Source organism: Bacteroides coprosuis (genome assembly GCF_020741705.1).
Lineage (GTDB): Bacteria > Bacteroidota > Bacteroidia > Bacteroidales > Bacteroidaceae > Bacteroides_E > Bacteroides_E coprosuis.
The window spans coordinates 1-42,630 of sequence record NZ_DYYK01000097.1 but is presented as its reverse complement, the minus strand read 5'-3'; the positions used below and the strand labels follow the sequence as shown (position 1 = coordinate 42,630).

The following is a 42,630-nucleotide window of genomic DNA, read 5'->3' as shown; positions in this document are numbered from 1 at the left end:
TAAAGCAGCCTATGCTGTGGTTTCTGTGGTGGATGAATTAGGTTGTCCTTACTCAATTCCCATATCTCCTGTTCGGATAGGGGATGTAATCTACTTTCATTCGGCTCAGGGAGGAAGAAATGTGGAACTTTTCACTGAGGGTAAACCGATGTGTATGGTGTTTGTAGGAGAAGTACAAGTTCCCGAACTTTATTCTGAGGAAGAACTTAAAGTGATGGAACAAGATGAATCAAGAGCTACCGAACTTACTCGCCGTGTCTTTACAACAGAATATGAGTCTGCTATTGTAAAGGGAAAGATTCTTCAAGTACAAGATGAAGACGAAAGGGCTAAGGCATTCAGAGCCATCTGTATGAAGTATTGTCCTTCCAAAGAGCGATTGATAGAATCGGCTATACGAGCAGGAGGAGGGAGAGCCTTTATTTATTCTGTAGGGATAGATGAACTCACAGCTAAACGGAAAAAATATGACGCATCGGGTGAAGAGATGAAATCAAAATCAAAATAAAATGAGAGAGGTTTGAAATGCTGTATATTCCAAACCTCTCTTCTTACACTACGAGAATACTAATACACTAATGATTATGGAGCGCTCTCCACTCGTTAGTTTCTTAAATTTCTTAGGATTAATCCTCTTCATTAAATTTTTCATTCCAAGATTCGAATTTTGCATCTTTTAGATGGTTAACCCAAATTTGACGAAGAGCAGCATGATCACCTAAACCAAGAACGCTGAATTTTTCAGGATCGGTAGTTGAACCTTCTGGATTAATTGTAAAGCCTAGTTTTTCAAGCTTCAATATCCAAGTAAACTCTGCACATGGTTCTCCTTTTCTTTCGTCGAAGTCAGCTTCAAATGGATCTACATCTGACTCCTTTTGTCCTTGTTCTAATCCACCCAACATATCGTTTTGAGCGTGGTCTCCAGCGATTGACATCAATGGAGCAAGAGTAACCACTTGTTTTTTGTATTCAGTTTCTGCTAATCCTTTTTCTTTTGCATAAGCGATGATACCATCACGTACATGACCAAACATCATCTCTTTCCAATCTACAGTACCAATGAAAATATTCTTTTTACCAGAAAGTTTTTGAAGTCTAGCTTCTAGTTGTTTGTAACGACCATTTGCATGGCTATATTCTTCTTCAGGGTTACCGTGTCCCATAAATGCTACCACTTCGCCGTTATCTAAATTCTTTTTGTAATAGTTGTAAAGAACCTTTGCTACTTCATCTAAATCCTCTTCACTCTTTAAAAGACAAGCTCCTCTAGCAACTTTAATATCAGGATATTTACTCATAAAGTTTTTATATACTTCAGTATCCATTAAGCTTACGTATTCACTACCAGGGATAATGTGAAGGGATTGTACCATCACCTCTTTATATCCTGCCTTTTGTATCTCTTTCAACCAAACATCAGGTTGTGCATACGCTTTGTTTATTTGAGCATATACTCTAGAGATGATAGTACGAGAGGTAAAAGACATATAAATATCAGTACCAGGGAATGCTTTTTCAAAGTCTGCAATAATAGCATCGTAAGTTTTTTGAGGTTGCTCATAAGTACTACCAAAAGAACATAGAAGTAGAGCTTTGTCGTTTTTCTTTTCTACATACACAGCTTGTCTGTCGTCTTGGTTGTCGTCGTCAGAAGAACATGAGGCAAAAATACCAGCCGTAAGGGCGAATACACCCACAAATAGGGCTTTAAATAAATGTTTCATAATACTTTGTAATTTGTTTTATTTTTAGAAGTTTTTAATCTGAAATTTAGCGGCAAGTGACACATAGAAGTTCCTACCCGGTGATGTAGTAGCTCGATTAAGTCCAAAAGGAGTACGATCTACGTAATTGAAGATATTATCAATACCTGCATTTACATCGAGTTTGAATTTCTTGTTATTAATAAATCCGTGATAGGAATTCAGTCTCCACAGTTGATGGCCTTTTGCATTTCCATGTGAAGTATAATAACGGGTAGATTGATAGCGTCCGTTAAGAGTAAGACCTAGTTTATACCCATCCCATTTTTTATCCCATTGTACTTTGAGATTTGCATTGTTTTTGGATGTTGCATCCATGTGTACATATTGCATATAGTCATCTGCCGACTCATCATCTGTTCGTTGAGCTTTAGCATCGAGGTAACTGTATCCACCTCCAATACGGAAGTTGTAGGGTAGGGTGATATCAAAAGTGAAATCCATACCATAAGTCCTTGCTTTTGCTAGGTTTACATAATGCATAGTTTCTTCTACCAATAGCATTCTGTCTTCATAAGAAGTAGTTGTGGATTGTAAAGAAATCATATCCTTTATGCGGTTGTGATATGCTGTAACACTCGCTGTAAACTTAGGTTTGTGATATTCCACATTTACCGAATAATAATTGGAGCGCTGAGGTTTTAAGTTGGAATCCCCATAATAAGCCTTAAACTTACTCATGATTGTAGCATAATAATGGTAGTAAAACTCTTTCATAGTAGGGGCTTTGAATCCATGAGAATAAGTAGCTCTGAAGTTGAAATCTCCTAGCTTGTACATCGTTGATATCTTAGGAGAAAAAGTATGTTCAAAGTCTTTATGATGTCCATATCTCATGCCTGCCGTAAGGTTTAAACGATCAGTGATATTCCATTCATCTTGAATGTAATAGTCGATAGAATAAGCAATAGCTTGGTTACCTTCCAATCGTAAAGGAGCTACCAACTTATCCCAAATGTGTTCAATACCTGTTTGTAGCGTATTCTTTTCTCCTAAATAGAAAACAGCTTTTAGATTGTTAATCCATCTGCGCTGAGAAGATTGTAATACTCTGTCGCCTTTGTAGTGGGTAATTCTATTTCCTTCATAATCGTGATAATCGGTATATTCACGAGTATGATAATCGTAGAAATAATCATTTCTATTGAATGAAGAATCAAAAGAGATCCAATGTCCTTGAGGTAATTTGTATTTACCTCCTAGGCTGTAATCTTGATTGCGATAGTAGAGGTCACTATACCTCCAATTTGGAATGCCCATAGGTCGATCTGTCCACTTTTCATAGAAGCTAATATCTCCCATAAGCTCAAGATGTTTTGTAGGGTTAAATAATAGACTTTCTCCGATGGTGTAGTTGGTAGAACGGTTTACCGTTTTGGTTACACTATTGTGAATTAGCCTATTTCTGTGCCATTCATCAGTGGTATTTTGCCAGCCGTGAGTGTGCTTGAGATTGAATGAAGAGGTAGATTTGATATATTTATTGCCGAGTACAAAGTTGTTACTTTGGCGAATATCCTCGTGTTCCCCCATACGGGTACTGTTGGAGATACTCAATTCTTCCTTGTTTCGTTTGGTAATAAAATTGATTACCCCACCGATAGCATCTGAACCATAGAGAGAAGAAGCTGCTCCTTTCACAATTTCAATACGCTGAATATTCTCCATATTGATGCGACTTAAATCATTTTGACCACCTACGCTAGTGTTCATACGTTTACCGTCGATCAGTACTAAGACATAATCATTCTTGAGCCCATTAATATGAATACCACTTCCCATCTCACTCGGTGTAAAAGCTAGAGAAGAGGATAATCCACTTAATACATCCTCAATATCTCTACCTGAAAACTCTTTGAGGGCTTTTCCCGATATCACTTCCGTTTGTACGGGGGCATCTTTGAGGTAATGCTCTGTGCCAGTACCCGTAACAACGATTTCGTTGAGGGCATAAGACTCCGTAGTAAGCTCAAAGTTGAGCTTAACGGGAGCATTATTTATTACAAATTCTTTTTCTTGAGGTTTATAGCCTATAAATGAGGCTACTATAGTATATGTGTTTGGCGGCAATTTGCTAATGGTAAAGTTGCCATTGGCATCAACAAGGGCTCCCTTGCCAGTTTGAGGAATATAAACCTTTGCTCCAGCAATAGGTTCCCCTGTTGATTGGTCACTAACCTTGCCTGCGACATTAAAACTCTGCGCTAAAATGGTTTGGACACAAAATATCATGCTCACAAATGTGAGTATTCGTGTATATAACATCTCTGTTTTATATTAGTTATTCGTAATATAAAAACATCGAGTTTCCCTTATGGACGATAAAAATATGAATACATTTATGTAATGTACATCAACTTCAGTTCCTGGAAGCTTGGTGTTTTATTTGTTTTGTTGTACTTGGCAGGTCTTCTGGCTTACCTCTGGTTAAATAAACTTCCCATGCTTTTACACACAGTGTTTCTTAGATGATTTAACCCACGTAATTGAGGTATTACAGCTGCAGGAACAGCTCCAGATTTTCACTGGATTCCCTTGCACCGAGACATTGAAAGTATCTCGATTACCAAATCATCACAAAGATAAATATTAATCTTTATTTACAAATAGAAATAGATTTTATTTTTAGAATAAGATTAAGAATGTAGGTGTTATGGAATAAATAGGCGGGTTGGTATAATTACACAGCTTATTTCAATAATAAAATGAAGTCCTTTTACTGAGGAAATAATGTTTTGATACTTTAATTTAGAAAAAATAGAGTTGGCTGGGGTGAAAAAGAAAAAGTCCACCTCCCCTGAAAAGTAAGAAGGAAGTGGACTCATGTGTTACTTGCACTCATTGATTAGTAACATCTTAGACTTTGTAAACTCATCGCATCATCAGGTCGATAGGTCACATTGATTATAATTGATTTCATAACTGGGTCTATGTAGCCTGTTTCAAGATCTCTCTTCATAAGAAACACAATAAAATAAATGGGGATATAAAAAGTAAGCTAGATGCTTTTATTAGGAATTTTGTTTTTGGAATAGATACCACGACTTCTCAAAGAAGCTGGGGTGCTTTGGGATGTAGTATTAAATCTACTATATCTAGTTATTCTTTTCATAGTATGCGTTTATGTGTCTTTTGGTCTTGTAAAGGACGTCTAAAATATGTAATATATTCAGAATTAACAAGAGATTTCTTTAAAATATTTTCGTGGATCATCTGTACTACAAATACTTAAGTGGTAGTGAGATTTGTAAACGTAGTTTTAGGTTGCATTTGAAGAATAAATGGGTATTATTTCATTAAATAGCTCTATAAAATAAGGCGACTGACTCTTTTGGGGCTAAATTTTGTTTCATTTGCTTGACCTGATAATGTTTAAATAGCTTTATCTTTGTAGCATAGTAAATGAAAGACATTCAAACGGAACAATGACGACAAGCTCACTATGAAGAAAATTACGTTTATAATTAATCCCATATCGGGAACTGGAAAGAAAGACCAGATCCCTAAATTGATAGATCAAATACTAGATCCTCAAAAAGCAAAATACGAAATCATCTATACAGAATATGCCGGTCATGCCAAAGAAATTTCAGCAAAAAAGGCCTCTGAAGGGGTTGATGTGGTAGTAGCTGTGGGAGGAGATGGCACAGTGAATGAAGTGGCTAGCTCACTAGTACACACCCATACGGCTTTGGGTATTTTGCCCTGTGGCTCTGGCAATGGTCTGGCTAGGCATCTGGGTGTTCCTTTAAGACAAGCAGAAGCTATAGCACTCTTGCAAAACGGAGATGAACATATCATTGATTACGGAAAAATAAATAAAGAGAGATTGTTTTTCTGTTCGTGTGGGGTAGGTTTTGATGCCTTAGTCAGTTGGAAGTTTGCTCAGGCCTCTACGAGAGGGCTACTTACTTATTGCCAGATAGCTATCAAAGAGAATTTTTCTTACAAAGCAGAGACGTATAAACTGACTGCCGATACGGGAGAAAGGCTGGAAGATAAAGCTTTCGTTATTGCTTTTGGTAATGCAGCTCAGTATGGCAATGATGCATTCATTGCTCCACATGCTTCTATACAAGATGGTGTTTTAGATGTTACCTTAATTAAGCCGATTAGCTTGTATGATACACCTATTCTTTCTTATCAACTTTTTGCAGGAACAATAGATAAGAATAAAAAGACAAGAACATTAAAATGCCGTGAAGTTACGCTTGAAAGAGAAAAAGAAGGTCCGATGCATTATGATGGCGAACCCTTTATGGCTCCTAAAGATTTAACGATTGAAATCATTAAAGGAGGATTAAAAGTAATTACTCATCCTAAAAAGAAAATCTAACTCTTTTGTGGTGTAAAATCAACAACAAAATTATGAAATCCATTGTCGTACCGATAGTGGATTTCCCATTTATGAAACTTACATATTAAATCTACTATCGCTAGTCCTAGTCCAGAGCCCGTATTGTCCACACTCTTCCTTACGAAGCGTCTGAAAATAATATTTTCATCTAGTTCTTCTGTCTTGCTGGTATTTGCTACTTGTAGAGTGTTGCCTTGAAGTACAATCTTAAGTTCGCCACCTTTATAGTTATAATGAATACCATTGGATATTAGGTTGGTTATTAACACTTGTACTAATGAGGAATTAGCTTGAATACTATTATCTCCTTTAATATCTAGAGATAAAGAGACTTGCTCTGCATTGGCTATTTCATTAAAAAGCTCTGTCATATTCTCCATTAAAAGAGCTAAATCGACCTCTTCTAATTCTGAATACTGACAATTTTCAATTTTTGCTAATAAAAGTAGGTTTTTGTTCAGTCTTCTGGTTTGTGCAGATACTGTATATAAGGATTGAATGATTTCATTTTGTGCAGGAGTCAAATCTGGATCTTGCACAAGTAAATCTAGTTGAGATTGAATGATAGCTAGTGGCGTTTGTAACTCATGAGAAGCATTCTCTATAAACTGCTTCTGCTGGTCATAGCTTTTTAGAGTCTTTACCATCAATTCCTGAAGGTTATCATTTAGCCATTTAAACTCTCTCGTAGTAGTAGCTTTAAATTTAGGAATATTGTCGCTAAGCAAACTAAATTTGTTCATCGCTCTAAGGGTATCATAAAAAGGTCTCCATAACCTTTTCATAACAAAGCGGTGTGCCAAGGTTTGTGCAATAATTAAAAAGATAAAGACAAGAGAAATCTGATAAGCGATTGTTCTCCCTAAATCTGCTTTATCTATCATCGGTGTGCGCGACATCAATAAATGTGGAACCCCTTCTATATCCACAGGAGTGTATAAAACACGATATTCTAGAATGTGTCCAGAAGCCTCGCTGTAGTAACTCTTCTGAATAGGTTTACCTATAACTGTAGATTCTATAAATGGAAGAACTTGTAAGTCCGGGTTGAGTTTATTCCATGCAGAAAGTTGGTTATGAGGAATAATAGGTAGTTGCTGGGTAATAAACTGCCTTGAGCGATATTCTATAACCTCATCTAAATCTCCCCTATAAAATACCACCATGATATAATAGAATAGGGGGCTGCCTAGTAAAAGTACGAGTGCAGTAGATATAAGAAACTGGAAGAAACTCTTTAACCGTAGGCTACGCATAAGTTATTCTCTTTAAATAGTTATTCTGCCCATTGATATCCTGTACCATAGACAGTGCGAATAGAAGAATCTACATTGTGTTGGGCTAATTTTGCTTTTAAATTTTTGATATGGGTATATATAAAGTTATGACTATTAAACATATCTGCCATATCTCCCGAGAGATGTTCGGCTATAGCATTCTTTGAAATAACTCTGTTTTTATTAGCGATAAGGAAGAGAAGTAAATTGTACTCTGTTTTAGTGAGGTTAAGTGATTCACCATTTACTTTGGCTGTTTTTCCCAATAAGTCTATCACTATACCATTAGATTCCAAAGTATTGGTAGAAGTAGTACCTAGTCTTCGTCTTAAAAGGGCATAGATACGTACACTAAGTTCTGGTAAAGAGAAAGGTTTTGCCAAATAATCATCTGCCCCTGTCATAAGTCCTCTTATTTTATCATCCAAGGCTCCTCTAGCTGATATGATAATGACTCCACTGTCAATCTTGTTATTTCTAATTTCTTCGAGCAGGTGCATACCATCACCATCGGGTAAGTTTAAATCCAACAAAATACAACTATAAGAGTAAAGGCTTATCTTTTCTAAGCCTTCCTCATAAGTGAAAGCCTGCTCACACCGATAGTTGTTTGCAGTAAGATAACGCATCATGTTATCTGAAAGTGTCTTTTCATCTTCAATAATCAATATTTTCATACTAGTAGAATGTTGTTTTTTCTTAAATGTGGAATGTATAAACACAAAGTTACAAACGATTTAACCTAAATCACACTTTATGGTGTAAATTTAACAAAAACGTCATAGGTTCATCTAAATTTCCACAGAATTGCTAACTATGTTTGTGACATAGAAATGCAATACTATTGACGAAACTATGACAATACTTGAAAACGTACTCCTCTGGGAGAGAGATCTTTTCTTAAAACTAAACGGAAGTTCTTCCTCTTTGCTAGACGCTATGATGTGGCTTTTTTCAGGCTCCATTATGTGGATACCCATTGCTGTGTTTTTTATTTTTACTATTGCTTACAAAAAGAAATGGACGGAGTGGTTACCTATACTTTTAGCTATAAGTTTGGTGGTGTTATTCTGTGATACATTCTCTTCAGGTATTTGTAAACCATTTTTTATGCGTTTACGTCCTACGCATCATCCTTTATTTATGGATGAAGTGCAAACCTTATTTGGTTACCGAGGAGCAAAATACGGATTTATATCAGGTCATGCAACCAATTTCTTTGGTTTTGCCATGTTGACGGCTCATATCTTTAAAAATAGAATTTACACGATCATTATTTTTATTTGGGCGTTTTTTGTAGCCTATTCAAGAGTATATTTAGGTGTACATTTTATTTCAGATGTACTAGCTGGTGCTCTGGCTGGTATGGCAATCGGATATGCTACATATAGATTGTATAAGACATTTTTGGTGCATTGCCCTCGTCAATTGGCTCAGCCCGTATCCGATTCACGATTAGCAGGAAGAAATATAGCTTTTGTACTTCTGCTCAATACGCTCCTATTTTCTATTTTTAGTCAAGACATTGTAGGAGCTCTAGAACACAACTAAAATTTTTGATTAGATAAATTGTTTTGAAAAGTACCCATTGATCATTTGTATCGTGTGGTACTTTTTTTATATCCTCCTCTGTAAGTATCTTTGTAAACTTAATGTAGTTCTTTTTGAGTATAGTTCTATTATTTTTGTATTTTTGCTATCAATTAAAATATCAAATGGCTAAATACTAAATAAAGATGTTTAGAACACATACCTGCGGAGAGTTGAGAATCTCCGATATAGAAAAAGTGGTTACTTTATCTGGCTGGGTGCAACGCAGTCGTAAAATGGGAGGGATGACTTTCATTGACGTGCGCGACCGTTACGGAATTACTCAGCTTGTCTTCAATGAAGCTAGTGACAAAGAGCTTTGTGATCGTGCCAATAAACTAGGACGTGAATTTGTTATTCAAGTTGTAGGAAAAGTAAGCGAACGCTCCAGCAAAAACGATAAAATAGCTACTGGTGAAATAGAAATATTAGTAGAAAAACTAGATGTACTAAACACTTCTGCTACTCCTCCTTTTACTATTGAAGAAAAGACAGACGGTGGCGACGATTTACGTATGAAGTACCGTTATCTAGACTTACGTCGTCCAAACGTGCGTAAGAACCTAGAATTACGTCATAAAATGACAATGGAAGTTCGCCGTTATTTAGATAACCAAGGTTTCTTAGAAGTAGAAACTCCTGTGCTTATCGGTTCTACTCCCGAAGGTGCTCGTGACTTTGTAGTTCCTTCTCGTATGAATCCAGGCGAGTTTTATGCCCTTCCACAATCTCCTCAAATCTTTAAGCAATTATTAATGGTGTCGGGCTTCGATCGCTACTTCCAAATTGTGAAGTGTTTCAGAGACGAAGATTTACGTGCCGATCGTCAACCCGAGTTTACTCAGATTGACTGTGAAATGAGCTTTGTAGAACAAGAAGATGTGATTTCCAATTTTGAAGGAATGGCAAAACATCTATTCAAAACTATTCGTGGTATTGAATTGACAGAAACATTCCCTCGTATTACATGGCACGATGCAATGAAATACTACGGAAGCGATAAGCCTGACTTGCGTTTTGATATGCAGTTTGTAGAACTGATGGACGTTCTTAAAGGACATGGCTTCGGTGTGTTTGATAGTGCTGAATATATAGGTGGTATCTGTGTGAAAGGTGCTGCGTCTTATACTCGTAAACAGTTAGACCAACTTACTGATTATGTAAAACGTCCTCAGATTGGGGCTAAGGGTATGGTTTACGCTCGTGTTAATGCAGATGGAAGTGTAAAATCTAGTGTAGATAAGTTCTATACTCAAGAAGTGCTTCAAGAAATGAAAGCTGCATTTAATGCAGAACCAGAAGACTTGATCTTGATCCTTTCTGGCGATAATTGCATGAAGACTCGTAAGCAACTATGCGAACTACGTTTGAAAGTAGCTGATGAATTAGGTCTTCGTGATAAAAATAAATTTGCTTGTCTTTGGGTTATTGATTTCCCTCTATTTGAATGGGACGAAGAAGACGAAAGATTTGTAGCTGTTCACCATCCATTTACTTCTCCTAAAGAAGAAGACATTCAATACATTGACTCTGATCCTGGTCGTGTACGTGCCAATGCATACGATATGGTGATTAATGGTGTTGAAGTTGGTGGTGGTTCTATTCGTATTCACGATAGCGAACTACAAAACAAAATGTTTGAAGTATTAGGCTTCACTCCAGAAAAGGCAAAAGAACAATTTGGTTTCTTAATGAATGCTTTCCAATATGGTGCACCTCCTCATGGTGGTATCGCTTATGGTCTTGATCGTTGGGTATCTCTATTTGCAGGATTAGATTCTATCCGTGACTGTATCGCATTCCCTAAGAATAATTCAGGTCGTGATGTTATGATTGATGCTCCAGCACAATTAGATCCTTCTCAGCTAGATGAATTACACCTTATTGTAGACGTTAAAGAAGAAGAGAACTAAAGGGTAGGGATGAAAGAATCTACTCGTGTCCTTCGATTTGCTATTATCGGAACACTAAATGCAGTGATAACCGCTGTTGTGATTTGGGTGATGATGGATTTGTTTCATCAAGAGTACAAAATATCCAATCTGACGGGTTACTTTATTGCTCAAGTAAATAACTTTATATGGGGCAAGTACTGGATTTATATATCCGAGGAGAATAAAGGAAAGAGTCTTTGGGCTCAGATTTTTAAGTTTACGATCTCATGTGTAGTATCTTATATTGCACAGTTCTTATTTATTTATGTCTTAATAGATATACTAGATATGAATGCTTATTTAGCTCAATTCTTTGGACTCTTTGTATATGGGGCAGTAAATTTCTTATTCAATAGATTTATAACCTTTAGATAAGGTTTCTAGATAATAAATAAAAAAGGTTCAAGTTGGCTTGGACCTTTTTTGTGCATAATCAGAAAAGTGGGTAGCTCCAATAGTGGCTGTATCTATTCTCTAAATGATCAAAACATAGAAATATATCTAGGATTAAATAAAAACTCCTTACTCGCCTCTTGTCGAGAGAATGGGGTAGGTTTTATTACAATTACATCCTCAGCTGTCTAAGAGCTAATGGAGCAAGGAAGGAAGATTTAATATGAGTAATCTTATTTATAAAGCCACCATACCTTATCAAGAGTTGAAATAAATAAAGATTGATGCCTAAATAGGTTGCTCCCACGAATAAGGAGTTCTTTTATAAATTCCCCTCCGCTTCAGCTTTTATACACTAAAACAGGAGAGGAACTTTAGTAAGTAGTATTGAGTTAGTATAGACAGACTCAATCGTCAATGCCTATACATTCGCATCTGGTACAATGTTATTTAGTTGCTTTAATGCATGCTTCCAACTATTCATTAAGTTTGAGTTGGCAGCCTGCGAAATTATCATCTAAGTAACGTTGCACTTGGTGCACATACTTAATTCTCTGTTGCTCAATTAACTGAAGCAACTTATCCCATCCCAACGATTTAATTTTATCAAGATAATATCCACGATCTGCATCTTCCATTGGTAAGCTCATACCATCCAATACACATGGAGAATAAGGCTCTACTTGCAGATGAATACTTCGATCGTCAACACCATTAATCGGGATAGGTTTCAATTCATTCACATCATAGATGTGTCTTTGCCAGCTTAATCTTACCTCATTGGCCCAGATTTTAGCAATTTGAAATAGATTGTTTTCTCTGGACCCGAAAGGATTGGGAATGTTTGATTCCGCTTTTTTTAGCTGGACTAAATCTCCGATTTTAAAATCAGGTGAGTTTAGCATAATAACACTCGCTTTCTTTTTAAAAGGTCCGACAATATAATAATAGCACGTACATAGAGTACATACTATAATTACAACAACCCTCACCATAAATAGTTTAGCTATAAACCCGTTAAAAGTGTTAAAATGTTGACAGGTTATAAGAATAGCATTAATAATGAATTAATATTATACTTGTTTCTGAAAAAGGTTTCTGTAGCAATGATTTTATGAGGCTTATATGAAAATGTTTCTTCACCTTTGTAGTGTTGTTAACAGCAAACAAAGAGACAAAATTATTAACTTAAACTTTTATTATTATGTCAATTATTTATCGTGTAATTTCATTAAAATCAAACCCTATTGAAAAGGATTCTCCTATTAAGTATTACCCTAGAGTTATGACTCTAAGACAATCGGCAAACATTAAGTTTATTACTGAGAAGATTAAGGAAATGTCTTCACTATCTAGGGGTGATATCCGTTCTGTTCTTATGAATTTCATCGAAAAGCTGAAAGAGCAATTGCTCGAGGGTAAAGCAGTTAATATTGAAGGACTGGGAGTGTTTAACCTATCCCTAAGATCACAAGGAGAAGTAGAAGAGAAAGATGTAAATGTGAATAGCATTAAAGGAATGAGAATCTGTTTCCAGGCATCTAAAGATCTTCGCGTGTCAAAAACATCTACCCGTGCCGGAGAAAAAGTTCAATTTATTCGCCTGGAAGAGTATCTTAAAAAATTGGGTTTAAAATCAGAAGACCTTGATCCAAGCCCTTCTGAGGCTGGAGAGGATACGCCCAAAACAGGAGATAAAGATGAAAATATAATTTAACCTTAACAGCAGTAAGTATGTCAAAATTAACAAAAGAGAAATGGAGCTTGATCTATAAAGTGATTCTAGCCATTTTAACAGGCATAGGTGGAACTATCGGATTGCAAGCAATGGTTGTGTAAACAACTCTATTAATTTAGGAGAGAAAGAGAACATTTGTAGATAAAAATACATTTGTTCTCTTTTTTCATTGCTCTTCAAGATTTTGAAGCGCACTTTTGTAGTAACTTTCTTCCTTACAACCGAAAAAAACTATTAACTTTGCAGGTCGTAGGAAAAAACATAAAAACTTTAAAATATGAATGTCTCTTATAATTGGCTAAAAGAGTATGTCGATTTCGACTTATCTCCAGAAGAATTAGCTGCTGCCTTAACTTCAACAGGTCTTGAAATTGGTGAAGTAGAAGAGGTAGAAAGCATCAAAGGAGGATTAGAAGGTCTTGTAGTGGGTAAAGTCTTAACTTGTGTAGAACATCCCGACTCAGACCATTTACATATTACCACTGTTGACCTTGGTAAAGGTGAGCCCGTACAAATAGTATGTGGAGCTCCTAACGTTGCTGCAGGACAAAAAGTAGTAGTTGCTACTCTAGGTACTGTGCTTTATGATGGAGACAACAGTTTTAAAATTAAAAAGACTAAAATGCGTGGTGTAGAATCACTAGGCATGATTTGTTCAGAAGTAGAAATTGGTGTAGGCTCTGATAGCGATGGCATTACTGTATTACCAGAAAGTGTTCCTGCAGGTACTCCAGCCAAAGAATATTATAATGTGAAGAGTGATTATGTACTTGAGGTAGATATTACTCCTAACCGTGCAGATGGCTGTTCTCATTATGGCGTAGCTCGTGATATTTATGCTTACTTAAAGCAAAATGGTATTGTGGCTACATTGCACAAACATGATGTAAAAAACTTTGAGGTTGATAATCATAATCTAGATATCAATGTTAAGGTTGAAAATACCAAAGCTTGTATCCGTTATGCTGGCTTGAGCATGACAGGTGTAACCGTAAAAGAAAGTCCAGAGTGGCTCAAAGAGAGATTAAACTCAATTGGTGTACGTCCTATCAACAATGTAGTCGATGTTACTAATTATATCTTATTTGCTTACGGACAACCTTTACACTGTTTTGATGCGGATATGATCACTACAAAAACAGTAGAGGTTAAGACATTGCCAGAGGGAACTCCTTTTGTTACTCTTGACGAACAAGAACGTAAATTATCCGATAAAGATCTTATGATATGCAATGGTAATGAACCAATGTGTATTGCAGGTGTGTTTGGTGGCTTGAAATCGGGAGCAACAGAAAAGACTACTAATATCTTTATTGAAAGTGCTTATTTCCACCCAACTTGGGTACGTAAGACTGCTCGTCGTTTTGGCTTAAATACAGATGCTTCATTCCGTTTTGAACGTGGAGTAGATCCAAATGCTGTAATTTACTGCCTTCAATTAGCTGCTATCTTGATTAAGGATTTAGCTGGTGGTCAAGTTTCTTCTGAAATTAAAGATTTTTATCCAACTCCAATTGAAGATTTTAGAGTGAAGTTAAACTTCGACAAGATGAATCGTTTGGTTGGTAAAGAAATTCCTACAGACACAGTACTACGTATTGTCACTAGCCTTGAAATGAAGGTACTTGAACAATCAGCAGAAGGATTAACACTTGCTGTTCCTCCTTATCGTGCAGATGTTCATCGTGATGTTGACGTAATTGAAGATATTATGCGTATCTATGGATACAACAATATAGAAATTAGCACAAGCTTAAAACTATCATTAAGTCAGAAGGGTGAAGAAGATCGTTCAAACAAACTTCAAAATCTGATTTCAGAGCAGCTAGTAGGTTGTGGTTTCAATGAAATCATGAACAACTCCCTAACTCGTTCAGCACTGTATGAAGACTTTAAGAGATTTCCCGCAGAAAACTTGGTAATGATGCTAAATCCATTAAGTTCAGACTTGAACTCAATGCGTCAGACTTTATTGTTTGGCGGATTAAGTAGTATCTCAAGAAATGCCAATCGTCGTAATGCAGACCTTAAATTCTTTGAATTTGGTAACTGTTATTTCTTTGATGAAAGTAAAAAAAGCGAAGGAAAAGGTTTAGCTCCATATTCAGAAGGTTATCGCTTGGGTATGTGGGTTACTGGCAAGCGTGTAGCAAACTCTTGGGCGCATCCAGATGAAGATAGTTCAGTGTATGAGTTAAAAGCGTATGTAGATAATGTTTTTGCTCGTCTTGGCTTAGCTAAAGCTGCTATGGTGGAAGAAGTATTCAATGATGAACTGATGGCTTCAGGTTTAGCTTACAGTACTCATGGCGGTAAATTACTTGCTGTATTTGGAGTTATTACTAAGAAAGTAACCAAAGGATTTGATATTGATAACGAAGTATATTATGCAGAGTTTAACTGGGACGAATTGATGAAGGCTACTCGTAAAAACGAAATTAACTTCAAAGAACTTCCTAAATATCCTGCTGTACGTCGTGACTTAGCTCTTTTACTTGATAAATCTGTGTTATTTTCAGATATTGAAAAAGTGGCATTCAAATCAGAACGTAAACTATTAAAATCAGTATCTCTTTTTGATGTTTACGAAGGGAATAAACTTGAAGCAGGTAAAAAGTCATATGCTGTATGCTTCATGTTGCAAGATGAAAGCAAAACATTAAACGATAAATCAATCGATAAAGTAATGACGAAGTTGATTAAAAACCTAGAAAAAGAACTAGGCGCTCAACTCCGATAATTTAAGTATTAAATAATTTTATACATCCTATGGGAAGAGCATTTGAATATAGAAAAGCGCGAAAGCTTAAAAGATGGGGCAATATGGCCCGTGTTTTCACACGTGTTGGGAAAGAAATATCTATAGCAGTAAAGGAAGGTGGCCCTGACCCGGAAAACAACCCTCGTCTAAGAGCAATTATCCAGACTGCAAAGCGCGAAAACATGCCGAAGGAAAACGTCGAACGTGCTATTAAGAATGCTATGGGTAAGGATCAGAAAGACTACAAGATGATGAACTATGAAGGATATGCTCCTCATGGAATTGCCGTATTTGTAGAAACTGCAACTGATAATACAACCCGTACTGTAGCGAATGTACGTGCTGTCTTTAATAAATTTGGTGGTAGCCTTGGTGTTAGTGGTAGCGTAGACTTTATGTTTAAGCATAATTCCGTATTTACTATTGCTAAGAAAGATGATATGTCTATCGAAGATCTTATCCTAGAACTAATTGATTTAGGCGTGGAAGAAGAGTACGAAGAAGATGAAGAAGAAGTTACTATCTATGCTGAATTCCAATCCTTCAATGCTATTCAAACTTATTTAGAAGAAAATGGCTTCGAAATCAAGAGTTCGGAATTTACACGTATCCCTATGGATGAAAAAGATTTAGAAGGTGATGATCGTGCAGAAGTAGAAAAGATGATTGAACGCTTAGAAGAAGATGAAGATGTTCAAGCTGTATATTCTACATTAAAACCATCTGATGAGGATGGGGACGAAGAATAACTTTAGATTTTAAGAATATATTAAAGAGGACTTTTTTAAAAAAGTCCTCTTTTTTTTTTGGTACGTTCGACATGAACATTGTCTAGTGGGTGCAAGTCCCTAGTGAGCCCTAATAGCGGTAATCACATAGTGAAGGGCAAGGGTTCCATCGCGAGATAGAATCTGAAGGAAGCCGATGGCAAATATCTGGGCCAGCGAACAGAAACTTCATACAAGGCATTTGACTACAGATTAGGTTGCCAAACAAACTAAATAGTTATTCGGAGTGGTTGGTGTAAATGAAGTGGGCATAAGATAGCAAGATAATGTTCTTATCCGAGAATGTTCTTACCCGAGGATGTCTCACGGACGTGGAATGTGTAGATGAATCATACGAAGTAGTAGGAAAACTACTTCGTTTTTCTCCTATTCTATTGTTTCTGCCTCCTCATATCACATCCATGAAATATTTTATAAGGAAGAATTTTTATGCTATTACCTATAATATAAAGCAGTTGTTAAGTTCTTTCCCAAATAGAAGTTATCTTTGTGGTGATATAATATTAAATCAACATGAACATGAGAAAACATTTCACTTTTTTATCTAACTTTTTTGCAGCAACTTTATTTTTAGCTGCCTTTACAGCTTGTACCTCTGACAATGAACCTTGTGATGAGGGTTGTGGAGAAAAAGTAATATTCACTGAAACATTTGATGGGGCTGAAGCTATATTATCAGGACCTACTGCTGCTGGTGAAAACTTAAATGAAGACTTTACTGACAAAGAGGGCTTTGTCCGTTTTAAAGAGAATAAAAACCATAAAGATATATGGTATGGGATTAATGCTGATGCAGAAGGATTAGTCAATGCATGGAATGGTGGTGTTTGGTTGTCCAATTATCACACTTTTGATGTGGAAGGAAATACCGATTGGTATTCATTTACAAATCAAAGTAGTGTTTACAATGCAAAAGCTGCTAGCGGTAAAAACTTTGCTGTAATCTATGGAATGAAGAATAAGTTTGGTGGAGATTATGCTAAAATATATATGAAAGAAGGCCTCGGCTATCACTTTTTATCTATGAAGGTATGTAACTCTGCATATACTGCAGGAGTGGCACTTTATGGCAATGAGTACTCTAATGGTAGTATGAAGGAAAAAGGGGGTTATCTTTATTTGCTTGTAAAAGGATATAAAGATGGAAAGGTTCTTACTGATACAAATGGCAAAGAGATAATCGACCGATTTACATTAATGGATTTTAGAAATAAGAAAGAAATATTTGTGAAAGATTGGACGGATTTTTTCTTGACCAATGTTCATAAACACGAAGTAGATTATATTGAATTCTCTATGGAGGGTTCAGATTCTCAAACAACCCTTGGTTTAAATACTCCAGCTTATGCCTGTATTGATGATTTACAGTATGGGTATAAAAAATAAATTGCAAGGCTCTAATTTTGATTAGGGCCTTTTTTTATGCAAAAAAGAAGAGTTTATTTTGGTAGAAGTATTAAACAATGAGCATCTTTGTATAGATCAAATTATAAAAAAATACGATTATGCCTATTGTGAAAAATATCAAAGACAAGAGTTTATTAGGTGGTAAACCTATGTATAGTACAGATTTACTTAAAAAATGGGAGTCAAAGACTGGGGAAAATCCTTCAAATTGTTCTGCTCAAGGGTGTTATGGCAGAGATTTAGTAGGAGTACAGGTTCAAGAGTCCAATAATTTCTTTGACGATTCATATGTTGTTCCTGTGTGTAAATCGTGTGCAGAAAAAGATACGGAATACTATGTATCTTCTGAGCTAGTTAAAACCGAAGAACTTTAAAATGTGTAGAAGTCTATTCCTTGTTAAGTAAAGGAATAGACTTTTTCTATACCCTTAAATGTAGTAATAAAATATTACTCTAATTAATAGCTTTATTCAATATAAAGGATTACTTTTGAAAGTGTTAAGTAACTCTATACAATTCTTGTAGAAAGTGAAAGGGAATGCCGTGAGAATCGGCAGCAATACCCGTTGCTGTAAGTCTTTTACCTCTTTTCGGAGGAACTAAAGTACACTATGCCACTGTTAATAAATAATGGGAAGGCACTTTAGTTGGACAAGCCAGAATACCTGCTTAACACATAACAAAATGTTGTACCACGGGATTATGGTTCAAGTGATTTACATAAAGCTATCTTTTAGCTTTACGACACTTCTCTATTACATTCCTACGGTACATTAAAGGTTGTATTTATAAGTTTTATTAGCAGGGTTTATGTTAATTAAGCCGTTATAGTTTATACTATAACAAATGTTCTTCATCAACTTTTATTTACTGTAACTTGAAAAAGTTACCTCAATGTGTGTGAGAGGTGTTTAGAGTGTTCACTAAACACCTCTTTTACGTTTTATAAGATTATGTAGAAGTGAGGTACGGATCTCACAAATAAAATGTGCTCGTCAAACAAATAAATCATATATTTATTGAATAGACTTCTACCGATTAGCTAGAAGAATGGATTTAAAAACAATAAAGGAGAACGCTTGGCATTCTCCTTATTGTTATCTTATTGATCACTTATCTTTCTGTATTTAAGAGCTCTTCTCACTTCACGATATAGCTTTTCATAAAAGTTCATTTTGGGTCTTTCGTTTTTCCACGGACTAAGATCTACATACTTGAAAAAATCTCTTTGCATGGGGTGGCTACAGCTTTTTAACCATGGTTTTTTGGATCGAGTAAAATGCACAATGTGAGCAGTTGGCAGTATTGAATCGAGTTCTTCCCAAGTTTCTTTCCGTATTTGTCTTTCTTTCCTATAAAAGTTATCTGTCATGTTATAAGTAAATGGTAATAGTACTTTTTCTGCATGTAAAACACCATTTAAAACATCTTGATCATTTTGGAATAACTGGTAGTTATATTCTTCAAGATATTTTATAAACTTATCCTCTGCATTAGTCTTGCGCCAATAATCTAAATTTATAAGTAAAACGCCTGAGTTGAAATAATTGTACTTCCTATCGTATTTTAAGTGCTCACACAGCCCTTTTTGGATAAACTCTGTACTGCTTTCATCTTCAACTGCACCTAAGGCAAGATTAGTTAAATCAGTATTCCATAGGTCTACTAAGCTTCTTCTAACAATTAAATCACAATCTAAATAGATTACTTTATCTATATTTTGGGGGAGAATGCTTGCCGTAAATAATCTTAAAAAAGCAGCTTTGGATATATGTCCGTTTTCCTCTGAAACATCACATCTCTGCATGGCTTTTACATCTGCTGCATTGATAAAACTCAATGCCTGGTGATATTGCTTTTCTACTATTCCTCGTAATACATCTTTAGACTGGTCTGTTAGGTCTTGTGAGACAACAAATATATGTAACTTTTCATCTTTATTGTTTTCACAAAGAGATGTTAGCATGACTCCACAAGGCTTAAGGTATCCATTATCTAAGGTGCAAACTATATTCATTTTATATGTGCTGTTAATTGAAAGAATTCTTTTATACTTGGTTGCAAAGGTCTAAAAAATATGTCAGCTCTAAAACTATTCACGAAAAATAATTTAAAAGGACAATCAAATGCTGTTAGATTTCAAAAAATAGTGTTGATGTCTATTTTTAATCCTAAATAACACAAACAGATTTCTTAAAATGAATATCTTCTCTTAGCTTTGTACACAATTTTATAAAACTATTTTTCAATAAAAATATATGACACTAATCATTTATGCTCATCCTTGGGAGGGTAGCTTTAACCATGCTATTCTTACAGAAGTTATAACAAAGCTAAGTACAGCCGGAAAATCTTATCAAGTAGTTGATTTAAATGGCGAAAACTTTAATCCTGTTCTTACCAAAAATGAATTGGCAATTTATAATCATGGCGAATACTCTGATCCGCTAGTTGGCAAATATCAATCTTTGTTGAAAGAAGCTGATGAGGTTATTTTTATTTTCCCTATTTGGTGGGGTACTATGCCTGCTATCTTACGCGGTTTCTTTGATAAAGTGCTTTTGGTGAATTTCTCACACAATTATCAAAATGGCTGGACTCCCTTATTGGATATTACCAAAACAGTTGTTATTACCACTAGCCAAAGCCCAACAGAGCATTTTAGATCTTCTATTGAGGGTGGATTTATTCATGGCACTTTAGAGGTGGTGGGTTTTAAAAATCCTACTTGGTTAAACTGTGATAATGCAAGTTTGGGTACAGACGAGCATCGTCACCAATTTATTAAAGAAGTGATAAAATCTATTTAATAGAATGTTAAATAGTCTTTTCAAGTTATGAGTATCATAATGCAAGAGAAAGACCTTCAAATGAAAACAAAAAGGCAAATCAGTCTCATACAGAATATTGTGTGAGACTTTTTTTATGCCCATTACAGAGATTTGTCTTAATTATAAGTGTTACTAAAATTTAAAAATAGATAGTAAATAGTCAGAATTGGACGAGTTGTTAAGTTCGTGTTAGTCTGTGAAAAATGCATAAAATCAGTGTTTTATCTTATTTTTACCCAAAATGGTGCTTGTTATTCTATTTGCTTTTTTTAACTTATGCAAAGTTTCTTATAAACACAACAAAAACCTAAGCTATGACATTAAATCAAACTGACTTATACAATTTTGACGAAGTGCTAGCCAATACTCGTATTGATAAATTTGGGAGGTTAAGAGAGTACTATAAGCTACAAGATGGGAAAGTAGTAGATTTTTCTCTTGAATTGTTTTATGAACCACCTACTCAGCCTAATGATTTGAGGATTATCTATTATGAGGATGAATATGGCAATGATAAGTATGAGGTTTATTGCCAAAATACACGAGATGGCTGGCATCCTATTCCAAAAAATCTCAATTCGATATCTGCTGATAAATTAAAAGAGTACAAACGTATTTTTAAAGAAAAATACCATAAGATTCCATCTGATATTTATCACTTTATCAATCTAATGCAAAAGAGTGGGGAAGAGTTTAACTCTTCTAGGCAACTCAATTTCTTTAGTATCAAAGATGTTATTTGTAAGCAGATCAGTAATATAACGATCCGTTGGAGTTTTGAACGATTTCGTCAAAAGATGGGAGAAGAACGGGAGGAGGTTCTGTTGAATGGATTTACATAAATCACCTATTCTCGAGGTGAACTAGTACAAGGAGACATACGAATGTTATGCCTCCTTTTTTATTTTAAAGAATTACTAAATAGGCTTAAATGTTAAATTATTAAAACTATGTGTTGCGGATATGTTTCTTAAATAGGCTTTCTGTGACTAAAAAGTGTATTTCACACATCTTTTCGTTAAATACTTTTTATTTATATAGTAAAAATTAAGATACATTTTGTACCTTATCAGAGTAGTAAAAGCAAAATGCAGCATAAAACATGTTTATTTAATTAATTGTATGTAATTATGAATCTCAAGAAAGTAAACCCCAATGATATCATTCATATCAATCTATCTACTTATCTAGATCAATATGGCATGCTAGTCGAAGCTCATGATACACAGAAAGGTACCATATTGAATTCTAGTTTTGAGATTGTTTATCGTATTCCTTCAAAGACTGCTGAGTTTAGAATGGTGTTTTATGGAAATGAAAAAGGAAAGGATGCCTATAAAATGTATTTTCGCCGACCAAAAATGCCTTGGATATTGATCAGTGGTAACTATCCAATGAGTCAGGCTTCTCGTAATCGAATAGAAGTATATAAGGCTTTATTGCATAAACATTTTTTACTATCAGCATCTAGAAAGTGTAAAGATTATCTTGCTATAGCAAAGAATGGTGAGGTCTATATGGAGGGTGTTGACAACTGTCTTCGTATTTCTAGTATGAATAAAGCTTTAAATCGTAAATGTGTATTAGATGTTTGTAGTGATTATAAGTAACTTACTTGCTTCTTTTAGCGATATTGGTTTATATCAGTAGAACACACTAAATTCTTTTATTCTCATTGATTCAGTAGAAAAGTTAATAGTCTATGACCGTTTTCAATCTCATAAAATTATTGATCACTTCACTCTTTTTGCATTTTGCATAAATGTATGAAAATACAATCCGTGAAAAGTCCATATTATCTCCATGAGGTAAAGAATTCTTTTGACAGGATCAAAATCTCATCATGACACCGACATGATGAGAACATGTCGGTGTCAAAGCTTTTTTTTATCGGTGTTATGCTAGAACCCTGTTTTTTGTTTTGTATAATTGAATAATTATTCAATTCTTAAAGAGAGTAGAGACGGTTTATTTTTCTTCAGTAGAAGGGTTGTTTAGGCTATTTTCTTGGATCAAACTTTGAAGATATTCCGTAAGATTTTCTTCTCTTTCTAAACCTAGTTTTTTTCGTAAGCGATATCTATTTACTTCTACCCCTCGCACAGAAATATTCATGAGTGGAGCTATTTCTTTGGATATAAGATTCATGTATAGATAAGCACAAAGTACTTTATCATTTCTACTTAAAGTAGGGTGTTTTAAGTCGAGTATCCTAAAGAAATCACGATGAACCAAGTCGAAATTCGATTGAAAAGCTTCAAAATTATCATCCCCGCCGAGGTTATGATTAATCATAGCAATCAGCCTCACAATATGTTGTTTTAACGTGTTTGGCTGCGTCTTTTCATCTATTGCTTTTGAGAGTTTTAAAGCTTCATCTCTTACCTTTTCAAGAGTTTCATTCTTACTAATCACATGAAGCATTTGCCCCGATAATTCTTGCGATTGATACTCTAGTTTGTTTTTAAGATTTTCATTTTGAAGTTCGATAATTCTTTGATCTTTCAACTTTGTTATCGCCTGGTGTTTCTTTCTTTGATTGATAAGTTCTAGACGCTTACTAAGTGTTATCCTTTGATAGACTAAATAGAATAGACCTACTAGCAGAATAAAGTACCCAATATATGCCCATATACTACGAAACCACGGAGGAGCAATGGTAAAAGTTACTGAGGCTGTATTACTCAAGTGGTTGCCTTGTTCATCTACTACAGCAACCTCAAAGGTGTAAGTACCCTCTTTCAGGTTGGTGTATTCTTTTTTGGTGATGGATATGGGTTTGCACCACTCTTTATCATCGTTTTCCAATCGAAAGCTATATAAAATATTTCCATAATCTTTGATAGCTAGTGCTCCGTAGTTTACAGCAATAGTATTTTGTTGGTAACTCAGTTGAAGATTATAGGATGTTTCTTTATTTCGATAATAAACTAGTTCATTTTCTTTTTCTACAACAATACTATGTATAAAAGCTTTAATGGGTTGAGCCACCTTATCTAAATGGTCTATCTCGGCTTTAATAAATCCATTTTCCACAGCAATCAAAGCCGATTGTGGATGGATAAGCTCCACATTCTGATATCCATTTATCAATTGGTAAGACATTCCTAAGTTTATAGGTCGTTTGGCATAATGCCCCTCTTTATACTCCAAAAACTTGAGTTCTTTATGCGTAACATACCAGATGTTTTTCAGCGTATCTACATACAGATAGCGATACTCTCTTTTTCCATCAAGTATAGATTCCAATTGCTCGCTAGGGTGAAAAGAGTCTGTAACTCTGCTATACTCCAATATTCCATAGTTAGAACAAGCTATCAATCGGTTATCGATATATTGTAGTGTTTTAAACTTGTCAACGATGGTATCACTCATTTGGTACACTTTTCGATCAATAACCCGTCTAAAATCATCATCGAGAGTTATTCTTTCAATTTGTTTATGTGAGTTGACATACCAAAAAGTTTGTGGATTAATATCTTCAATAAATCCAGCTGTTGAATCCCCACAACCCTCAACAACATGAGAATACACCCATTTGCCATTTACCCTTTTTAAGGCACAGATGCCGCTATAAGTTGCATAGAGTAGGTAGTTAGGGTTTGTACGAATAGCTTTTACCTCCCAAACTCCTCGTTTAGAGATGTGATACGATTCTTTATTTTTAGCATTTAGTATAGTAATGCCATTATCTCCTGCTATAAGTAGCTCTTTACCTATTTCGTTGATTGACCAAATCTGTCCTTCTGCACCATTTACGAGTGTAGGTTTGCCATTATTATAGAGGTATAACCCTTGATTTGTTCCTAAATAGAGATTACCATTATACATCTTGGAGCAATATCCTGTTCCGATAGGTGAGATGGTTGAGAACATCGGCTGAATAGGAGAGTCGAGCTCAATATAACTAATACCTTTATCCATTCCCAACCACAGATTCCCATCTTGATCAAAGAAAGTACTGAGTACCGTGTTGTTATTTAGGCCTGTATACGAATCATAGTTTTTGAATAGCTTAGGGTTCTGCTCATCAAATAGGCAAATTCCACTATTTACTGTACCAACAGCAAGTATGTTCTTGTTTTTTGAAGCGCTAAAGAGTGGATACTTGTTTGCCAAATAGGTATTAATCGTTGCATGAGGTATTAACTTATTATCTTTAAGAGTAAATAAGCCTTTGTATTGTGTTACAACTATTAATCTATCGCCATCGGCAATTAATGCACTTATTTTCTCTTCTCCCAGGCTATTACTGCCAGCCACTAAATGAGCTTTCAAGTCCATTAAATCTACCTGGTATACTCCTCCTATGGTTCCTAAGTAGAGCTTGTTTTGATATACCGTAGAGCAATCTATTTTGAAATCAAACCGACTAGTTTGGACGGTAAGTGAACGGGGATTAAATTTGTGTACATATCCATCGGTTATAAAATAGATGTAACTATCTATACTTACAATATTCCATACTTCTCCCGACCAATCTTTGGTTTGATTTGTCAGGGTATGATAAGTTAATGAGCCTATTTCATTAGGGATAAAAAAGCCAAATTCCGAACTGCCTCCTACATAAATTGTATCTTGTTCTATAAAAAGAGAGCGAACCATGGTATTTGGAATTTCGTGTAAATCCCAAAATACACCATCAAACTCCAAAAGACCTTCATTGTTGGCAAAGTAAATCCAGCCCTGATGATGTTGCTTTATCATCCAGTTTTGGAATCCTGCATTATATTCGTCGTGACGATAATTTATGATTTTATCATTCCAGCTATGTACCTTTAGCGGGATTAGAGTTAGAAGTAAGAGGATGAGATAGTATAATCTATTCATAGAGTGTTAATCATTGATAAAACCAAAGATACTGATATTTGCAGTAAAATGGGTGGAAAGTAAGTCCAATTCTCATTGATGTATTTAAATGGTATTGATAATCAGTTGATTAAACTTTTATGTAGTATTGATGTAGTATCTGTAAAAAGTCATATTTGAGTCTAAGTTGTATGTCTATTTTAGATATTGATAACTTCAAATCTTAATTTTGATAAAGAAAGTTTTTAGTATGTGTAACCTTAATATTTAAAATTATTATGAAAGAAAACAGATCACTGACAAGATTATTTTCTCTATTTCTTGTCATGTTGCTCTCAACGTTTTCTGCATTAGCACAACACTTTACTGTAAGTGGTGTAGTGACTGATGGCAAAACAGGAGAGTCACTCATTGGCGTTTCTATTCTAGAAAAAGGAACTACCAATGGAACAATTACCGATTTAAATGGAGAGTTTACTTTAAAGGTAGCTCCACAATCTAAATTAGTGATAACTTATATAGGGTATAAACCCCAAGAAAAAACCATTACTGAATCCAAACGATTAGATATCAAAATGGTAACAGATGACCTTTCTCTAGATGAAGTTGTGGTTGTAGGTTATGGTATTCAAAAGAAAAGTGTAGTTACTGCTGCTATTAGTAAGGTAACTGGCGACGAACTAAATGTGGCTCGTCCTTCTCGTGTCGAAGATGCACTAAAGGGCAAAGTTTCGGGTGTGCAAATTACTCAAAGTTCGGGTCAACCAGGAGCTGATTCAAAAGTACGTATTCGTGGTATTGGTACGGTAAACAATAGTGATCCTCTTTATATTGTAGATGGTATGCCTGTTGATGGAGGTATCAATTATCTAAACCCTGTAGATATTCAATCTATTGAAATTTTGAAAGATGCTGCTTCAGCTGCAATTTATGGTGCTAGAGCTGCTAATGGTGTGGTTTTAGTAACTACAAAATCGGGTTCAGAGGGCAAAACAAGCATTAACTACGACTTTAGTTATGGCTGGCAAAACCCATGGAAAAAACGTTCTATGCTTAATGCTAAGGAGTATATGATTATCATGAATGAAGCTCAACTTAATGATGGTAACAAGCCTCGTTATACAGCACAAGATATAGCAACGGTAGGCAAAGGGACCGATTGGCAAGAAGAGACATTCAATTTTGATGCTCCCGTTCAGAGCCATCAGTTGAGTATTGCTGGTGGAAGCAAAAAGGGCAACTATTTTTTATCAGCTGGTTATTTCAATCAAGAGGGTATTGTAGGTGGTGATTATGGCAAATCCAATTATGAACGTTTCAGTATTCGTTCCAACTCAACTTACAATATATTTGAGGCAGAAGATAGACAATATCTAAAAAAACTTACTGTAGGAGCCAATATGGGGTATTCAAGAAGTCACACTACTGGTGTTGAAGCCAACTCAGAATATGGTTCTATTTTAGGTAGTGCGTTGGCTTTTAATCCTCTTATTCCTGTATATGCTGATGATGCTACTGCAGAACAAATTCTAAAGGAACATCCAAATGCAGTAAAAGATGCTAATGGTAGGGTGTTTTCTTTGCCTCCTAGTGGATTTCAAGAAATAGCTAACCCTGTAGCTATGCTTAATAGACCCTATAGTGAAAAATGGAATGACGATAAGTTTGTAGCCACTTTTTGGGCAGAATTAGAGTTACTTCCTATGTTGAAGTTTAAAACGAGTTATGGTACAGACCTTGCTTTTTGGGGTATGGATGGTCATCACTTCCCCTATTACCTAGCTTCTCAAAATCAATTTTTAGATGAGAGCTATGTAACTAGTCAAATGCACAGAGGTTTTAAATGGCAGGTTGAAAACGTGCTTACTTATGACCAAACTTTTTTAGATAAGCATCATTTAACCGTAGTACTCGGTCAGTCTGCTCAAAAATATAAATACCGTCACTTGAGTGGAACTGATTATAATTTACTAGAGACAGATCCAGGCAAGGCAAATATAAACTCGGCCATTGCCGATCGCGATAAAGAGCGTGTTGAAGGGGGTACAGGAGGTTATGACTTTACTGCTTTAGCTTCTTATTTTGGTAGAGTAGATTACAACTTTGATGAACGTTATATGATGCAGTTGACGCTTCGTAGAGATGGTTCCTCTAAGTTTGGTCCAAACCATAAGTGGGCTACTTTCCCTGCTGTATCTATGGGTTGGAACGTATTAAATGAACCTTATATCAATCGTCCCGAATGGTTTGATTCTTTCAAAGTACGTTTTAGCTGGGGTAAAAATGGTAATGAGAATATTGGAAACTTCCGTTATGCTTCATTAATGGCTGGTGGTCAGAACTACTATTTCGGTGGGGGTTATGATGTCGCTACTGATAGTAAAGATGGTACTATGATTTATGGTACATCCCCATCTAACATTCCAAATCCAAATATCAAATGGGAAGAGTCTGAGCAAACCGACTTAGGTTTTGATGCTCGTTTCTTGGATGGTGCTTTATCATTGAGTTTCGACTATTTCGTAAAGAAAACAAATGGTATGTTGATGGATCAGCCTATCCCTTCTTATGTAGGTCAGAGTGCTCCTATGGCAAACGTGGGGGATATGAAGAACTCGGGTATTGAGTTTGAAATTGGTTGGAGACACCATATTCAAGATTTTAATTACAACATTACTGCAAATGCTTCTTATCTAAAGAATGAATTAGTAAAACTAGGAAATGCTAGTGGGGAAGCGATTTATGAATCCAATGCTACATCTGGTTTAGGTAGCTTTATTAAAGGTAAGAATGGTGAAGTTTGGCCTTATTTTTATGGCTATAAAACAGCTGGTATTTTTCAAAACTGGGATGAGGTAAACAACTACGTAAATGCGGATGGAAAAATAATGCAACCCAATGCTCAGCCTGGTGATGTGCGTTTCGTTGATCACAATGGTGATGGCGTAATTGATGATAATGATAAAACAAAGATTGGTAAAGGTATGCCCGATTGGACATTCGGTTTAAGTATCGGGGCGGATTGGAGAGGACTAGATTTTAATATGTTCTGGCAAGGTGCTGCGGGTAATGATATCTTCGATTTATCTACTCGTGGTGATATACCAGCTATGAATCGACCAGCAGAAATGATGGATCGTTGGCACGGAGAAGGCACTTCTAATTCTATACCAAGAATGACTACTGCTAATCCAAACTCCAACTGGCGTTCTTCAGATTTGTTTATCAAGAATGGTTCATACATTCGCTTAAAAACAGTTCAATTGGGTTATACACTTCCTAAAGTATGGACAAAGAAAGCATTTATTGAAAAACTAAGAGTATATGTTTCAGCAGAAAACTTGTTGACGATCACAAATCATAAAGGGTTTGATCCAGAAATTGCAACAGGTAGCTATGATCGTATCGGTGTAGATAGAGGTATTTACCCTCAATCTCGTACAGTATCTGTTGGTGCAAACATATCATTCTAATCTTAAAATCTGATCAATATGAAAAAAATAAATATAGGTATCTTATCACTCTTCTTAGTAGGAGGCTTAGTAATGAGTAGCTGTGGAGATAGCTTTCTTACCGCTTCTTCAACAGAACAACAAGAGGCAGGTTCAGCAGCCACTGAAGGTGCAATTTTATCCAACTTGGCATCCACTTATCAAGTTCTATTATTTGATAGTTATGCTAATAATAATTATAACAGTATTCTTTTAATGTCCGATCTTCGTTCGGATGATATCTTCAAAGGTGGTGGAGATGCAGGAGATCAAAACCAGCTGTATAAGTTGTCACAGTTTGCTTCTTCTTCAGCCGAGACTATAGATGGCTTGTGGAGTATTTACTTTACAGGTTTAGCTCGTGCAAATAACGCCATTATCTCTTGCAAAAACGCAGTAGAGGTAGATGATAATAAATTGGTGCAATACAATGCTGAAGCTCATTTTCTTCGTGCATACTATGTACACTTATTATGGAAGTTTTGGGGAAACATTCCTTTCTTTGAAGAACCTTTGGCTACGCCTCCTTATATGACTAAACAACTTGCTGCTAACGAAATCTATGAAAAGATTATGGCAGACTTGGAAGTGGCTTGTGAAGATGGAGCCCTTCCTATGAAAATGACAGGTGATAATCTAGGTAAGGCTTCTAGGGCAGCCGCATTAATGCTAAAAGCTCGTGTAGTACTCTACCAAAAAGATGTAAATAAATATGCTGAAGTAACCAAAGACATGGCTGATATTATTCAAAGTGGAGAATTCAAATTATTCAAAGACTTTGATGCTATGTGGGAAGATGAAAATGAATTCTGCGAAGAATCTGTTTTTGAAAGTAACCAGATGCCCGAAGGTAAAAGTTGGGCAAGTGGATGGAGTGGTTATGGAACAAACTACCCAGCATTCATATCTCCAAATGATTTAAAAGACCCTAAAGGGGTGTTTAAGGGAGGTTGGGGTTTTGCTCCAGTTCGTCCTGCTGCATATGAAATGTACGAAAAAGGAGACTTACGTCGTGAAGGTTCTATCAATGCTTGGGAAGAAGGTTCTTATGTGGGTAGATTCCAAAATACGGGCTACTTTATGCGTAAATATGCTGCTCGTGTAGGTTACAATAAAGCTCCTTATGATGTAGATTTGAATTATAGTAACAATGTTCGCATCTTCCGTTATGCTGAGGTATTACTAAATTATGCTGAACTAGTAAAAATACAAGGACAGGCAGAAGTGGGTGGTGTGTCTGCTCAAAAATGCTTGGACGATGTACGTGAAAGAGCCTTTGGTAAAGCCAATTCTATTCCTGCTACTCCTGAGAATATCAAACTAGAACGTCGTCGTGAATTTTTAGGTGAAGGGATGCGTTTCTGGGACTTAGTCCGTTGGGGAGATGCAGAAACAGTTCTGACAGAAAGCTTGCCAGAGTATAACTCTGAAAGAAAATTTGAAGATTGGATGAAATATATTCCTATTCCTCAAGGTGAAATGGAAAAGACAAAAGGAACTGATTATGAATTGGTTCAAAATGGTCAATGGAAATGATTAAAACGATAATGAATATGAAAAATATAACTACTTATTTATTGGGTGTGCTATTATTTGTATTGGCTGGGTGTTCACCACAGTATAGCAGTAATGCAAGTTTAGGAAAAATAGAGCCCATCACTCCAGAGATTCTTTCATTTGATATGAAAGTTTCTGAAAAGAGTGATAACGTATTAACCTTCGTCAATACTACTGATTTTTCAGCTCCTCACTCTGTCCGTTGGGATTTGGGAAATGGTAGCAGTAGCAATCAAGAAACAGCTACAGCTCAATATCCTCGTGCTGGAGAGTACACTGTAACTTTGTTTATGTATGCAGCCGATGGCTCCGAAGCTAGTTTGAGTAAGGTGATTACGATCAAGGAAGATGATTTCTCTTTAATAGATACTCCTACCTATAATATGCTTACAGGTGGTGCGGACAATACAGCTGGTAAAACCTGGGTATTAGATAAATACAATAACTACGTATCTGAGGTAGCCAAAGAAACAGGTAAAGACATCAAAGGTCATTATGGACTTGGCGAACAAGGTTCATACGGACAAGGATGGTGGGCTGCAGGTCCTGCTGACAAAGAAGGTACTATGATGGAGATTATCTATGATGCGAAGTTTACTTTTATTCAAGAGGGAACACAACTCCTAATTGCTAACAATGGCAAGGGTGGTGGTCGTAAAGCAAGCGCGGCTAGTGTTGGTGGATTTAATGTAACGGCTACTGATGGTGATGATGTATTGTTTGATTTTGCTGGTGGTAAATTTGGTTTCTCTCTTGATGAAACTTTAGAATATCCCAAACTAACTCTTACAGACAATTCTTTCTTAGGCTATTATTGTGGTAGTCAGGAATATGAAATCATCTATCTAACTGATGAGGTAATGGGGTTGAGAGTAAATAATACAGTAGAAAGCCAAGACTGGGTATTTGTTTACTGTTTAGAAGAACTCAATGTTGAAAAACCTAAGGAAGTGAAGGCTATTCCTTTGAAGGATGATTTTGAAGCAGAAGAGACAGCAGTGAATTTTGTAGCTGATCAAATGAGTGATTTGTTCTCTACTTCTTATAGTAATCCTGCACCTATCGGTATCAATAAGTCAAGCAAAGTTTGTGCTTATGATAAAGGGGAAGACTTCTATACCAATCTCTCTTTTACTGCCGACTATAAGTTTGATTTATCAGAAATCAACAAGGTACGTGTCAAAGTATTCATTCCTGAGTACAATGATTATGAAACAGAACATGCAGTGGCAGGAGAGTGGATAACCAACAAAAAACTACTTCCTCAATTGGCTGTAAAACTTCATAATAGTGAAAAGGGTGATGGTGCGTGGGAAACTCAGCACGAGATTGTGAAGGCAAACTTAGAAACGGGTAAGTGGTTATCTCTTGAATTCGATTTTAGTGCGGTTAAAGACCGTTTAGATTTTGATAAGATTGTCATACAGTTTGGTGGTGAAGGACATGCTGCACCTGGTATTTTCTTCTTAGATGACTTTTCATTTGATAAATAATAAATTTTAGAAATTGAGCCCAAGTAATCTTATTTATCTTGGGTTCAATTTTCATTACTAATCATAGAACTTTTTTTTCATGTTAAAGAAATATTGGTATCTGATAGTTCCTAGTGTAATACTTGTAGGATGTTCGGGGTGCTCAGATAGTAAAGAAGAGAATGCACCGAGTAAAGAGGTGGAGTCGGAACTGACTCTTTCTCAATCTTCCTTATCGTTTGATGCGGAAGCGGGCGAGAAAACATTTGTGGTAAAAGCGAATAAGGGCTGGGATGTTTTAAGTTCTGTAGATTGGGTGAATCTATCTCCTTCCAAAGGAGGCAATGGTGAAACATCTGTTAAAGTGACAGTGGATGAGAATGATACGGAACAAGAAAGAGAAACAAACATTCAAGTAAGAGTTCAAGACTTAGTGCGAGATTTAACAATCCGTCAAGACAAAGGTTTTGCTCCCGATTATGTACCCAAAGGGTATCAGCTTGTGTGGAATGACGAGTTTAATGAAACTGCTTTAGCCGATGGCAAACATCCTCTTCCAAATAGCGATTGGTGGTTTGAAACAGGCAATCATGGTTGGGGAAATAATGAACCTCAAAACTATGTAGATAAGGTAGTTGGTAATGATACAGTAGCACAAATTAAAAATGGAAAACTATATATTACTGCTCATAAACTTGAAACCCCTTACGAGGGTTCCGATTATATTTCGGCTCGGATGAATACGAGTCAGTCATGGCTGTATGGCTATTTTGAAATGAAGGCTAAATTGCCTGGAGGAAAAGGAACTTGGGCAGCCTTTTGGATGATGCCTAAGAACTATAAAGAATGGCCACTAGATGGTGAAATTGATATATTGGAATATGTAGGATATCGTCCTGATGTAGTGCAAACGTCTATTCATACCGAAGCTTACAATCATAAAATAAATACTGAGAAAACAGCTACACAAGGCATTCAAGGAGCTGAAACAAGATACCATGTATATGGATTGAAATGGACTGAAGATGAAATTATTGGCTATGTTGATGGTATCGAGTATTTTAGCTTTAAAAACGATAAGAAGAATGATAAGAAAACATGGCCTTTCAATCAGCCTTTTTATATTAAACTAAACTTAGCTATAGGTGGTGATTGGGGTGGACTTCATGGGATAGATAATTCCATATTCCCTGTAGATTACATTATAGATTACGTAAGAGTTTATCAAAAACAACAATAGCATTATGAAGTTAAAAAGATTATTAGGGACTCTTTGTATTGTGGGTATTAGCTCTATTACAATGGGTCAGCAAAAAACAGTAGATCAAAAAGTAAACGACCTACTGAGTCGAATGACTTTGAAGGAGAAAATTGGGCAGATGAATCAGAATAGCTATTTTGGTTTATCGGATGCTGATATTGATAAAATGCCCGATTTAGGTTTGGATGAAAACCTAAGAAACATAAAGGTATCTGAAGCCCAAATCGCTAAAATGTCTCGTAAAGACAAGATTCAATATTTAAAGAAACAAGTGCTGTCTGGGCTAGATCAAAGTATCCTACAACCCATTCGAAAGGGAGAAGTAGGTTCGCTTTTAAATGTGGTTGATCCAGAGATGGTTAATCTGATTCAAAAAACAGCCATTAAAGAAAGTCGCTTAGGCATCCCTTTACTGATAGCTCGTGATGTTATTCACGGTTATAAAACTATCTTTCCTATTCCTCTTGGACAAGCAGCTTCTTTCAATCCAGAGGTAGTAGAAGTAGGGGCTCAAGTTGCTGCTCGTGAAGCACGTTCTGTTGGTATTCACTGGACATTTGCTCCTATGATGGATATCTCTAGAGATGCACGATGGGGAAGAGTAGCCGAATCTTTGGGTGAAGATCCTTACTTAGCAGCTGAACTGGGTTTGGCTATGGTAAAAGGTTTTCAAGATGGAGGTAACTTAAAATCAAACCAATCGGTAGCGGCTTGTGTAAAACACTTTGTGGGTTACGGTGCAGCCGAAGGTGGCAGAGATTATAACAGTACCAATATTCCACCTGCATTAATGAGAAATGTATATTTAGCTCCTTTTGAAAAATCGATTAAAGGGGGTGCAGCCACACTGATGACTTCTTTTAATGACAATGATGGAATTCCTGCATCTGCAAATAAATTTCTTTTAAAAGACGTACTACGGGATGAGTGGGGTTTCAAAGGGGTAGTAGTATCCGACTGGGCTTCTATTGCTGAAATGATTCCTCATGGCTTTGCTAAAGATGGTGAGCAAGCAGCCGAACTCTCTGCTAATGCTTTGCTAGATATTGATATGGTTTCTCATACCTACCACAATCATCTAGAAAAATTAGTCGATGAAGGAAAAGTTTCAATGGAGACTATAGATGCTATGGTGCGCAATATTCTACGATTAAAGTATGATATGGGCTTATTTGATAATCCATATATAGATACCAAGCAAAAAACTCCTTTCTATGCTCCTCAGCATCTTGAAGCAGCTCAAAAAGCAGCAGTAGAGTCGGCTATTTTATTAAAAAATGAGGGCGTATTACCATTGAACATAAATACGAAGATAGCAGTAGTTGGCCCACTTGCAGATGCTCCACATGATCAGATGGGTACATGGGTGTTTGATGGGGAAAAAGAACATACAGTTACACCTTTAAAAGCATTACAAACGACACATAAGAATATCGATTATGTATATGAAGCAGGTTTAAAATACTCTCGTGATACTAATACTTCTCAATTTGATGCAGTGAAACAAGCTGTAGAAAAAGCAGATGTAGCAGTAGTATTTGTAGGAGAAGAAGCTATTCTTTCAGGTGAAGCTCACTCGCTTTCTGATATCAACTTAATTGGAAAGCAATCTGACTTGATTCGTGAGGTGAAGAGTGTAGGAAAACCAGTTGTAGTTGTTATAATGGCGGGTCGTCCTCTAACTATTGAAAGAGATTTGGCATATAGTGATGCTGTACTTTATAATTTTCATCCAGGAACAATGGGAGGACCTGCTATTTTAGATCTTCTATTTGGAAAAGAAAATCCTAGTGGAAAACTGCCTATGACATTTGTGAGAGAAGTAGGGCAAATACCAATGTATTACAACCATAATAATACAGGTCGTCCAGCACCAGAAAAAGTTATGACCCTAGCAGATATTGAATTGGAAGCTGGTCAGACTTCATTGGGGAATACTTCTTTTTACCTAGACTCAGGAAGAGATCCTTTATTTCCTTTTGGATTTGGATTATCTTATAGTACATTTGAGTATTCTAACCTGAATCTTTCTGCCCAAACCTTAACAACAAATGATATACTAAAAGTTACTGTAGATTTAAAAAATACAAGTAACTACGCAGGTACTGAAGTAGCACAACTTTATGTACGTGATTTATTTGGTAGTATTGTTCGTCCTGTTCGTGAGTTGAAAGGTTTTCAACGCGTAACCCTTCAACCTGGAGAAACTAAGTCGGTTGTATTTGAGCTTCCTATAAGTGAACTTGCGTTCTATGGTCAAGATGGAACAAATAAAGTAGAGTCTGGTGAGTTTAAACTGTGGGTAGGAACAAATAGCAATGCTGATTTGGAATCTTCATTCCAAGTAAAATAATATATCCAATTAATATAGTAAACTTAAGTTAGAGATTTAATTATGAGAAAAAAATTACTATCGTTACTTGTTGCTGTCATTGGTATAGGGCAATTTTCTTTATTTGCTCAAACTAATCAGCCCATTTATTTAGATCTATCCAAGCCTATCGAAGAGCGAGTAGAGGATGCTCTTGTGCGTTTGACACTGGAAGAGAAAGTAGCTCTAGTTCATGCTCAGAGTAAATTTAGTTCTCCAGGTGTACCTCGCTTGGGCATTCCAGAAAACTGGATGACAGACGGTCCTCATGGTATTCGTCCTGAGGTGCTTTGGGATGAATGGACACAGGCAGGCTGGACAAACGACTCATGTATAGCATTCCCTGCTTTAACAGGTTTGGCTGCTACATGGAATCCCAAAATGAGTGCTATCTATGGTAAAGCAATAGGTGAAGAAGCTCGTTATAGAAACAAGAATGTGTTATTAGGACCTGGAGTAAATATTTATCGTACTCCACTGAACGGTCGTAACTTTGAATATATGGGAGAAGATCCATACTTAGCTTCTAAGATGGTAGTACCTTATATTCAAGAAGTACAAAAGAATGGTGTAGCTGCTTGTGTGAAGCACTTTGCAGTAAACAACCAAGAAATAGATCGTCATACGGTTAATGTAAATGTAGATGATAGAGCACTTTATGAAATCTATCTTCCTGCATTTAAAGCTGCTGTACAAGAAGGTGGCGCATGGGCTATAATGGGAGCATACAATAGATATAAAGGTCAGTGGGCATGTCAAAACGAATATCTACTTCAAGATATCCTACGTAAGGAATGGGGTTTTGATGGTGTCGTGGTTTCTGATTGGGGTGGTGTTAACGATACCAAGCAAGCAGCTCTTCACGGGCTAGATATGGAATTTGGTTCGTGGACAGATGGTCTTACTATGAATGTGAGCAATGCTTATGACAAATATTATTTAGCAGTACCTTTTCTTGAAATGCTTAAATCAGGCGAAATTAGTGAAGAGGTATTAGATGAAAAAGTTCGTAATATCTTAAAACTAACATTCCGTACTACTATGAATCCAAACCGTCCTTATGGTTCATTTGGAACAAAAGAACACGGTGATGTGGCTCGTCAGATAGCAGAAGAAGGAATCGTTCTTCTAAAGAATGACAAAAATGTTCTCCCTCTTGATTTGAGTAAAACTCGTAAAATTGCTGTTATTGGAGAAAATGCGATTAAGCATATGACTGTAGGTGGTGGTAGTTCTTCCTTGAAAGCTAAATATGAAATATCTCCTCTTGAAGGTATTAAAAATAGAGTAGGAGATGCTGCTGAAGTAGTTTATGCTCGTGGCTATGTGGGTCATGTAAAGGTAGAACAAGATGGTTTGAAGGGTGGTCAAGATCTCACTGACAATCGCTCTGTACAAGAACTGACAGATGAAGCTCTACAAGTAGCACGTGATGCTGATTACGTTATCTTTATTGGTGGTTTAAATAAGAGTGATTATCAAGATAGCGAAGGGCACGATAGAAAAACTTTAGGTTTACCTTATGGTCAAGATGAGCTTATTGAAAAATTAGCTCAAGTAAATCCTAACTTTGTCTATGTAAACATCTCTGGTAATGCAGTAGCTATGCCTTGGGTTAAATCTGTTCCAGCTATTTTACAAGCTTGGTTCTTGGGCTCAGAAGCAGGTAATGCCATTGCTTCTATCCTTGTAGGTGATACAAACCCTTCGGGCAAGTTGCCATTTACTTTCCCTATCAAATTGACAGATATAGGAGCACATGCACTTCCTGATGCTTATCCAGGTGATGGAGAAGTGTATTATAAAGAAGGTTTATTTGTAGGATACCGTTGGTTGGACAGAGAGAAAATCAAACCTCTATTTGGTTTTGGTCATGGTCTAAGCTATACTTCCTTTGAATATGGTAAAGCAACTACAGATAAAAAACAGATGTCAGAATCTGATAAACTAACCATTTCTATTTCTGTTAAAAATACAGGAAACCGTGCAGGTTCAGAAATTGTACAGTTGTATATCAGCGATAAGAAATCATATCTTCCTCGTCCTGTAAAAGAGTTGAAAGACTTTGCTAAAGTTTATCTTGAAGCAGGAGAAGAAAAAACGATTCGCTTTACAATTGATAAAACAGCTCTTAGCTTCTTTGATGACAAGAAGCACGATTGGGTTGCTGAAGCTGGAGACTTTATAGCTCTAGTGGGTAGCTCTTCAACTGATATTAAGAGTCAAGTGAAGTTTACTTTGAAATAAATTTCACTTCCACAAACATCCTAAAATAAAAACAGCCTATCTAGTTCAGTTTAGATAGGCTGTTTTTATTTGTTTTAATCTCAATAAATATTTAGTAAAAAGGACAATAGGTCTTAGTGTTCATGCTCATCGGCATCCGATGCTGCCTTGTCTATATGCACTGTCCCGTGAGGATGCTCTTGTGGAGCATAAATAGAATATAGTTTTAGCGGTTTGTCGCCAGTATTGATTACATTGTGCCATTTGCCAGCAGGTACAAAGATCGCATCATCTTCACTCGCTGTTCTCTTGTAGGTTAGTTCGTCTTCTTTATCTCCCATTAAAACCTCAGCAGAGCCTTCTTCAATTCGTAGAAATTGGTCGATATCATTGTGAAGCTCCAATCCCACTTCGCCGCCCACTGGAATAGCCATCAGTGTAACTTGAAGATATTCTCCAGTCCATAAAGTTGTGCGGAAGTTTTCGTTTGATAAAGTATAATCGTCTATATTCACAACAAGGGGAGCGGCACCATAATCCTTTAAAACCACATCGGTAGAGGTTTTTGAAATTTCGGGAGAAGGTTCAGCTACTTTTTGTTGAGGAGCATTCTGACAGGCACCTATTACTACTGCCAAAAGAACTAACAGGGATAAATCGATTCTTTTCATAATTCAATATTTTAGTTATTTCCTATTTAAGTAATGTTAATATATTAAATAGATTAATCAATATGAAATATATGATCCATTTCCTTTATTAAGGACTTTATAGTGAGGTGGAAAAGTGGATTTTAAGTCTGGTTGAGAGTACTTGCTTGAATTTTTCAACTTGGTGAAGATGTAGAGTGTGGAATAGAGTCCGATTATCGTCTGAGAAGAATCATATAATTCCGCTATCTTCTTAAATATCAACTCTTATTTATGAGTTATGTACCCGTTAAAGATACTTACTCTCAAAAGTAAAATCCTTAAATCAAGCTTTGAAATGCAATTTTAAACTGAGAATAGGAGGTTGTTAAAATAGTAAAATTATATGTCAATATGTTTTCTATCTCAACAGAATGATTTACTTTTGGTAGTAATCTAATACGCCATATACATCTACACATGGAAAACACGCTAGTCTGCACTGACACCGTTTCTTCTTATCGACGTATAATGTATGCTATTAGCTTCACCTATATAAAAGGTGGCTAAAGGAATTGTATCCTTTCTAGCAAATATTCTTATACATAATTCTCTTTTACTATCGGTTTTTGAAAGTTATTACTGATTCATTTTTTGGTACCGAGAATAAAAGGTTCAGAGGCGAGGCAACTTTACTCTGGCTCATACTTGATTCATAAGATGAGAAACGAATAAAGGAATTGTGGAAGATGTGCATAGAGCAAGAATTCTGGGATGTATAGTCGTATTGATTAATGTGTTTTATAGTTGAATAGATCGTAATGAGTGTTTTTACCAAACTTCCGTACACTGTTTGGTAAAACACGACATTGCAACTTCATGACAAGCTAATACGATTACTTCATACAAAAAGAGTAATCACCCTTATTTTTATTCCTGAATCTTTATGATATAGGGTTGCTTCGTTTATATCTTTGCATATAGATGAAGCAACTTTTTTATTTAAAATGATATGCAAAATATAATCCCCTTTAGCAGCCCCGATTTTAGTAATATATGTACCCTATGGGAAAACTCGGTGCTCGCTACACACCACTTTCTGGCACAAGAAGATTTTGATTACTATAAAGAAATGATTCCCGATTATTTCTCCCAAGCTACCTTATATGTGTATCAAGATGGAGATGTGATCAAAGGTTTTCTTGGAGTTAGTGAAGATAATATTGATATGCTTTTTGTTGATCCAGCTTACTTAGGACAAGGAATAGGTAAGGCACTATTACTCTATGCCCTCAATGAGCTAGGAGCGCAGAAAGTAGATGTAAATGAGCAGAATGCCCATGCCTATCAGTTCTATCAACACTTTGGCTTTGTCGTCGTTTGTCGTTCAGAGATTGATGATATGCAGAAGCCATATCCTATTTTACATTTAGAGCTAAAGAATAGGTACGGAGCAATTCAGGGTGCAGCGATAGAAATAAAAAAAGAGGAAAGTATCTAAGATGCTTTCCTCCATTCAATGCAACAAAGTGGCCATTCAAAGTTTAGGTTTATGCGTGGTAAATTATAAATCTTAAATGCACATATAACATTATTTTATGTACGAAAATCAAGAACGTTTCTTGGGTTTTATCTTTTTAAATAAATGTCCCTGTAAAACGTTGTTTCCTTATTATCACAATAAAGAGAGATTATTAAGGTTTAGGTTTATCAAAAACGGAATCACTTTTTATCTAATATGTAGTTAAACATATTTACATATTATTTGGTTCAAGAAATTAAGATTTATCTTTTACTACACTCGTAATTAATCGTGTTTTCTTTGCTTTTATGTAAATACATCCCACTGTAAACGCTACAATAGCTGGAATAACCCAACTCAGTTGGAGAGAATAAAGTGGAAGTTTTTCTATGGCCTTTGTTATTAAGGGTATTTGAATGCCCAATTCACTCAACCCATTTAATATACTTACTATACCAGTGGTGTAAACCGTGATTTTATATACAGCTTGTTCGCCATTGAATAGAGAATCGGCAATGACTAAAAGTATCATTACAATTGCTACGGGGTAGAGTGCTGTTAGTATTGGACCACTATAATTTAAGATAGCATCTAACCCAACATTGGCTAGGAGTAAGCTACATACAATCCAGATTCGTACCCAGCCTTTGTATGAAAACTTCTTTGTCCAAGTTGCAAAATACTGCGCTGAAGAAGTGGTCAGCCCGATACAAGTTGTCAGGCAAGCCAACATAAATATACCGGCTACCAAAATAGCCCCAAATGAGCCAAATAAATGGTTGGAGGCAGCATTTAATATTTGTGCTCCATTGGTGGTTTGCGGGTATAAGCTAATACTCGTTGCCCCAAGATGAGCTAGCATCATATAAATTCCAAAAAGAAGTGCTCCAGCCAGAACTCCTGTTTTTATAGTAGAGTGGATAACGGCTCTTTCTTCTTTGATATGAAAAGAATGAATCACCATAGCTATAACTAATCCAAAATTGAGAGCTCCCATTGCATCCATAGTCATATATCCTTCAATAAAACCAGAGATGTAGGGATTTGAAGCGTATTCGGCTTGTGGCTGAATGGGAGATCCCATTGGATTAATAAGTGAGCAGATGAATAGGAGTACCATCATAACGAGCAAAATTGGACTGAGGTATTTTCCTACTCGCTCTGCCATTTTCATAGGGTTTAGGCATAGCCAGTATGTGGTTGAAAAAAATAACAATGTAAATACAAATAGTGCCGATCGAGAGGCAAAACCTTCGGGCAGATTGGGAGCTATCCCTATTTCAAAAGGAACAGTACCTGCTCTAGGAATCCCCATAAGAGGGCCCATAGAGAGGTATATGATAATAGTAAATAATGTGGCAAACCAAGGACTTACTTTCTTTCCCATATTGATTAACCCTTTTGACTTTGCTACTGCAATGACACCCAATACAGGTAAGACAACGGCTGTGATGCTAAAGAATAGCATAGAGGAGTACATACTTGTTCCAGACATCTTACCAACCATAGGAGGAAAGATTAAGTTACCTGCTCCAAAAAAGAGTGAGAATAACATTAAGCCTACCATCCAAAATTGTTTTGTCGAAAGTTTGTTCATTTTTACTAATATCTATTGAGTTCCTAATTGCTTGTTTTTTTGAATGGGATGCAATGTAACAATTATTAATTTAAAGAACCAAATTATTTATAGTCTAAATAAAAAATAGCTTAAAAACTATTGTTTTATAAGTTTTATATGCATTTATCTTATAAGTATACACTTATTATACTCTCCTGTAATCCTCCTTTACATCTCTATAAATCACTCTTTCTGTATAGAAATAAGAACTTATATCGCAGTATATCCTTATCTACTACTAAAAAGAAGAAATGATTATGATCTATTTTACTGATCATCAGAGTGATAAACTAAGTAGTGTCTTCTAGGGGTAAGTTGCTTGTACAGAAAAGAATAGAGCAGAGGAGGGCTCACTCGAACAGTTATTTTCTTCAAATCAATTGGAGAGTCCCTATAAATTTAGTAATTATGTATAGTTGAGGGATAATAATACCCATTATACCGTTCAATAAAACTTTTAATCTATGAGTAAACCAAATAAACTATCTTCTTACAACTGGGTGGATATGATTATCCTTGCCGTATTTTTAGCACTTATCATCTTTGTTCCCGAAAATAATCCTTACCGAGATATAATAAGTATTGGTTTTGGTGTGTATGTTACTATAACCCTCTCGGTACACATGTTGCGAAATGTAATAGAGAGGGGGGCAGATAAGCATGTGGTAACTTATGTTTATATGATTGCTTTCATTGCAGCCTTAATCTTTGCTGTCTCTATGTTCTATTTGTATCAGTACATAACTAAATAGGTGCTTGGTGCAGATCATCCCCATATGGGGTCATTATTCTTACTACTTTTACTTTGAAATGAATGCTTATGAAGAAGTCT

31 protein-coding genes and 2 riboswitches are annotated in these 42,630 nt (G+C 35.9%); of the genes, 22 read left to right on the top strand and 9 right to left on the bottom strand.

Annotated elements, in window-relative coordinates:
- Positions 1 to 508: pyridoxamine 5'-phosphate oxidase family protein (locus K8V80_RS05800; RefSeq protein WP_276776027.1), on the top strand; the 508-nt coding region annotated here is incomplete at its 5' end.
- Positions 509 to 626: 118 nt separating this feature from the next.
- On the opposite strand, the gene K8V80_RS05795 is transcribed toward K8V80_RS05800, so the two are convergent.
- Together K8V80_RS05795 and K8V80_RS05790 are read right to left on the bottom strand one after the other, a co-directional pair.
- Positions 627 to 1,727 carry a sirohydrochlorin cobaltochelatase gene (locus tag K8V80_RS05795; RefSeq protein ID WP_276776025.1) on the bottom strand — a complete coding sequence of 367 codons (1,101 nt, stop codon included), beginning with the start codon at positions 1,725 to 1,727 and terminating at the stop codon, positions 627 to 629.
- Positions 1,728 to 1,751: 24 nt separating this feature from the next.
- On the bottom strand, positions 1,752 to 3,998 hold the full coding sequence (locus K8V80_RS05790; protein ID WP_276776028.1) for a TonB-dependent receptor: 2,247 nt from the start codon (positions 3,996 to 3,998) through the stop codon (positions 1,752 to 1,754).
- A gap of 153 nt (positions 3,999 to 4,151) precedes the next feature.
- Positions 4,152 to 4,351: riboswitch (cobalamin riboswitch) on the bottom strand.
- Positions 4,352 to 5,208: 857 nt separating this feature from the next.
- On the opposite strand from K8V80_RS05790, the gene K8V80_RS05785 reads away from it, so the two are divergent.
- A complete protein-coding gene (locus tag K8V80_RS05785; protein WP_276776024.1) occupies positions 5,209 to 6,102 on the top strand; it encodes a diacylglycerol/lipid kinase family protein in 894 nt (297 codons plus the stop codon).
- Here the strand turns inward: K8V80_RS05785 and K8V80_RS05780 are convergent.
- A complete protein-coding gene (locus K8V80_RS05780; protein ID WP_276776022.1) occupies positions 6,099 to 7,379 on the bottom strand; it encodes a sensor histidine kinase in 1,281 nt (426 codons plus the stop codon). The two genes, K8V80_RS05785 and K8V80_RS05780, sit on opposite strands and share 4 nt — an antisense overlap.
- A gap of 20 nt (positions 7,380 to 7,399) precedes the next feature.
- A complete protein-coding gene (locus tag K8V80_RS05775) occupies positions 7,400 to 8,077 on the bottom strand; it encodes a response regulator transcription factor (RefSeq protein WP_276776020.1) in 678 nt (225 codons plus the stop codon).
- 178 nt (positions 8,078 to 8,255) lie between these two features.
- Here K8V80_RS05775 and K8V80_RS05770 point away from each other — a divergent pair, with 178 nt between their 5' ends.
- The 3 genes from K8V80_RS05770 (at position 8,256) to K8V80_RS05760 (ending at position 11,299) form a co-directional block, all read left to right on the top strand.
- The gene (locus K8V80_RS05770; protein ID WP_006744844.1) at positions 8,256 to 8,951 is read left to right on the top strand and encodes a phosphatase PAP2 family protein; all 696 of its coding nucleotides are present in this window, start codon (positions 8,256 to 8,258) and stop codon (positions 8,949 to 8,951) included.
- Between the two features lie 185 nt (positions 8,952 to 9,136).
- Positions 9,137 to 10,903 (top strand): aspartate--tRNA ligase, encoded by a 1,767-nt coding sequence (aspS, locus tag K8V80_RS05765; RefSeq protein WP_276776019.1) that lies wholly within the window; start codon positions 9,137 to 9,139, stop codon positions 10,901 to 10,903.
- A gap of 9 nt (positions 10,904 to 10,912) precedes the next feature.
- Positions 10,913 to 11,299: a GtrA family protein gene (locus tag K8V80_RS05760; RefSeq protein WP_276776017.1), complete on the top strand. Its 387-nt coding sequence runs from the start codon at positions 10,913 to 10,915 to the stop codon at positions 11,297 to 11,299.
- Positions 11,300 to 11,793: 494 nt separating this feature from the next.
- Here K8V80_RS05760 and K8V80_RS05755 read toward each other — a convergent pair whose 3' ends face one another.
- Positions 11,794 to 12,222 carry a hypothetical protein gene (locus tag K8V80_RS05755; RefSeq protein ID WP_040310152.1) on the bottom strand — a complete coding sequence of 143 codons (429 nt, stop codon included), beginning with the start codon at positions 12,220 to 12,222 and terminating at the stop codon, positions 11,794 to 11,796.
- 299 nt (positions 12,223 to 12,521) lie between these two features.
- On the opposite strand from K8V80_RS05755, the gene K8V80_RS05750 reads away from it, so the two are divergent.
- From K8V80_RS05750 to K8V80_RS05725, 6 genes are all read left to right on the top strand, one after another.
- Positions 12,522 to 13,034: an HU family DNA-binding protein gene (locus K8V80_RS05750; RefSeq protein ID WP_006744848.1), complete on the top strand. Its 513-nt coding sequence runs from the start codon at positions 12,522 to 12,524 to the stop codon at positions 13,032 to 13,034.
- Between the two features lie 17 nt (positions 13,035 to 13,051).
- Positions 13,052 to 13,156, top strand: coding sequence for a smalltalk protein (locus tag K8V80_RS05745; RefSeq protein WP_006744849.1), 105 nt, complete (start codon positions 13,052 to 13,054; stop codon positions 13,154 to 13,156).
- 176 nt (positions 13,157 to 13,332) lie between these two features.
- Entirely contained in the window at positions 13,333 to 15,795 is a 2,463-nt protein-coding gene (pheT, locus tag K8V80_RS05740; RefSeq protein ID WP_276776013.1) for a phenylalanine--tRNA ligase subunit beta, read from the top strand.
- 29 nt (positions 15,796 to 15,824) lie between these two features.
- Positions 15,825 to 16,565 (top strand): YebC/PmpR family DNA-binding transcriptional regulator, encoded by a 741-nt coding sequence (locus tag K8V80_RS05735; RefSeq protein WP_276776011.1) that lies wholly within the window; start codon positions 15,825 to 15,827, stop codon positions 16,563 to 16,565.
- 558 nt (positions 16,566 to 17,123) lie between these two features.
- Positions 17,124 to 17,990: a DUF4465 domain-containing protein gene (locus K8V80_RS05730; protein WP_276776009.1), complete on the top strand. Its 867-nt coding sequence runs from the start codon at positions 17,124 to 17,126 to the stop codon at positions 17,988 to 17,990.
- Positions 17,991 to 18,109: 119 nt separating this feature from the next.
- Positions 18,110 to 18,385: a hypothetical protein gene (locus K8V80_RS05725; protein WP_276776007.1), complete on the top strand. Its 276-nt coding sequence runs from the start codon at positions 18,110 to 18,112 to the stop codon at positions 18,383 to 18,385.
- A 109-nt stretch (positions 18,386 to 18,494) separates the two neighbouring features.
- Positions 18,495 to 18,698, top strand: a riboswitch (cobalamin riboswitch).
- A gap of 415 nt (positions 18,699 to 19,113) precedes the next feature.
- Here K8V80_RS05725 and K8V80_RS05720 read toward each other — a convergent pair.
- Complete coding sequence (locus K8V80_RS05720; protein WP_006744854.1) at positions 19,114 to 20,028, bottom strand: glycosyltransferase family 8 protein; 915 nt, start codon at positions 20,026 to 20,028, stop codon at positions 19,114 to 19,116.
- Between the two features lie 241 nt (positions 20,029 to 20,269).
- Here K8V80_RS05720 and K8V80_RS05715 point away from each other — a divergent pair, with 241 nt between their 5' ends.
- The 3 genes from K8V80_RS05715 to K8V80_RS05705 all read left to right on the top strand — a co-directional run bounded on the left by K8V80_RS05715 (position 20,270) and on the right by K8V80_RS05705 (position 22,452).
- Complete coding sequence (locus K8V80_RS05715; RefSeq protein WP_006744855.1) at positions 20,270 to 20,821, top strand: NAD(P)H-dependent oxidoreductase; 552 nt, start codon at positions 20,270 to 20,272, stop codon at positions 20,819 to 20,821.
- Positions 20,822 to 21,156: 335 nt separating this feature from the next.
- Positions 21,157 to 21,684, top strand: a complete 528-nt coding sequence (locus K8V80_RS05710) for a hypothetical protein (protein WP_006744856.1) — start codon at positions 21,157 to 21,159, stop codon at positions 21,682 to 21,684.
- Between the two features lie 288 nt (positions 21,685 to 21,972).
- Positions 21,973 to 22,452, top strand: a complete 480-nt coding sequence (locus K8V80_RS05705) for a hypothetical protein (RefSeq protein WP_276776003.1) — start codon at positions 21,973 to 21,975, stop codon at positions 22,450 to 22,452.
- Positions 22,453 to 22,810: 358 nt separating this feature from the next.
- Here the strand turns inward: K8V80_RS05705 and K8V80_RS05700 are convergent, their stop codons facing one another.
- The gene (locus K8V80_RS05700) at positions 22,811 to 25,672 is read right to left on the bottom strand and encodes a helix-turn-helix and ligand-binding sensor domain-containing protein (protein ID WP_276776001.1); all 2,862 of its coding nucleotides are present in this window, start codon (positions 25,670 to 25,672) and stop codon (positions 22,811 to 22,813) included.
- 257 nt (positions 25,673 to 25,929) lie between these two features.
- Between K8V80_RS05700 and K8V80_RS05695 the strand changes: the two genes are divergently transcribed.
- The 6 genes from K8V80_RS05695 to K8V80_RS05670 all read left to right on the top strand — a co-directional run bounded on the left by K8V80_RS05695 (position 25,930) and on the right by K8V80_RS05670 (position 38,050).
- Positions 25,930 to 29,124 carry a SusC/RagA family TonB-linked outer membrane protein gene (locus K8V80_RS05695; RefSeq protein WP_006744859.1) on the top strand — a complete coding sequence of 1,065 codons (3,195 nt, stop codon included), beginning with the start codon at positions 25,930 to 25,932 and terminating at the stop codon, positions 29,122 to 29,124.
- An 18-nt stretch (positions 29,125 to 29,142) separates the two neighbouring features.
- A complete protein-coding gene (locus tag K8V80_RS05690; RefSeq protein WP_276775998.1) occupies positions 29,143 to 30,678 on the top strand; it encodes a RagB/SusD family nutrient uptake outer membrane protein in 1,536 nt (511 codons plus the stop codon).
- A gap of 17 nt (positions 30,679 to 30,695) precedes the next feature.
- Positions 30,696 to 32,192, top strand: coding sequence for a PKD domain-containing protein (locus tag K8V80_RS05685; protein ID WP_276775997.1), 1,497 nt, complete (start codon positions 30,696 to 30,698; stop codon positions 32,190 to 32,192).
- Between the two features lie 79 nt (positions 32,193 to 32,271).
- Complete coding sequence (locus tag K8V80_RS05680; RefSeq protein WP_276775995.1) at positions 32,272 to 33,411, top strand: family 16 glycosylhydrolase; 1,140 nt, start codon at positions 32,272 to 32,274, stop codon at positions 33,409 to 33,411.
- Between the two features lie 4 nt (positions 33,412 to 33,415).
- A complete protein-coding gene (gene bglX / locus K8V80_RS05675) occupies positions 33,416 to 35,785 on the top strand; it encodes a beta-glucosidase BglX (protein WP_276775993.1) in 2,370 nt (789 codons plus the stop codon).
- 42 nt (positions 35,786 to 35,827) lie between these two features.
- The gene (locus K8V80_RS05670) at positions 35,828 to 38,050 is read left to right on the top strand and encodes a glycoside hydrolase family 3 C-terminal domain-containing protein (protein WP_006744864.1); all 2,223 of its coding nucleotides are present in this window, start codon (positions 35,828 to 35,830) and stop codon (positions 38,048 to 38,050) included.
- Between the two features lie 113 nt (positions 38,051 to 38,163).
- Here K8V80_RS05670 and K8V80_RS05665 read toward each other — a convergent pair whose 3' ends face one another.
- Positions 38,164 to 38,700, bottom strand: coding sequence for a cupin domain-containing protein (locus K8V80_RS05665; RefSeq protein WP_006744865.1), 537 nt, complete (start codon positions 38,698 to 38,700; stop codon positions 38,164 to 38,166).
- A 970-nt stretch (positions 38,701 to 39,670) separates the two neighbouring features.
- Between K8V80_RS05665 and K8V80_RS05660 the strand changes: the two genes are divergently transcribed.
- Positions 39,671 to 40,159, top strand: coding sequence for a GNAT family N-acetyltransferase (locus K8V80_RS05660; protein ID WP_276775992.1), 489 nt, complete (start codon positions 39,671 to 39,673; stop codon positions 40,157 to 40,159).
- A gap of 277 nt (positions 40,160 to 40,436) precedes the next feature.
- On the opposite strand, the gene brnQ is transcribed toward K8V80_RS05660, so the two are convergent.
- The gene (brnQ, locus tag K8V80_RS05655) at positions 40,437 to 41,777 is read right to left on the bottom strand and encodes a branched-chain amino acid transport system II carrier protein (RefSeq protein ID WP_276775991.1); all 1,341 of its coding nucleotides are present in this window, start codon (positions 41,775 to 41,777) and stop codon (positions 40,437 to 40,439) included.
- A gap of 485 nt (positions 41,778 to 42,262) precedes the next feature.
- On the opposite strand from brnQ, the gene K8V80_RS05650 reads away from it, so the two are divergent.
- Positions 42,263 to 42,550: a hypothetical protein gene (locus K8V80_RS05650; RefSeq protein ID WP_276775989.1), complete on the top strand. Its 288-nt coding sequence runs from the start codon at positions 42,263 to 42,265 to the stop codon at positions 42,548 to 42,550.
- Positions 42,551 to 42,630 lie beyond the last annotated feature (80 nt).

Bases quoted from the DNA above. Each gene is read 5' to 3' on its own strand.
- K8V80_RS05720 (WP_006744854.1), bottom strand. From the start codon at position 20,028: ATGAATATAGTTTGCACCTTAGATAATGGATACCTTAAGCCTTGTGGA.
- K8V80_RS05650 (WP_276775989.1), top strand. From the start codon at position 42,263: ATGAGTAAACCAAATAAACTATCTTCTTACAACTGGGTGGATATGATT.
- K8V80_RS05725 (WP_276776007.1), top strand. From the start codon at position 18,110: ATGCCTATTGTGAAAAATATCAAAGACAAGAGTTTATTAGGTGGTAAA.
- aspS (WP_276776019.1), top strand. From the start codon at position 9,137: ATGTTTAGAACACATACCTGCGGAGAGTTGAGAATCTCCGATATAGAA.
- K8V80_RS05735 (WP_276776011.1), top strand. From the start codon at position 15,825: ATGGGAAGAGCATTTGAATATAGAAAAGCGCGAAAGCTTAAAAGATGG.
- K8V80_RS05710 (WP_006744856.1), top strand. From the start codon at position 21,157: ATGACATTAAATCAAACTGACTTATACAATTTTGACGAAGTGCTAGCC.
- K8V80_RS05685 (WP_276775997.1), top strand. From the start codon at position 30,696: ATGAAAAATATAACTACTTATTTATTGGGTGTGCTATTATTTGTATTG.
- K8V80_RS05770 (WP_006744844.1), top strand. From the start codon at position 8,256: ATGACAATACTTGAAAACGTACTCCTCTGGGAGAGAGATCTTTTCTTA.
- K8V80_RS05670 (WP_006744864.1), top strand. From the start codon at position 35,828: ATGAGAAAAAAATTACTATCGTTACTTGTTGCTGTCATTGGTATAGGG.
- K8V80_RS05780 (WP_276776022.1), bottom strand. From the start codon at position 7,379: ATGCGTAGCCTACGGTTAAAGAGTTTCTTCCAGTTTCTTATATCTACT.
- K8V80_RS05750 (WP_006744848.1), top strand. From the start codon at position 12,522: ATGTCAATTATTTATCGTGTAATTTCATTAAAATCAAACCCTATTGAA.
- K8V80_RS05680 (WP_276775995.1), top strand. From the start codon at position 32,272: ATGTTAAAGAAATATTGGTATCTGATAGTTCCTAGTGTAATACTTGTA.
- K8V80_RS05760 (WP_276776017.1), top strand. From the start codon at position 10,913: ATGAAAGAATCTACTCGTGTCCTTCGATTTGCTATTATCGGAACACTA.
- K8V80_RS05745 (WP_006744849.1), top strand. From the start codon at position 13,052: ATGTCAAAATTAACAAAAGAGAAATGGAGCTTGATCTATAAAGTGATT.
- K8V80_RS05755 (WP_040310152.1), bottom strand. From the start codon at position 12,222: ATGCTAAACTCACCTGATTTTAAAATCGGAGATTTAGTCCAGCTAAAA.
- brnQ (WP_276775991.1), bottom strand. From the start codon at position 41,777: ATGAACAAACTTTCGACAAAACAATTTTGGATGGTAGGCTTAATGTTA.
- bglX (WP_276775993.1), top strand. From the start codon at position 33,416: ATGAAGTTAAAAAGATTATTAGGGACTCTTTGTATTGTGGGTATTAGC.
- K8V80_RS05695 (WP_006744859.1), top strand. From the start codon at position 25,930: ATGAAAGAAAACAGATCACTGACAAGATTATTTTCTCTATTTCTTGTC.
- pheT (WP_276776013.1), top strand. From the start codon at position 13,333: ATGAATGTCTCTTATAATTGGCTAAAAGAGTATGTCGATTTCGACTTA.
- K8V80_RS05700 (WP_276776001.1), bottom strand. From the start codon at position 25,672: ATGAATAGATTATACTATCTCATCCTCTTACTTCTAACTCTAATCCCG.
- K8V80_RS05660 (WP_276775992.1), top strand. From the start codon at position 39,671: ATGCAAAATATAATCCCCTTTAGCAGCCCCGATTTTAGTAATATATGT.
- K8V80_RS05690 (WP_276775998.1), top strand. From the start codon at position 29,143: ATGAAAAAAATAAATATAGGTATCTTATCACTCTTCTTAGTAGGAGGC.
- K8V80_RS05785 (WP_276776024.1), top strand. From the start codon at position 5,209: ATGAAGAAAATTACGTTTATAATTAATCCCATATCGGGAACTGGAAAG.
- K8V80_RS05705 (WP_276776003.1), top strand. From the start codon at position 21,973: ATGAATCTCAAGAAAGTAAACCCCAATGATATCATTCATATCAATCTA.
- K8V80_RS05730 (WP_276776009.1), top strand. From the start codon at position 17,124: ATGAGAAAACATTTCACTTTTTTATCTAACTTTTTTGCAGCAACTTTA.
- K8V80_RS05795 (WP_276776025.1), bottom strand. From the start codon at position 1,727: ATGAAACATTTATTTAAAGCCCTATTTGTGGGTGTATTCGCCCTTACG.
- K8V80_RS05790 (WP_276776028.1), bottom strand. From the start codon at position 3,998: ATGATATTTTGTGTCCAAACCATTTTAGCGCAGAGTTTTAATGTCGCA.
- K8V80_RS05665 (WP_006744865.1), bottom strand. From the start codon at position 38,700: ATGAAAAGAATCGATTTATCCCTGTTAGTTCTTTTGGCAGTAGTAATA.
- K8V80_RS05775 (WP_276776020.1), bottom strand. From the start codon at position 8,077: ATGAAAATATTGATTATTGAAGATGAAAAGACACTTTCAGATAACATG.
- K8V80_RS05715 (WP_006744855.1), top strand. From the start codon at position 20,270: ATGACACTAATCATTTATGCTCATCCTTGGGAGGGTAGCTTTAACCAT.